The sequence below is a fragment of the Acetobacter senegalensis genome, from assembly GCF_001499615.1.
Classification (GTDB): Bacteria; Pseudomonadota; Alphaproteobacteria; order Acetobacterales; family Acetobacteraceae; genus Acetobacter; species Acetobacter senegalensis.
In genome coordinates this window covers 1,203,991-1,261,661 of record NZ_LN606600.1, presented here as the reverse complement: position 1 = coordinate 1,261,661, position 57,671 = coordinate 1,203,991, and the positions used below count along the sequence as shown (strand labels likewise).

The 57,671-nt window shown below is 52.0% G+C and carries 50 protein-coding genes, 1 tRNA gene and 3 pseudogenes (2 of these 54 only partly in view); 33 read left to right on the top strand and 21 right to left on the bottom strand.

The genetic code is table 11. The annotated features are described in order from the left end of the window. The 11 genes from ASN_RS05605 to ASN_RS20500 all read left to right on the top strand — a co-directional run. Positions 1-633: the 3' portion of an extracellular solute-binding protein gene (locus tag ASN_RS05605; protein WP_058987467.1), read on the top strand. The gene continues 396 nt to the left of window position 1, outside the view; 633 of the gene's 1,029 nt are visible here — the last part of the coding sequence; its start codon lies beyond the left edge, outside the window; the stop codon is at positions 631-633. Between the two features lie 32 nt (positions 634-665). Beyond that, positions 666-1,721 carry an ABC transporter ATP-binding protein gene (locus ASN_RS05600; protein ID WP_058987466.1) on the top strand — a complete coding sequence of 352 codons (1,056 nt, stop codon included), beginning with the start codon at positions 666-668 and terminating at the stop codon, positions 1,719-1,721. After that, positions 1,718-2,554: an ABC transporter permease gene (locus ASN_RS05595; RefSeq protein ID WP_058987465.1), complete on the top strand. Its 837-nt coding sequence runs from the start codon at positions 1,718-1,720 to the stop codon at positions 2,552-2,554. Before ASN_RS05600 ends, ASN_RS05595 begins: the two co-directional genes overlap by 4 nt. Continuing rightward, the gene (locus ASN_RS05590; protein ID WP_099048289.1) at positions 2,551-3,345 is read left to right on the top strand and encodes an ABC transporter permease; all 795 of its coding nucleotides are present in this window, start codon (positions 2,551-2,553) and stop codon (positions 3,343-3,345) included. Before ASN_RS05595 ends, ASN_RS05590 begins: the two co-directional genes overlap by 4 nt. Before the next feature lie 327 nt (positions 3,346-3,672). Next, positions 3,673-4,503, top strand: coding sequence for a TauD/TfdA dioxygenase family protein (locus ASN_RS05585; RefSeq protein WP_058987463.1), 831 nt, complete (start codon positions 3,673-3,675; stop codon positions 4,501-4,503). A 67-nt stretch (positions 4,504-4,570) separates the two neighbouring features. Further along, positions 4,571-7,018: a TonB-dependent receptor gene (locus ASN_RS05580; RefSeq protein ID WP_058987462.1), complete on the top strand. Its 2,448-nt coding sequence runs from the start codon at positions 4,571-4,573 to the stop codon at positions 7,016-7,018. Positions 7,019-7,021: 3 nt separating this feature from the next. Continuing rightward, a complete protein-coding gene (locus tag ASN_RS05575; RefSeq protein WP_058987461.1) occupies positions 7,022-7,966 on the top strand; it encodes an isopenicillin N synthase family dioxygenase in 945 nt (314 codons plus the stop codon). Positions 7,967-8,010: 44 nt separating this feature from the next. Beyond that, entirely contained in the window at positions 8,011-8,754 is a 744-nt protein-coding gene (locus ASN_RS05570) for a class II aldolase/adducin family protein (RefSeq protein WP_058987460.1), read from the top strand. A gap of 77 nt (positions 8,755-8,831) precedes the next feature. Then, positions 8,832-9,944, top strand: coding sequence for a carbohydrate kinase (locus ASN_RS05565; protein WP_058987459.1), 1,113 nt, complete (start codon positions 8,832-8,834; stop codon positions 9,942-9,944). Between the two features lie 223 nt (positions 9,945-10,167). After that, entirely contained in the window at positions 10,168-10,314 is a 147-nt protein-coding gene (locus ASN_RS19550) for a hypothetical protein (RefSeq protein ID WP_157765118.1), read from the top strand. Between the two features lie 88 nt (positions 10,315-10,402). Next, on the top strand, positions 10,403-10,687 hold the full coding sequence (locus tag ASN_RS20500) for a transposase (protein ID WP_167541271.1): 285 nt from the start codon (positions 10,403-10,405) through the stop codon (positions 10,685-10,687). Here ASN_RS20500 and ASN_RS20615 read toward each other — a convergent pair. Then, a pseudogene (locus ASN_RS20615) lies at positions 10,634-10,852 on the bottom strand (IS110 family transposase); the annotation flags it as partial. The gene ASN_RS20500 and the pseudogene ASN_RS20615 overlap by 54 nt on opposite strands. A 76-nt stretch (positions 10,853-10,928) precedes the next feature. After that, positions 10,929-11,357, bottom strand: a pseudogene (locus ASN_RS05555) (IS481 family transposase); the annotation flags it as partial. A 72-nt stretch (positions 11,358-11,429) separates the two neighbouring features. Between ASN_RS05555 and ASN_RS19880 the strand changes: the two are divergent. Next, complete coding sequence (locus ASN_RS19880) at positions 11,430-11,747, top strand: hypothetical protein (RefSeq protein WP_167541297.1); 318 nt, start codon at positions 11,430-11,432, stop codon at positions 11,745-11,747. Between the two features lie 595 nt (positions 11,748-12,342). Here the strand turns inward: ASN_RS19880 and ASN_RS05545 are convergent. The 3 genes from ASN_RS05545 to ASN_RS05535 all read right to left on the bottom strand — a co-directional run bounded on the left by ASN_RS05545 (position 12,343) and on the right by ASN_RS05535 (position 17,555). Continuing rightward, positions 12,343-13,452 carry an S-(hydroxymethyl)glutathione dehydrogenase/class III alcohol dehydrogenase gene (locus ASN_RS05545; RefSeq protein WP_058987455.1) on the bottom strand — a complete coding sequence of 370 codons (1,110 nt, stop codon included), beginning with the start codon at positions 13,450-13,452 and terminating at the stop codon, positions 12,343-12,345. Positions 13,453-13,753: 301 nt separating this feature from the next. Further along, positions 13,754-16,141: a beta-glucosidase family protein gene (locus ASN_RS05540; RefSeq protein ID WP_058987454.1), complete on the bottom strand. Its 2,388-nt coding sequence runs from the start codon at positions 16,139-16,141 to the stop codon at positions 13,754-13,756. A 76-nt stretch (positions 16,142-16,217) separates the two neighbouring features. Next, positions 16,218-17,555 carry an MFS transporter gene (locus ASN_RS05535; RefSeq protein ID WP_058987453.1) on the bottom strand — a complete coding sequence of 446 codons (1,338 nt, stop codon included), beginning with the start codon at positions 17,553-17,555 and terminating at the stop codon, positions 16,218-16,220. Between the two features lie 527 nt (positions 17,556-18,082). Here ASN_RS05535 and ASN_RS05525 point away from each other — a divergent pair. The 7 genes from ASN_RS05525 to ASN_RS05495 all read left to right on the top strand — a co-directional run bounded on the left by ASN_RS05525 (position 18,083) and on the right by ASN_RS05495 (position 26,530). Then, positions 18,083-20,548: a TonB-dependent receptor gene (locus tag ASN_RS05525; RefSeq protein WP_231948399.1), complete on the top strand. Its 2,466-nt coding sequence runs from the start codon at positions 18,083-18,085 to the stop codon at positions 20,546-20,548. A gap of 67 nt (positions 20,549-20,615) precedes the next feature. Beyond that, complete coding sequence (locus ASN_RS05520; RefSeq protein ID WP_058987450.1) at positions 20,616-21,044, top strand: RidA family protein; 429 nt, start codon at positions 20,616-20,618, stop codon at positions 21,042-21,044. Positions 21,045-21,081: 37 nt separating this feature from the next. Beyond that, positions 21,082-22,233: an acetylornithine deacetylase gene (gene argE / locus ASN_RS05515; protein WP_058987449.1), complete on the top strand. Its 1,152-nt coding sequence runs from the start codon at positions 21,082-21,084 to the stop codon at positions 22,231-22,233. Positions 22,234-22,413: 180 nt separating this feature from the next. After that, positions 22,414-23,661, top strand: a complete 1,248-nt coding sequence (locus tag ASN_RS05510) for a flavin-containing monooxygenase (RefSeq protein WP_058987448.1) — start codon at positions 22,414-22,416, stop codon at positions 23,659-23,661. A 77-nt stretch (positions 23,662-23,738) separates the two neighbouring features. Beyond that, entirely contained in the window at positions 23,739-24,410 is a 672-nt protein-coding gene (locus tag ASN_RS05505; protein ID WP_058987447.1) for a DUF1028 domain-containing protein, read from the top strand. 69 nt (positions 24,411-24,479) lie between these two features. After that, positions 24,480-25,415 (top strand): LysR family transcriptional regulator, encoded by a 936-nt coding sequence (locus ASN_RS05500; protein ID WP_058987446.1) that lies wholly within the window; start codon positions 24,480-24,482, stop codon positions 25,413-25,415. A gap of 65 nt (positions 25,416-25,480) precedes the next feature. Continuing rightward, positions 25,481-26,530 carry a nucleoside hydrolase gene (locus tag ASN_RS05495; RefSeq protein ID WP_197603337.1) on the top strand — a complete coding sequence of 350 codons (1,050 nt, stop codon included), beginning with the start codon at positions 25,481-25,483 and terminating at the stop codon, positions 26,528-26,530. A gap of 55 nt (positions 26,531-26,585) precedes the next feature. On the opposite strand, the gene ASN_RS05490 is transcribed toward ASN_RS05495, so the two are convergent. Together ASN_RS05490 and ASN_RS05485 are read right to left on the bottom strand one after the other, a co-directional pair. Continuing rightward, positions 26,586-27,983 carry a purine-cytosine permease family protein gene (locus ASN_RS05490; protein WP_058987445.1) on the bottom strand — a complete coding sequence of 466 codons (1,398 nt, stop codon included), beginning with the start codon at positions 27,981-27,983 and terminating at the stop codon, positions 26,586-26,588. 83 nt (positions 27,984-28,066) lie between these two features. Further along, positions 28,067-28,996, bottom strand: coding sequence for a LysR family transcriptional regulator (locus tag ASN_RS05485; RefSeq protein ID WP_058987444.1), 930 nt, complete (start codon positions 28,994-28,996; stop codon positions 28,067-28,069). A 92-nt stretch (positions 28,997-29,088) separates the two neighbouring features. Here ASN_RS05485 and ASN_RS05480 point away from each other — a divergent pair, with 92 nt between their 5' ends. After that, complete coding sequence (locus tag ASN_RS05480) at positions 29,089-29,949, top strand: phytanoyl-CoA dioxygenase family protein (protein ID WP_058987443.1); 861 nt, start codon at positions 29,089-29,091, stop codon at positions 29,947-29,949. On the opposite strand, the pseudogene ASN_RS20145 reads toward ASN_RS05480, so the two are convergent. From ASN_RS20145 to ASN_RS05465, 4 genes and pseudogenes are all read right to left on the bottom strand, one after another. Continuing rightward, positions 29,921-30,217 (bottom strand): annotated as a pseudogene (locus tag ASN_RS20145) (hypothetical protein); the annotation flags it as partial. The gene ASN_RS05480 and the pseudogene ASN_RS20145 overlap by 29 nt on opposite strands. Before the next feature lie 332 nt (positions 30,218-30,549). Beyond that, complete coding sequence (locus ASN_RS05475) at positions 30,550-31,629, bottom strand: IS5 family transposase (protein WP_058987442.1); 1,080 nt, start codon at positions 31,627-31,629, stop codon at positions 30,550-30,552. Beyond that, on the bottom strand, positions 31,607-32,131 hold the full coding sequence (locus ASN_RS05470; protein ID WP_231948392.1) for a transposase: 525 nt from the start codon (positions 32,129-32,131) through the stop codon (positions 31,607-31,609). The genes ASN_RS05475 and ASN_RS05470 overlap by 23 nt, the downstream gene beginning before the upstream one ends. Before the next feature lie 91 nt (positions 32,132-32,222). Then, positions 32,223-33,023: an IclR family transcriptional regulator domain-containing protein gene (locus tag ASN_RS05465; RefSeq protein WP_058987441.1), complete on the bottom strand. Its 801-nt coding sequence runs from the start codon at positions 33,021-33,023 to the stop codon at positions 32,223-32,225. A gap of 153 nt (positions 33,024-33,176) precedes the next feature. On the opposite strand from ASN_RS05465, the gene ASN_RS05460 reads away from it, so the two are divergent. From ASN_RS05460 to ASN_RS05425, 8 genes are all read left to right on the top strand, one after another. Continuing rightward, entirely contained in the window at positions 33,177-34,085 is a 909-nt protein-coding gene (locus ASN_RS05460) for a LysR family transcriptional regulator (RefSeq protein ID WP_058987440.1), read from the top strand. Between the two features lie 162 nt (positions 34,086-34,247). Continuing rightward, positions 34,248-36,623 carry a TonB-dependent receptor gene (locus tag ASN_RS05455; RefSeq protein ID WP_231948391.1) on the top strand — a complete coding sequence of 792 codons (2,376 nt, stop codon included), beginning with the start codon at positions 34,248-34,250 and terminating at the stop codon, positions 36,621-36,623. Between the two features lie 132 nt (positions 36,624-36,755). After that, positions 36,756-37,394, top strand: a complete 639-nt coding sequence (locus ASN_RS05450) for a cysteine hydrolase family protein (protein ID WP_058989144.1) — start codon at positions 36,756-36,758, stop codon at positions 37,392-37,394. Between the two features lie 54 nt (positions 37,395-37,448). Next, a complete protein-coding gene (locus tag ASN_RS05445; RefSeq protein ID WP_167541296.1) occupies positions 37,449-39,044 on the top strand; it encodes a carboxylesterase/lipase family protein in 1,596 nt (531 codons plus the stop codon). 12 nt (positions 39,045-39,056) lie between these two features. Beyond that, positions 39,057-40,328, top strand: a complete 1,272-nt coding sequence (locus ASN_RS05440) for a lipase family protein (RefSeq protein WP_058987438.1) — start codon at positions 39,057-39,059, stop codon at positions 40,326-40,328. Between the two features lie 41 nt (positions 40,329-40,369). Beyond that, positions 40,370-41,650, top strand: coding sequence for an MFS transporter (locus ASN_RS05435; RefSeq protein ID WP_058987437.1), 1,281 nt, complete (start codon positions 40,370-40,372; stop codon positions 41,648-41,650). Positions 41,651-41,762: 112 nt separating this feature from the next. After that, complete coding sequence (locus tag ASN_RS05430) at positions 41,763-42,398, top strand: cysteine hydrolase family protein (protein WP_058987436.1); 636 nt, start codon at positions 41,763-41,765, stop codon at positions 42,396-42,398. A 116-nt stretch (positions 42,399-42,514) separates the two neighbouring features. After that, entirely contained in the window at positions 42,515-43,810 is a 1,296-nt protein-coding gene (locus tag ASN_RS05425) for an MATE family efflux transporter (protein WP_157765117.1), read from the top strand. 53 nt (positions 43,811-43,863) lie between these two features. On the opposite strand, the gene ASN_RS18570 is transcribed toward ASN_RS05425, so the two are convergent. The 3 genes from ASN_RS18570 to ASN_RS05395 form a co-directional block, all read right to left on the bottom strand. Beyond that, positions 43,864-44,618 (bottom strand): IS5 family transposase gene (locus tag ASN_RS18570; protein WP_099048287.1). Its coding sequence is split into 2 segments (ribosomal slippage): positions 43,864-44,288 and positions 44,288-44,618, totalling 756 coding nucleotides; the frame shifts between segments, so codons are not numbered across the junction. A gap of 115 nt (positions 44,619-44,733) precedes the next feature. Continuing rightward, positions 44,734-45,485, bottom strand: a protein-coding gene (locus ASN_RS18565; protein ID WP_099048355.1) for an IS5 family transposase whose coding sequence is annotated in 2 segments (ribosomal slippage) — positions 44,734-45,155 and positions 45,155-45,485 — 753 coding nt in all. Because the reading frame shifts where the segments join, the coding sequence is not laid out codon by codon here. Positions 45,486-45,883: 398 nt separating this feature from the next. Continuing rightward, positions 45,884-45,959, bottom strand: a tRNA-Glu gene (locus ASN_RS05395). A 236-nt stretch (positions 45,960-46,195) separates the two neighbouring features. Between ASN_RS05395 and ASN_RS05390 the strand changes: the two genes are divergently transcribed. From ASN_RS05390 to ASN_RS05380, 3 genes are all read left to right on the top strand, one after another. After that, on the top strand, positions 46,196-48,538 hold the full coding sequence (locus tag ASN_RS05390) for a TonB-dependent receptor (RefSeq protein ID WP_058987430.1): 2,343 nt from the start codon (positions 46,196-46,198) through the stop codon (positions 48,536-48,538). A gap of 318 nt (positions 48,539-48,856) precedes the next feature. After that, a complete protein-coding gene (locus ASN_RS05385; protein ID WP_081473611.1) occupies positions 48,857-49,321 on the top strand; it encodes a helix-turn-helix domain-containing protein in 465 nt (154 codons plus the stop codon). Positions 49,322-49,546: 225 nt separating this feature from the next. Next, positions 49,547-50,140 (top strand): YceI family protein, encoded by a 594-nt coding sequence (locus ASN_RS05380; protein WP_006559514.1) that lies wholly within the window; start codon positions 49,547-49,549, stop codon positions 50,138-50,140. Between the two features lie 41 nt (positions 50,141-50,181). On the opposite strand, the gene ASN_RS05375 is transcribed toward ASN_RS05380, so the two are convergent. Together ASN_RS05375 and alkB are read right to left on the bottom strand one after the other, a co-directional pair. Continuing rightward, a complete protein-coding gene (locus tag ASN_RS05375; protein WP_058987429.1) occupies positions 50,182-51,357 on the bottom strand; it encodes a serine hydrolase domain-containing protein in 1,176 nt (391 codons plus the stop codon). A gap of 86 nt (positions 51,358-51,443) precedes the next feature. After that, a complete protein-coding gene (gene alkB / locus ASN_RS05370; protein ID WP_058987428.1) occupies positions 51,444-52,124 on the bottom strand; it encodes a DNA oxidative demethylase AlkB in 681 nt (226 codons plus the stop codon). A 168-nt stretch (positions 52,125-52,292) separates the two neighbouring features. Between alkB and ASN_RS05365 the strand changes: the two genes are divergently transcribed. Then, positions 52,293-52,694, top strand: a complete 402-nt coding sequence (locus tag ASN_RS05365) for a hypothetical protein (RefSeq protein ID WP_058987427.1) — start codon at positions 52,293-52,295, stop codon at positions 52,692-52,694. A 427-nt stretch (positions 52,695-53,121) separates the two neighbouring features. On the opposite strand, the gene ASN_RS05360 is transcribed toward ASN_RS05365, so the two are convergent. The 5 genes from ASN_RS05360 to ASN_RS05340 form a co-directional block, all read right to left on the bottom strand. Next, entirely contained in the window at positions 53,122-54,612 is a 1,491-nt protein-coding gene (locus ASN_RS05360) for a sodium:solute symporter family protein (RefSeq protein ID WP_058987426.1), read from the bottom strand. Next, positions 54,609-54,788 carry a DUF3311 domain-containing protein gene (locus tag ASN_RS05355; protein ID WP_006559508.1) on the bottom strand — a complete coding sequence of 60 codons (180 nt, stop codon included), beginning with the start codon at positions 54,786-54,788 and terminating at the stop codon, positions 54,609-54,611. Before ASN_RS05355 ends, ASN_RS05360 begins: the two co-directional genes overlap by 4 nt. 180 nt (positions 54,789-54,968) lie before the next feature. Next, positions 54,969-55,436, bottom strand: coding sequence for a hypothetical protein (locus ASN_RS05350; RefSeq protein ID WP_035380187.1), 468 nt, complete (start codon positions 55,434-55,436; stop codon positions 54,969-54,971). A 68-nt stretch (positions 55,437-55,504) separates the two neighbouring features. After that, entirely contained in the window at positions 55,505-56,683 is a 1,179-nt protein-coding gene (locus ASN_RS05345; protein WP_407922301.1) for an anhydro-N-acetylmuramic acid kinase, read from the bottom strand. Further along, positions 56,680-57,021, bottom strand: a complete 342-nt coding sequence (locus ASN_RS05340; protein WP_231948388.1) for a DUF6476 family protein — start codon at positions 57,019-57,021, stop codon at positions 56,680-56,682. The genes ASN_RS05345 and ASN_RS05340 overlap by 4 nt, the downstream gene beginning before the upstream one ends. A 114-nt stretch (positions 57,022-57,135) precedes the next feature. Here ASN_RS05340 and ASN_RS05335 point away from each other — a divergent pair, with 114 nt between their 5' ends. Beyond that, positions 57,136-57,671, top strand: partial view of a DNA-3-methyladenine glycosylase I gene (locus ASN_RS05335; protein ID WP_330937320.1) — the 5' portion only. Its footprint extends 187 nt past the window's final position; the window shows 536 of its 723 coding nt (coding positions 1-536); its start codon is at positions 57,136-57,138; the stop codon falls past the right edge of the window.

Genomic DNA, 57,671 nt, shown 5'->3' with positions numbered 1-57,671 from the left:
TCCCCGATCGGGATAGGGTATCGTACGGATCTGGTGAAGACCCCTCCTTCTTGCTGGCGCGATCTGTGGACTAATCCGGAGTTCAGGGGGCGCATCGGCCTTTATAACGTTCAAAACAGTGTCGGAAAGGCGTTTGTGTGTCTTGCCGGGCGTCTTTTTGGCAAGGGTCCGGAGGATATGGACGGGGCATTCAGCGCACTGGTCCGTCTTGGTCCGGTTCTACAGACCGATTTTAACATGTCTACGATGATGGGCACCGGCGAGATCGTCGTTGCGCCTTTCGATTTTGGTGAAATTGCACGCCTGCGGAGGCAGGGTCTTCCGGTCGACTGCGTGATGCCGCAGGAAGGGATGCTGATGTGGGATCAGACTTTCACGATCTGCGCACAGGCTCGCTCCAGAACGCTGGCCTACCGCTATCTGGATTTTATCTTTGAACCGGAAATTCAGCTGATGCTGGCGGAGACCTTCTTTGTGTCACCAGTCAGCCGCGCCGTGAAAATTCCGCCTTCTCTGGCGAAGGATGTGCCCGTAACCGGAGACCACATGGCCAGCATCATCTCAACCGATTGGCACTGGGCGAATGAAAATGCCGCGACACTTGATGCACGCTGGTCACATGTTTTTGGCTGACAGGCATCCCCTGCTCTGGGAAAGAGGATTGTATGACAGTTGTTACTCTTGATGGTCTTTCCCGCAATTTTGGCACCGCTATTGCACTGGACTCGGTGTCTCTGACGGTTGAGCATGCTTCATTCGTTTCTCTGCTCGGGCCGTCCGGTTGCGGAAAATCCACGACACTTCGCCTGATTGCGGGATTTGACCGCTGTGACAGCGGGCGTATTCTTTTCGATGGTGAAGATGTTGCCGGGCTTCCGCCGGAACGACGCGACATCGGTATGGTTTTTCAGTCCTATGCGCTGTTTCCCCATATGACGGTGGCGCAAAATGTGGCTTTTGGCCTCGAAATGCGCCGGATTTCAAAGAATGATATCCGGACCAGAGTTGCACGGGCTCTTGATCTCGTACGCCTTGACGGGCGGGCCGATCGTTTTCCGAAACAGCTCAGTGGGGGGCAGCAGCAGCGTGTGGCGCTGGCCCGGGCTCTTGTGATCGAACCCCGCATTCTATTGCTTGATGAGCCACTGGCAAATCTCGATTCGACGCTCCGATCTGAAATGTGTTTTTTTATTCGTGAACTCCAGCAGCGTGTTGGCATCACCACTCTTTTCGTCACGCATGACCAGAGCGAGGCGATGGCGATTTCAGATCAGATTGTCGTCATGTCGGAAGGGCGTGTCGTGCAGATGGCTCCGCCTCTCACACTGTATGAGCAGCCCGTGACCGCCGATATTGCCCGTTTTATCGGGCGGGCCAATCTGCTGAAAGCTGATCCGGCGGCTGGCGGATTTGCTCAGCCCTGCCTTGGCACGATGAAAGTGCATCCTGATGCGCGGTCTGTGTCAGGACCCTTCATCGGGATGCTTAGGCCTGAACAGATCAGCCTTCTGCCCCCCGGAACGGAGGATACAATACCGGCCCAGATCACGTTCCGGCAGTATGGCGGTCATCTGACGGAGTATCGCGCCTGCGTTCCCGATGGCACAGAGGTGGACATTCAGCTTTCTGGCCCACCGGCTTTCGGGCTGGGCGATATGGCCGGACTTGCACTGCGGGACGGATGGCTATGGCCCGTGGAGCCGGGCAAGGCGCCCCTATGAAACGCTCTCTGCTGCTCCTGCCAGCCGGTCTGGTTCTCACGATTTTTCTGGTTGTTCCCTATCTGGACATAGGGTTTATCAGCCTGCATCCTTCCAGCGCCACGGCTCCGTACGCTCCGGGATTTACATTGAGAAACTATCGGGATGTTCTGACAAATGATTATCTGCTTCACCAGATCGCAGTGACATTATGGATAGGCTTTTGCACGACGTCAGCAACGCTTCCCCTCGGATATATCGTTGCCTGGTCTCTGACGCATGCTAGCGGGCGAGCCAGAGCGATTCAGCAGGCGATGGTGATTTCTCCTCTTCTTGTCGGGATTGTTGTCCGGTCTTACGGATGGACAATCCTGCTTGGTAATAACGGGGTTCTCAATCGCGCGACGCGTTCTCTGGGACTGACAAAGTCCGTGATTCCGCTGATGTATAATGAATTCGGGATCATTGTTGCGTTGACCCATATTTTTCTTCCTTTCATGATCATTCCGATTGCCGATACGCTAAGAACGGCCGATCCGGCTCTGGTTCTGGCCGCCAGAAGTCTCGGAGCATCCAGGGTAAGCGTGTTCCGGCGTGTCATACTACCGCTCAGCGGACCGGGAGTTCAGTCAGGCTGCATTCTTGTTTTCATTTTATCTGTCAGCTCTTACGTGACACCGATGCTTATTGGCGGGATGCGCGTAAAGACTCTGCCGATGACGGTGGTCAATACATTGCTGGACGCCTTCCTCTGGCCGGCCGGAGCGGCGCAGGCTTTAATTCTGAGTGCGTGCGCGATCGCCATTCTGGTCATTTTTCTGAAGCTCTGGCCCATGAAATGGAATCGTCTATGAGTGGAAAATGGGTGATCACCGTGCTGGCGTGGCTGATTTACGGCTTTCTGCTCGCACCGACCCTGGTGGTTGTTATCGCATCCTTCAATGCAGGGGCATTTCTGACATTTCCACCACAGGGCCTGTCATTTCGTTGGTATAATACGTTTTTTCACAATAGGGTTTTTCTGGATGCGATAGAGACGTCGCTCTACGTGGCTTTGATCGCGACTGGGGTATCAGGTATTATTTCGACAATGGCGGCGCTTTATGCGGCCAGAAGCACGCCTTCTGTGTCCGGAGCGGTACGGCTGGCATTGACACTGCCTCTCATTCTGCCGGAAGTTCTGTCTGCGATAGGACTGCTGTTCTTTTTCTATGCAACAGGGCTGGGCGTAAGGTACTCCATCGCACTGGTCTTCGGACATGTGCTTATCACGCTTCCCTTTATCTACATTAATGTATCAAACGCGCTACGTGGATTCGACTGGTCATGGGAAATGGCTGCTCGCAGTCTGGGCGCATCTCCGGTCAGGGCCTTCAGAAGAGTGACCTTTCCACTGATCCTTCCCGGGATCATGAACGGATGTCTGTTTGCTTTCATTGCATCATTCGATTCGTTCTCGACATCATTTCTCCTGAAAGACATCGGGACGGCGACATTGCCCATCCAGCTTTTTGATTATCTGCGTCTGAATTTCACACCGGAAGCCGCAGCCGTTTCTACAGTAACCGTAGCAGTAACGACTTTTCTTGTTTTCGTTATGGAGAAATTCATTCTTCCGACCAGTCTTGACGAAAAAGAGAAATAGCCAGCTTTCGCTGAAGGCACGACAGACTTCGCTTTTGTTTTATTGCGGATCTGATCGCGAATCGTGGAGTTTCATCCTAATTTCATACCATGTATCCCGTTACATAAACGCAATGACATGCAGATTTTTTTAAATTATAACCATATCCAGATTTCATGAATCCTGATTCTGATCGTCAATTTAACAATAACTCTTTAATATAAAATGATATTCCTACAGATATCGACCACGAAGAGGTATCTCAACAAAGGATTAGAAACAAAATATCCGTTGAACGACTCGGGATTTATATATTACGATCCGTCATCGGTTTCAGGAAACAAATCCATGAAAATTCGTTCTACCTCTGATGAGTTTGGAATTTTTATCGAGGATCTCGACCTCCGGACGATTCCTGATACGGATTTCCCCGCCCTCCGTTCTGCGATAATACAGTCGGGTGTGGGGGTCATTCGCGATCAACTGCTCACACCGGCGGATCTGGTGTCCTTCGCGGAAAGGTTCGGGAAAGTCGAATATGGCGTTCGGGGAGAGTTCCAGCATCCGGACAATCCGGATGTTTACGTGATTTCTAATATCGTTGAAGATGGGAAACCTCTTGGCAATCCCAATGATGGGTTTGCCTGGCATACAGACCTGAGTTTTCTTGAGCATCCGACGGCGTTTACGTTTCTCTATGCGGTAGAAACGCCAACCAGTGGTGGTAACACCGAGTTCGCCAGCGCAGCTCTGGCCTATGACCGCCTGCCGGCGGCACGGAAACCTGAACTTGATGGCATGCTGGTCTGCCACAGCTACAAAAGGCTGCATACGACAAGAAAGAATGCGCGCGCTCTGACTGAGGAAGAGCTGCGCCGCATGCCTGATGTCATTCATCCGATGGTTCGCACGCATCCTGATACGGGACGCAGGGCTCTGTATCTCGGTCCAAACACGTCTGTTCCGATCGGAATGACGGATGAGGCGGGACTTGCGCTGATGGATGAGCTGATGGAATTCACCGTCGATCCCGCATACCGCTATGTGCATGTGTGGAAACCGGGGGATCTGGTGGTGTGGGACAACCGAACAATGGTCCATCGCGCCACGGAATATGACAAAATCAACGAGCGACGACTGATGCACAGAACGACTGTGAAAGGTGAACGTCCTGTCTGAATGAGCGGGGGAGGCACGGGCTGCTTTTACTCATATTGTTACGGTAAAGAAACGAAAGAGAGGCAAAGTGAAAACGCAAAATTATGCTGCTGTTCTTGTAGCCTCCACGGTTCTGATAACACCCGCCTGTGGTCGTACCGTGCATCATGGACTTCATTCCGCTGGCGGGCATGCCGAGAAGCTGGGACTTCCCCCCTCCCCTTCCACATCTGCCACCCCACCGGCGGGCAAGGCTTTCGTTCCGGCGCCCGTACGCGCCACGCCTCAGCCACATGCGACACAGGAGGATGTGGTTGTGCATGCCTTTGTTCTGCCGAACGGTGTAACCCGCACGGCTGCGGGTGGCGGACTTATGGTGAATGACTCGTCCCCTAGGGCGCGGCAGTTCGTGACACAGGACTATATTGCCAAACAGCCTGCGACAGCCAATCCAGAACAGCTTTTACAGATGCAGCCGGGCGCGAATGTGACAATGGGTGATCCGTTCGGATTTTCCGTTGGGCGTATGACTGTCCGCGGTCTTGATATTGGCGAGATCGGCTGGCTACTGGATGGGATGCCATTCAACAACGGCGCGGTGTATCCCAACGAGATCGTGGACAGCGCCAACCTGACCTCCATTGCTCTGACGCCGGGCTCGGTCGATTTTGATATTCCGACATTCGGTGCAGCGGGTGGCGTGGTGGATATGGTATTCCGCGACCCGTCCCACAAGGCGGGCGGCTTTGTAAACATTGGTTATGGTTCCTACAAATATAACAATCAGTTTCTGCGCCTTGAATCCGGGGATATAGGCAATACCGGTCTCCGCGGATTTTTCTCATTCTCGCATTCCCATTCCGACGTCTGGCACGGTCCGGGTTTCAACGACCGTCATCATATTGATTTTAAGCTTGTAAAAGACTGGGAGAATGGCAGCAAATCCGCCTTCTCTGTGGCGTGGAATCATCAGACTTTCATGCTGGATCGCTGGCCGACGCTTGGGCAGTGGCAGCAATACGGGACCAAATGGACCTATGACGCGCGATTTACTCCGGGCACCACCACATACTGGGGTGTGCATCAGAGTATGTTCGATAACGTTGCTGTGAGTGCACCGCAGCATATAAAACTCAGTCATCGTCTTGAACTTGTGGCAACACCTTATTTCTTTCATGGAGGAGGAGCATCGCCGGGAGCGGCTCTTCTTAACGGCTCGAATCTATATTCGGGAAACCAGCAGGTCACGAACGTCACCCTGCCGCTTGGCAACGGTACAGGTACATCTTCGCAAAATACCGTCATGTATACGCCAAATGTGTATGATCAGTATCGTACCGGCGCCAATCTATCGCTCAATTATACTCTTGGAGCGCATAAGCTGACGCTGGGTTACTGGTACGAGTATAATAATGCCTCGACTATCGGGCATGTAGGCTATATTAGTCAGAGCGGAATGCCGGCGAACACATGGGCGTCCAGCGGACTGCTCCGCCTGAACAATGGCCCATTGTATCAGTCTTCGAACACGCTGACCCTTGGACAGGTGAACGGACTGTATGTCGGAGACCGCGCCAGCTTCCTGAATGACAAGCTGCAGATCGAAGGCGGTTTCAAGGAAGTCATGTATACGATGCGTGGCTACAACCAAATGCCTGGCGCGGTCTATAACCGGAATGTCCATTATGCCATTCCTCTACCGACACTGGCGATGCGCTATAATTTCAATAAGGAACACCAGCTTTACGTCAATGTCGGGACCAATTTTCTGACCCCAAGTTCATCGCAGTTGTTCGATGTCTACAGCATGACAACAGGAAAGAAGGTGCAGCAGGGCGATACACTGCTGAAGCCTGAATATTCCATTGTCGAGGAACTTGGCTATCGCTACCAGGGGCCTTTGCTGAACGCCTCTCTGACTCTGTTCAATTATAATTTCACCAACAGGCAGGTCAGCACGACAATTGTTCAGAACGGGGCGCAGGTCTCCCAGTATATCAATGCAGGCGGACAGACGACACGCGGTCTTGATGCCCAAATTGGCTTTCGTCCGTGGCATCATCTTCGTCCATATGTATCGGCCGAGTATCTTCATGCTACCACGGACAATGACATGGTGACGTCAAGCGGCGATCTGCTGCCGACAGCAGGCAAGACGGCTGTCCGATCTCCGCATGTCATGGTCAATGCCGCACTTGATTATGACGACGGTCATTTCTTCGGCAACATCAGCATGCATTATGTGTCGTCGCAGTATTCGACATTCATGGCCGACCAGAAAATGCCGGGATACGTGACATCTAACATGACTCTTGGCTATCGTTTTTCTTCGATCGGCCCTGCAAAGTCTCCAACGATCCAGCTCAATTTGGTGAATCTGGCAAACAACCATTATCTCGGCGGGGTTTATTCCGTGCAGAACAATGCTCGTGCAACAACAGGCGTTCGCGGGACAGCTATCGCCGCGTCCGGTCAGCCAACCTACCTTGCAGGAGCGGGTTTTGCCGCGATCGCAAGCTGGTCAACCGGTTTCTGACCGATGACCGCGGTAGAGAGTATTCCTGTCATAGACATCGCGTCCTGGATCTCCGGAGATACGGGGGCGGAGCGTGCGATTGCGGACCGCGTTGATGCAGCCTGCAGGGAAATCGGATTCTTTCTTGTAACGGGTCATAGTGTTTCCGAAGGGATTCAACGGACTCTCTATGACGAGGCAAGGCGGTTTTTCGATCTGCCGGACTCCGTGAAATCTCTTGCCCACGATGCGGGTGACGAGATGGGTGGACTGGTTTTTCTTCCGCTAGAGAGAGAGGCTCTAGCTGGAACGCAGGGTGTCATTGGACCGGGAGATTATAAGGAAAGTCTGAATTACGGCGCTGGTCTTCCAGGAGGACGCTGGCCTGCGGGCAGTGCGGCGCTGAGGGAGGCTTTCATTACATATTTCGCTGCGATGGAGACGCTCAGCAAAACCATGCGGGAGATCTTCTGTCTGGCGATCGGTTTGCCTCGTGACTGTTTCGAAGAGGATTTTGCGGGTCATCTCTCTGCTCTGCGGGTCATCAACTATCCCGAGCAGCCTCAGCCTCTGGCGGAGGGGCAGGTACGGGCTGGGGCACATACGGATTATGGTTTCCTCACCATCCTGCGTTCTGAGGACACGCCGGGCGGCCTTCAGGTTCAGGGGCGCGGTGGCGCTTGGATCGACGCACCAGCTGTTGAAGGGGCGTTCATCATCAATATAGGGGATGCTTTCATGCGCTGGACCAACGGTGTGTGGCGTTCCACGCCGCATCGCGTGGTGAACCCGCCAGCAAAAGCAGGGCGTGGTTCGCGGCGTCAGTCCATTCCCTTTTTTCTCAATCCGCGTGCGGATACGGTGATCAACTGCCTTGAGCCGTTTCTTGGCGAAGGAGGAGAGGCGCTTTGCCCGCCGATCACGTATGCCGATTACATTGCGCTCAAGACCCGGCAGGCAAACGGCTGACTGGGGGCAGGTTCCCCGCCCCGGCTATACAACAGGAGCGTTTCATGACCAGCACCCTCCAAAGCGGCGACGAAAAGAAAGTGCGCGAGGAACTGGCGGCAATTTACAGGCTGCTGGCTCATTTCCGGCTGACCGATCTGATTTATACGCATGTGAGCGCACGCATTCCAGGCAGGCCGGGGCGTTTCCTGATCAATCGCTATGGCGCGTTGTTTCACGAAATTTGTGTCTCCGATCTGGTGGAAGTGGATGAGACAGGTCATGCGGTTGATAGTGACGCGCTGGTCAATCCGGCCGGCTTCAACATTCACTCCGCGATTCATGCCGCACGACCGGAGGTGCGTTTCGTTATCCATACGCATAGCCGTGATGGCGCAGCGGTGTCATGTCAGAAACAGGGGTTGCTGCCGCTAAGCCAGCAAGCTCTGATGTTCTACGACCGCATTGGCTATCATGGTTATGAGGGGTTTGCCCTGACATTGCCGGAGCGCGCGCGGCTGATTGCGGATATCGGCCAGAACAAGGGGCTCGTCCTGCGCAATCATGGTCTTCTGGTCGTGGGGCGGACTGCGGCCGAGGCCTTCAACCGGATATATACGCTGGAGCGGGCATGCCAGATCCAGATCGCGGCTCAGTCAGGTGGCGCGGAGCTGCTCTATCCAGAAAAAGAGATTATGGAACTGACCGGAAACATTTCCAACCCAGAGGAGCCGGCGGACTGGGAGGAACTTGCATGGAACTCTGCATTGCGGCTGATTGAGAACGACATGCCTGATTATCGCCAGTGAAGAGTAAAGACGGCTGAAAAGCGGTCTTGTGTTACACAATACGATGATTCAGGATCGTTCGTAATCAGAGGAATACGATGACATCGGACAAGGTATTAAACGATCAGGAAAAACTGATTCTCGATTGCATCGAGCGTAACCCGTTTATTTCACAGCAGGATCTGGCGGAACATTGTGGTCTGGCGCGCCCCACCGTGGCGACCTACATCGCGCAGCTAACCCGCAAGGGATTCCTGCTCGGCAGGGCGTATGTTCTTGCCAGATCGGAGCGAATCGTGTGCATCGGCGGAGCCGCGATCGACCGGAAATACAGGCTTGCCGGCCCCATGATCGGCGGCACGTCCAATCCAGCTTCGGGAAGTTCGACATTTGGCGGCGTGGCCAGGAACGTCTCCGAAAATCTCGCCCGGCTCGGGACGAACACCAATCTGGTTTCGGTTGTGGGGGATGATGAGGACGGTCAGATGTTGGTCGAATATCTCCGCAACGCGGGGGTGGATGTTTCCGGGGTACAGACCCAGCATGGCGCCGCGACAGCGGAATATGTGGCCGTGCTGCAGGAGGACAATGATCTGGCCGTTGGCATCGTCAATGCTGAGATCTTCGAAACTGTCAGTGTGGACACACTCAGGGCATGCTGGCCGACCATTGTCTCCGCGAACTGGGTTTTCGCCGACTGCAATCTTCCCACGGAGGTTCTCGCTTGGCTAAGCGGGCAGCGGGCGGACAACCGTTTCCGTCTGGCGATAGGAACGGTTTCCGCGCATAAGGCGCAGAAACTTCGCGGTCTTCTGGATGGGATAGATCTGCTGTTCACCACCGACAGAGACGCCGCTGTGCTGAAGTCAGAGCTGAAGCTGGTGTCACGGGGGAACAGAAAACGGGGACGTGATCAGGAACCGGATGAGCGTAATTCGCGCGCTGTGGTGTGTTTCCATGGTCCCGGATCACTGACAGTCACGACATCTGAGAGCACGCACCGGCTGGCGGTTCCGGTTGGAGTGGTCGCGGATGTCACGGGAGCGGCTGACGCGTTGGTGGCCGGGACACTGTCTTCCCTGCTATTGGGAGACAGTCTTACGGAGGCCTGTCGTTTTGGGATAGGGATGGCGGCTTTGACGGCGACAACGCACAGTAACGTGCATCCTCTTCTGACGCGCAGCTATGTTGAAGACCTCATGCCGCACTGAATTCAGGATGCGGTTCACCGATTATTTTTATGGCGTTTCGAGTGTCGGAAATCTGGCGATCTCCATTGCATCATGACCACCAGTGCACATGTCCTACTGAAAGACCTGTTTTGTGGCTGGTGTGTGGGCCGGTAGCCTGTACCGGCTTTTAACCTTGCACCAAGGGCGTTCCGCGCCTCCGTGAAGCAGGATTTCCGATATAAAAAGCTGAAAGACCCGCAATGTGACACGTCTTGTGATCAAATCCGGCGGCGGCGCCATGCTCCGCGTGTGGATCGACGCCTTTGGTCGACTGATGCTGGAGCTGGACGTTATTGGCTGGAAAGAAGCCTGTCAGGCTCCCGAAACGGTGGACTTCGTTCTGGTCTAGAGCGCGCTGCGAATAGCTTGAATCATATGATTCCCAAAGGGCGTATGATGTGCTTCAGGATGAAGACTGGTGAAGGAGGGCAGCCTTCATGCCGAAAGCCTACTCGCAGGGTTTACGAGACCGTGTAATTGATGCGGTGGAGAAAGACGGCATGAGTTGCCGGGCAGCGGCGCGGCGCTTCGGCGTGAGTGATGCTTCAGCGATCAAATCGGTGCAGCGCGCAAGACGCGTCAGGGATCGGTGCTGCGCCGGCACGGGCGGGCATCGTCCCTCGAAAACCAGACCTGAACGGGTCTGGCTGCTGGCCATCATTGATGCCGAGCCTGACATCATGACCAACCCTGCTGATCACCCGTGCCCAGTAATGAGCTGACCCGCAGGCTTCCAGAACAACTTCAAATGGGCCAAGTTTTGCAAAAAATGCTGAAACTTTACTGCGACCAAGCTTGCATTTGAAAACGCTCTTTCCATTCGCATCAGTTCCATGAGCCTGAAAAACAGATTTGGCAATATCAAGGCCAACATGCTTAGCTTTCATCCGGGCGGTCTCCTTCTGATGGTCAGTGAACCTCCATCATGGCACATTGATGCCGCAGCGAGGTTGTTCACCCCATCTGGACTTCAGCAATATCGATATGGAAAAAACCAATCGGATAGCGCTTGAAGTGCTGCCGTTTCGGCTTGTCCCCTTCGACATCAGGCAGGCGTGAAATCCCGTGACGCTGAAGACAGCGATGCAGTGCTGAGCGTGTCAGATACGGGATGGTGGCCTGCAATGCATAAAGGCAATCGTCCAGCGGCAGTAAAGTATGCCGCCGGAAAGCCACGACCATCGCTTCGTCCGTCTCGGACAGAACTGTTGAACGCGGCTCTTTGGGACCGGCCTTCTGATCCTCGACAGTCTGACGCTTTCGCCATTTCGCCACCGTTTTTGGATTGATCCCTAACTCCTCGCTCAACGCCGAGAGCGAAGCCTGCGATCGCTGTATTGCCGCTCGCACCGCGTGCGTGGTCGTGGCGCTGCCATGACGTATCTGTCCCATAATGCGTCCTTCCACTCGCGTGAAAATACCACACCATCAAACCACGGGACTAAACACCTAGGATACTCCCTCATGACGGCTGACTATCGCTTCGACCCTCTTCAGTTTCCGATGCCCGCCGGGACAGGTCTTTTCCCGCGCCGGGATATAGATCTCTATGCTGAGCTTTCATCCCGTGTTGGCGTCGGTGTCCATGGGTTTATATTGGTAGATCTTGGGCGGAAGGCCTGGAATCTGCGCAAAAAAACTGGCAATCAGGGGAGGGCACATGGGCGGCCTTTCGTGAGGCTGTGCACCAGTGCTATCCGCATCTACCAGTGGAAAAAAAGCTTGAGCAGGACGGTCATGAGTTTGACTCGCTTTACGAACTGGCAGTGTACCGACGTCTGAAGCCCATGCTGGCATCGACACTAAAGCTGGACGTTCATCCACCTCTGCGAGGATGTGCCTTTCAGGAAGAGGCTTTTGCCGATTTCAAGGTGAGTTCGGCTCAGACTGGCAAAAGCTGCTGTATCGAAGTGGTTAGTCTGTTTGACCGGACGTTTATAGCATATTCTTCAGCGCAGAAGGAGTGAAAGGACGAGACCTTGCGACGACTGCATTGCTACCCAGCCAATCACCGCCCTATCCTCGTTTTTGTGATCCCGAACAGGTCTCGGCGGCTCTCAGACAGGCCTAGTTTCAGTCAAGGAGGACGGACTGCGGGTTGCAGTCTGAATGCCTCTGGCAGACTGCAAGATTGTATTTTAGGGGAGAAGTAACACAAAGTGTCAGAAAGGAAAACAATGGCTCTGTTTAGATGGAGGCAGCCTATTGAGGCTACCTCCATCAAGAGTTGTTGGGCTATTTCGTGAGGAAGAGCATTAAAACTATAGGAGACTGAAAATCGAACTTGCAAGCTTGCAAAATCGTTAACCGGTTGGATCGAAGGAGTAAAGAGGGAAATTGTAACTAATCTTTTTCGAAAAACTATCACATATCACACTCAGTAGTGAATGACTGAGCGGATCGATTTACCTTCATGCATGAGGGTAAAAGCTGCATTGATGTCTTTAAGCGGCATCGTATGGGTTACAAAAGGTGCTAGCTGAATGTCACCGCGCATTGCGTCTTCGACCATTCCAGGTAACTGTGTTCGCCCCTTTACGCCGCCAAATGCCGTGCCTCGCCATGATCGACCGGTGACAAGTTGAAACGGGCGGGTAGAAATTTCCTTTCCAGCTCCCGCAACTCCAATAACAATTGACTGCCCCCAACCGCGATGAGCAGCTTCCAGCGCGGCACGCATGACAGAAACATTGCCGATGCATTCAAACGTATGGTCAATGCCCCAACCAGTTAATTCAACCAGTACTTGCTGGATAGGTTGCTCGTAATCTTTTGGGTTAAGAAAATCAGTTGCTCCAAAGGCTTCTGCCAGTTCGAACTTTTCCGGGTTAGTGTCGATCGCAAAGATGCGCCCTGCCTTTGCCTGTCTTGCTCCCTGTATGACGGCGAGCCCAATTCCCCCAAGCCCAAAGACTGCAACCGTATCGCCAGATTGTACTTTAGCCGTGTTATGTACCGCGCCGATACCGGTTGTCACACCACATCCCAGCAGACAAACATGTTCAGGATTAGAGGCCGGATTAATCTTGGCAAGGGAAACTTCAGCCACAACCGTGTATTCACTAAAGGTAGAGCAACCCATGTAATGATAAATGGGTTGTCCATTGTAAGAAAAACGCGATGTGCCGTCGGGCATGACACCTTTGCCCTGCGTTGTGCGAACAGAAATACAAAGATTGGTCTTTCCGGATTTACAGAACAGGCACTCGCCACATTCTGCCGTGTAAAGGGGAATAACGTGATCACCTGGCACCACGCTTGTCACACCTTCCCCCACTTCTACAACAATCCCAGCTCCTTCGTGTCCAAGCACTGCTGGAAAAAGTCCTTCCGGATCATCGCCAGACAGAGTGAAGGCATCCGTGTGGCACACTCCAGTGTGGGTAATTCGGACCAGCACTTCACCTGAGCGGGGCGGAGCAACGTCAATTTCAACAATTTCAAGAGGTTTACCGGCCTCAAAAGCAACAGCAGCACGCGACTTCATAATATTTCCCCGGTATCTTGCAGTTCGGAATAGTCAATATACTATTTAAAGAAAGTAAGATTGAATGAGACGACGTCCTTAGTGGACCAGACTATAGTGCCCCTGCCGACAGCGCATTCAACGAATTCGTTGCCCAGAGGCTCAGCGCAAGATTGGTCATCAACTTTTAGTCTCACTTCCTATCACCACAACATGTCATATTGTTGAATCGCAATCAGTAGCATTAAAGAAACCCTCCATATATCAAATAGAAAACGTAACTGGTCGATAATTCTTCTTAAAGCTGAACAGAAGAATGTTTTTAAGAATATGCCTTTTTTTCAACTTCGTTCATCTCAGCATTAATCTGATCAACCAGTTCCTGACGAGTGTCAGATGGAATATCTATTTGTAATCTGCGTTCCAGTGTCGCAAAAATACCGATGAATGAGTTGCGGCCATGCTCAAGAATCTGCAGACATGCCTCTTTATCAACGTTTAATTGCTCCATCATGTAACGAGACAAGATTTTCACGGCAACTGGATTTTCGAAAACAAAAACAGGCTGCAAATCAAAAGTCATTTTTCGAGCATAATTGACACCAGGTATGCATTTTAGGCGTTGGCTTAGCCGGATGTCTCTGGAAGAGGCGCCCACATCAACCCACAAAGTCCCATTATCCAGAAGCCATTTCTGTCTTTCCGTATCGTAAACCTCAAAATCACGACTCTCCAAAGTAATGGTTACGCGTTTTGTTTCTCCCGGTTTGAGAGAGATTTTGCAAAATCCGCGCAAATCACGCTTACACCGTTTCAGGCGGCACTTTTCCCCACGAAGATAAACCTGAGCAATTTCTTTTCCTTCATAGAGGCCCGTATTTGTAATGTTAAAGCTGATATCCAGACCCTGAAGTGGAAGAATTTCGTTTTTGCTTAGGATCAAATCACTATATTCAAAAGTTGTGTAACTTAGCCCAAATCCAAAGGGAAAAAGGGGTTGGCTATCTCGTGCATCAAAATACCTGTAGCCCACAAAACACCCTTCACTGTAATAGTGTCGTCCGTTTTCGCCTGGATAAGACAAGTAACCAGGGATGTCTTCCTTCTTCACAGGAAAGGTGGTCGTCAGCTTTCCTGATGGTACGGTTTTGCCAAAAAGGATGTTTGCAACCGCACGCCCCATGCCCTGACCACTGAAAAAAGTGTCCAGCACGGCGTCAACATGTTCCACCCAGGGCATAGCAACAGCATCGGGGTTCGAAAGAATGACTATGAGTTTGTAAGGACGTTCAGCCTGCCCAAGCGTGGTAATCAGATCATCGTATCCGGGAGCCAGATTCAGATCGCTCCTGTCAGAACCTTCGCCATCGTAACCGACAGGCGGGGCTGCGAATAAGATAACAATATCAGCATCCAGACAGGCAGTAAGCGCCTCAGATTTAAGCTGCACGCATGCTTTGGGTTCAGGCGCTGTACCGAGCAACCAGACTACCTGTGTCTCCGAAGAGCAGTAGGAGCTGATTTCATCGAACGGAATGTCAACCTGTGTCGGCGTAGTCGTTGCGCAACCTGACCCCTGAATAACGGGCTCAAGAGCTTCCTTCCCAAGGATAACAACTTTTCTCAGTCTTTCAGCAGAAAGAGGGAGGCATTTATTGTCGTTTTTCAGCAACACGATGGACTCTTCGGCGAATTTCCGACTGAGTACATGATGTTGTTGCTCTGTGTATTGAACATTATTCATTTTAGAGGCATGGCAGCGAAGGACAAGGCGTATGACATTTGCACACGCTGTATCCAGAGCACTCAGATTAACGCGACCATCCGCCAGATCGCGTTTGAGATCTGCTTTACGAATAGGGCTTTCAGGCATATCCAGATCGTTACCAGCTAGAATGGATGCCCCCCGGTCCTTAATACCATGCCAGTCCGCAATAACCGTGCCCGAATAGCCCCAGTCATTGCGCAGGACACCATTGATTAAGTGTGCGCTTTGGGCCGTTTGCTCCCCGTTTACTCGGTTATAGGACGTCATAACCGACCACGGGTTCGATTTGGCGATAGCTCTTTCAAAGGCGAGAAGGTAAATCTCCCGTAATGCTCGTTCTTCTACGATGGAATCCATGGTCGTACGTTCAACCTCTGAATCATTGCAGACAAAATGTTTCAGAGACGTGCCAACACCGTATTTTTGTATACCATTGATCACAGCTGCTGCCAGATCGGCAGAAAGAACAGGGTCTTCAGAGTAATATTCATAGGCACGACCCGCAAGCGGTGTTCTTCTTATGTTAATGCCAGGCCCTAGTAGAAGATGTACTCCTAGGTTTCTACACTCCTTTCCTAAGGCTTCCCCTAACTGGGTCGCCAAATCGGTATCCCACGAACATGCCAGGCTTGACCCATTGGGGAAACAAGTTGCCGGTTTCATTTGGCCCCATGCTGTTTGAACATCATCAGCTTTTCTGTTGACCACGCCCAGAAACGAATCAAGATTTTCGCCGCCACGCTCGTTTTTATCAATTTGCTTAACCGAATATCGTACACCATAAGTACCATCGGTCATGGTGATACTCGGCAGGCCCAGCCGCTCTATGGGCCTGGTTTTCCACATATTGAAGCCGCCAATCATATCGATTTTTTCGTCTATCGTCATTTGGCTGACTAATGAGTCAACGTCGTAAGAAGAAGGCATGGCGCTTGTGTTCATGATGATCCTAAGTATCTGAGAAGGAAAACGAGAGGATATGTGAACGCTATCCTCATTTATAAGCCCTGATGTCAGACTAGCCTGCTGCGCTCTTTATCCTCGGTCCGTCATCTGTAGAGCTGTACAGGAGAAATAAAATAAATTGTATAGCGACACACGTCAGAGGAAGCCAAACAAAGCCCGCCAAAACCCACAATGCGATGTCTCCCGTAGGGGATGACTGGTTTGCATCATAATGTCCAAAAGAAAGAAATAGAGAAAGAATAAATCCAGTTATTCCCCCAGCAATTTTTGTCACAAGAGTATTTAAGGCGTAAGATATACCAGCCAGATCGACATGATCGTCTGCATGACTGTAGTCAACTGCTTTTGCAAGCAAGACATAATATAATGGTGACAAAACTCCTTGAGCAAAGGTCAAAACAATAAGAGAACCAGCAAATTCTACTAAAGAGGATTTCGAAAGAAAAATTAGAATATAGGCAATACCCTGCAGGACAGAGAGCGCAAGGCCAGTTCTGAAAAAGCCAAGTCGTTCAGTAAAAAATGGGCACAACATTGCACCTAAAAGTCCTGACAAGACACCAATTGTCAATGTCAGACTTGCGACAGATTCTGACCTTCCAAGATTGCATTTTGCATAATAGAAGATGAAACCGGAAAATGCTGACAGACAAATAAATTGAACAAAAACCAATGCATTACATAAATGCCAACTTCTGTTTTTTATTAGAGATTTCAGAATGTAACGAAAAGAATAAGTTGCAGCCTGCGGTGGAAAGCGCACAATACAGGTTTTAACAACAACAAACCACAGAATACTACCTGCACAGCACAACAGAAAAACAAAAGCCACAAATCCGAATTGCCGCTGTGATAACGTCCCCTCTCCACCAAGCCATTCGACGGCTGGTATGGTGAGGAAAGCGACGCAAAATTTACCGACCTGACAGCCGATCATCCTGAAGGAATTTAAGTCGATTCTTCCTTTACTGGTTTGTGAAATCATGGTGGCCATAGCCCCATATGGTGTATTGATACAAGAATATACGGCACCAAAAAGAATATATGTGGCGCCTGCCCAGATAACTTTTCCATTTCCAGGAAGCGGAAGGGGAAGAAAACAAAGGAATCCTGCTACTCCAAACGGTATGGACAGGTAAGTCAGAAGACGGGGTACAATAAGCCCGCCCTTTCTATCCATAAAAATTCCGATCAGTGGGTCACAAAGTGCATCAAAAACGCGGGCAATGAGCAATATCCAAGCAACAGAAGCAACGGGAAGTCGATAAATATCCGTATAATAATACATCAGATATGTGGACGTCAGCCCCCATAAAAGGTTAGATGAAAGATCACCACACCCATAAGCAATTTTTTCTTTTATAGAAAGGTCATTATCAGAAGTTTTCATGAGAGATCTGTCATGGTTGCGGCCTGACAACTGTTAGGCAGAATTGCTGATGGGGATGAACGGGATAGGTCAGACATTACGGTTTTCGTATAGGTATTAATGGAAAAATAGCGGACATATATCTTTCTGAATACACTTTTTCATAGTTATATATTATAATAATATTTTCGTTTCATCTGTTAAATAGATGGGATATTTTTCTGTTCGTCTGTGCATGTGCAACGCATCCCGTAACGATTAACATCCTCTGTCCATCCTATAATGGAATCGACACGAAAAAAACTAATATCTAAAAATGAAAAACAAAATTAATACCTCAGGAACGCCTATACTTAATTTCTGCTCGGTCATCGGAATATCCGAACTGGAGTATCAAAAGAAAATCATTGCGAGAAAGATACAACATGACCTGTTATTGAGCGCATACGGTTACTCCAGTGAGGCAGCGTATCTCCCTAATCTCGGGAAGCAATGACAGGGTGCTGGTTTTGAATACATGTGCCGACGAGATTATCGGGAAGCAGAGCTTGATCGGATTATCTACTCACTTATCAAGGATGGAGATCTTTGGAATGGCATACCGGAACGCTGGATTCCTGTCGGCAGTTCTCTCAACAACCTTACTTTCTGGCGGAGGAGGCGCTCTGTACGCAGCAGATAAACCAGAACCCCTCTATGCGCTTAAAAGCAACCACCAGCATGCACCGGTCGCCAAAAAGCAGTCTACACAGGTGGGTGGCAGAATTGCCGGTCGTAGCAAAAACCGCAAGGTAGCCGTTGTCAATAATTCATCGGAAGACCTGCATGTTAGCGGTAAGCGTCGTGTCGTTGGTGTGCAGGACGTTGTCTCCTCCGCTGAGATTCATCGTGCAGTTCCGGGTACCAACCCACTTAAGGCGCTGTCCCAACATCCCGGTGTCATGTTCCAGAGTTCTGACCCTCAGGGCTTGGGGCAATGGACGAGCATGCTTTATATGCACGGCTTTCAGCAAGACCAAATTGGTATGACCGTTGAAGGTATTCCTATTGGTGACCAGGAGTTCCACTCGTTCAATGGTTTGAACTCAGCTCAGGCCATCACCAGCGAAAACCTTGAGCGCATGGATGTCTCACTCGGGGCAGGGGCAGAGTCCATCGCGGCCACCAATAACCTAGGTGGCTCCCTTCAGTTTATTGGCAGCGATCCAGGACATGTACGTAAAGCGACCATCGGTCAGACCTTCGGCAGCAATAGTCTATTTCATACCTATGTCCGTGGAGACAGCGGGGATCTGACCAAAAGAGGCGACAGATTCTATGTCTCCTACATGCGTAACGATACCAAAAGGTGGAAAGGCGGCGGTCACCAATTCATGCAGCAGGTTAACTTCAAACTTGTTGACCCCATTGGTGAACACAGCAGTCTGTCTACCTTCTTTAACTATAGTGATTTTGAATATATCGACTATCAGGATATGTCTTTCGACAGCTTGAAAAATGGCGGTTACTACCTTGATAATTTCATTGGTACTCCAAATGGGTATCAGAAAGCCTATCAGGCTGCTTTGGGCATTTTCCCGTCATCTTACAGTAACATCGTCGATAAAACCGATGCCTCCTACTACGCGGCATCTACGACATCACGTAACTATATTGGAGGTACTACATACGACTTCGAATTGGCAGACCGTCTGCACTGGAAGGGCACCGTTTACGGGCATGGCCAGTATGGACGTGGTAGCTATACAAGTCCATACAGTACCTCTCCCAATGGGGCGCCGCTGGCAGAGCAGATCACGGTTACGCAACAAAAGCGTTTCGGATTTACATCTTCTCTGAATTATACCGTTGCCAAAAATGACATCAGTGCCGGCGTTTGGTATGAGAACTTCAGTGTCAACGTTGATAGAAATGCCTATGAAGAACCCCTGCTCGGCCAGGGAAAACCCGTCAATCCGGTCGGATCTCTGCCCAGTCCTTATGCAACCTTCTGGGGTATGCAGTTCAACTCAAATAGCTTTACCGCCTACCTTCAAGACACTTACCATCCTCTAAAGAACGTTTCTCTGCATGTTGGTTTTAAATCCATCCTGCAAACAGTGCGGGCTGGCCAAACAGCCAATATGGTCTCTTATACTGGCACAGACTCTTTGGCCGTCGGCAGCGTTACTTCCTCCAGGCCGTTTTTACCGCATATCAGTGGCGACTGGCGTTTTCTCCGCGATCATGAGCTCTATTTCGATATTGCGGAAAATATGAAAACTCTTCCAATGGCAGCCTACAAACAGGGAGCATCCCCTTTCGCTCTTACGGGCGAACAGTACGAGAAAATAAAAAATACTATTAAGCCAGAAACAAATTGGACGTATTCCGTTGGTTATCGTTACAATAGCCCATGGGTCAGCGGTACGGTATTTGCTTATCGTTCAGACTTCTCGAATCGGTTGCAGCAGATTACGGCGGGCACCATCGTCAATCCGGTTAGCAGTGTTGCAAACGTGGGCAGTATCGCAATGAATGGAGTTGACGCCGGATTGGTTGTGCGCCCCCTCAAAGGACTGAGTATCAGCAGCAACGTCAGCTACAATCATGCCACCTATGGTAGCAATATTTCTGAAAATGGGGTCACATACCATATAAAAGGCCAACAGATCGTCAACTATCCTCGTTTTATGTACAAGGCGAATGTTGTCTATACGATAGGAGATTTTACCACACATTTTGATGCCACCTATATGGGAAAGCGGAACTACAGTTATACCGGTGACCTTAAAGTGCCCTCATATTGGGTCGAAAACGCGGGTGTGCGCTGGATGATGGGTAAAACCATCAGGAAGCTGACCCATAGCAGCCTGCCAGAAGACCTGTCGATCGACTTCAATGTCTATAACCTGGCAAATCAGAAATATATTTCTGTCAGTGGCGAAAATGGAAACGCTATGTATGGTGACTATCAGTCGTTCTTTGTGGGGGCCCCACGTCAATATTTCGGCTCTATCCGGATGTCATTCTGATAGCAGCGCAGCGGGAAAGCCCGTTCTTTTATATCAATACAAGGCACTCTCTTTTCGGAGCTGTAAAATGTCAGAAATTTCTTCGGATGTTACGCATAAACGTATTCGTCCCTTCAATACTAAGGTTACTTATCCAGAGCAAAACTTGGACAATGATTTATGTCAGGCCGTGGTTGCCGGGAAGACTATTTATCTGCGTGGACAGGTGCCCCAGGATCTGGATACGCGGGAAAATGTCGGCGTTGGAGATCCCGTGAAGCAGACTCAGAAGGTCGCTGAAAATATTCTCTTGCTCCTTAAGGAATGCGGGGCAGAGGCACGCCATATTTGCAAAGTGACCGTTTATCTAACGGATATACGCTATAGGGAGTCAGTATACCGAACGCTTGGGCAATATTTGAAAGGCGTTTTTCCGGTGTTCACGGGCCTTGTGGTTGTAGCGCTCGCTCGGCCGGAATGGCTCGTGGAAGTTGATGTTATCGCCGAACTGGACTGATACCAAACAGTGTTTTTAACGACCGGTGGCGGTTTTAATGAATAATACGGTTGATACACTGGCGCAGCTTGTTGCGTTTCCAAGTGTTTGTGGCACACCCAATAGTGCAATTATCGATTGGCTTGAAGCTCGTCTTTCGCTTTTGGGAGCATACATACTGCGTGTACCAGGAGAGGAGCTCGAACGGTACAATCTATTTGCCCGCATTGGGCCAGATGTAGCGGGTGGTATTGTTCTTTCTGCGCATGCAGATGTTGTGCCAACTGAAGGGCAAAGCTGGAGTTCTGATCCATTTACGTTAACTGAGCGAGACGGAAGGCTTTACGGACGCGGCAGCAGTGATATGAAAGGTTTTCTGGCCTGCATGGTTACTGCCGCTGCTAAAGCAACGATCTCTCCTTTGAAACGACCTCTTTATCTCGCCATTTCGTACGATGAGGAACTGGGTTGCCTTGGTGTACGATTTCTGTTGCGAAAGCTGCAGGAGACCGGGCTTGCAGCGTCAGGTTGTATTATTGGCGAACCCACACAAATGCAGGTTGCTGTTGCGCATAAAGGGAAAGTGGCATTGCGTATTAAGTGCCGCGGTAAGTCGGCGCATTCGGCTAATCCGCTCAAAGGAATAAACGCAATTGCTCTTGCTGCCAGCATGGTGTCAGAACTTCAGACTCTTCAGAAGTATATCGAAGACACAGAGGAACATGACAAGCGTTTTGAAGTGCCTTTTTCAACGGTTCAGGTGGGTTTGATCGAAGGAGGGGTGGCTTTGAACATCGTTCCGGAACATTGCAACCTAATGGTTGAAATCCGTGTTCTGCCCCACCTTTTGCCAGATGTTTATATTGCATGGTTGCGGGCCGCCGCACAACGTGTTGTGACACAGAATGAGCAGGGGGCCGTCATTGAGGTCGAGGTAATCAATAGCTATCCTGGTCTCAGTTATGATCAAAATGGATCTGGCATTTTATCTCTTGGTTTGCGAAGTATCTCTCAGAATACAACAACGGTAATTGACTTTGGCACAGAAGCGGGACTTTTTGCGCGAGAGCTAAATTTGCCATGCATTGTGTGTGGTCCGGGGTCCATTGCGCGTGCGCACAAGGCTGATGAGTACATCACCAGACAAGAGCTTGAGGATTCAGATTTGTTTTTATCTCGAATAATACAAGATCTTTGCAATAGATGTTAGTAAATGCGCCAGTCTAACCGGTAATAAACGCCTGTATTTTTTCTATGAGAAATGAGAGCGGATTAGGAAAAACCTAAGACTATCAAAGAAAAACAGTTATTTATGTACCAGTTTCACTGCGTAATAAAATAGCAGAAGTATCTTGGCTGTATTGAGCCAGAAAATAAAAAGGTGGCGGTAATGTCAGTGGAGAAAGTTGAAACGCTCGTTATTGGTGGAGGCCAAGCTGGCGTAGCTATGAGCGAACATCTAGGCAAGAGTGGATTGTCGCACCTAGTTGTCGAGCGTAATAGAATTGCAGAACGCTGGCGTTCTGAACGATGGGACTCATTGGTGGCTAACGGACCGGCATGGCATGATAGATTTCCCAATCTTACATTCGAGGGTGTTGACCCGGACGGCTTTGCATCTAAACAAAAAATAGTCGAATATTTTGAAGCTTATGCAATAAAAAACAACTCGCCCATTCGATGCGGGGTTAACGTTGAGAAATTGACCAAGAATACAGATGGTTCGGCTTTTTTGGCCGAAACATCCTCTGGCACTATCGAGGCCAAAAATGTCGTTGTTGCAACGGGCCCCTTCCAGAAACCAATTATTCCTTCCCTTGTTCCCCCATCAACCGGAATAGAGCAAATTCATTCCAGTGCCTATCGTAACCCGGATCAGCTAAAACAAGGGGCAGTGCTAGTTATCGGCGCGGGCTCTTCTGGCGCGCAGATAGCTGAAGAACTCATGAATGCAGGGCGCAAGGTCTATCTTGCCGTTGGTCCGCACGACCGTCCGCCACGAAAATACCGTGGGCGAGACTTTGTGTGGTGGCTCGGCGCACTGGGTATGTGGGATATGCGAACATGCAGTCCATCCATGGAGCATGTTACCATTTCTGTCAGTGGGGCCAACGGCGGCCATACGATCGATTTTAGGCGTCTGGCAAGTCAAGGTATGACACTGGTTGGTCGTGCCGAGGGGTGGGAAAACGGCCGTATACGTTTTGCTCCAGATCTCGCAAAAAATATTGCGGGTGGAGATGCTAACTATATTGCAATGCTTGATGCTGCTGATGCATATATCGAACAAGAAAAGCTTGATTTACCGGAAGAGCCAGAGGCTCGTAACATCGGGCCAGATCCTGATTGTGTGACCAACCCCATCCTAGAACTCGATCTAAAGGAAGTTGGCATAACATCCATTGTATGGGCAACAGGTTACGCTCTGGACTTTGATTGGCTTGAGGTTGATGTCTTTAATGAAGCAGGCGAACCTGTTCATGACTGCGGTGTTTCTGAAGTGCCGGGCCTCTATTTTCTTGGACTTGCTTGGCTGTCTCGAAGGGCGTCTCCGTTTATCTGGGGAGTCTGGCACGACGCAAAGCACTTGGCCCAGCATATCGCCACGCAGCGGACCAGCGTAAGTCAACCAGACTGATAGTACTTGCACTCTGCTCCGTAGCAGGGTGCAAAGCCACTCGGTTTGTTCGTTTTTGTGTTGTATGGAGGTTGGTTGTGACATTTTCGATCGCCGCCCGTTGTCCCACTACTGGCTGTTTTGGCCTTGCTATTTCCTCTTCTTCTCCTGCCGTCGCTGCGCGGTGCGCGTATGTTCGTTCAGGCGTGGGAGCGGTAGCCACGCAAAATTCAACTGACCCCCGACTTGGCCCTGCCGTACTCGGCCTGATGGCAGAAGGGCTTTCTGCTTCGGCAGCGATTGAGGCCATTACGGCATCTGCTGAGCATATTCAGTACCGTCAACTTACTGCGGTTGATGCGCTGGGTAATACGTCTGTTTTTTCTGGCATCCACGCACTTGGTACCAGTAGTTGGTTTAAAACTGACAATTGTGTTGCGGCGGGCAATCTATTAGCCAGCGTCGATGTCCCAGCTAGAATGGTCGAAGCGTTTGAAACCGCCAAGGGAGCCCTAGGTGACAGGCTTATTGCCGCCATGCAAGGCGGAATGGTCGCTGGTGGCGAGGCGGGCCCTGTCTTTTCTGCCGGCCTGCTTCTTATAGGGGCACAGAACTGGCCGATGGCGGATCTTCGTATAGACTGGGACGTCGAGCCAATCAGCCGCTTGGCAACACTCTGGACAGTCTGGAAGCCTCAAATGGGCGCATACATTCAACGCGCGTTGGACCCCACAGAGGCCCCTAAATTTGGAGTGCCAGGAGACGAATAAGCCGTATTTTCTCAGCCCCACTGCAATTAACGCCGTAGCAATAATGGTTCGATAGTGTAACATGGAAAAATGCGCTACACTTTAAGACAGCTAGAATATTTTATTGCGGCAGGCGAATGTGGTTCCATAACGGTGGCTTCCGAGCGCATTGCTATATCGCAGCCTTCCATCTCCACGGCTATTAGCCATTTGGAGAAAGAGCTTGGTGTACAACTTTTTGTTCGCCAGCATGCCCATGGTTTATCGCTGACTCCTGCCGGTCGGAAGCTCGTTGTGGCCGCAAAGCGGGTCATAAAGGAAGCCGAAAATCTTTATGACGCAGCATCTGAGGCAACAGACCAAGTGCGTGGGCAACTATGCGTAGGCTCCATGGTGACCTTGGCGCCAATGATCATGCCGGAACTGGCACACAACTTTATGTCCATCTATCCGATGGTACAAATACGGCAGTTTGAAGCCAACCAGGAATGGCTTCTTGATAGTCTACGGCGTGTCGAGATTGATATTGCCATAGCCTATGATCTTCAAATACCCGAAGGTATCGAGTTTTCGCCTCTCGCGAGCTTGCCTCCCTATGTTCTTGTTAGTGCCAACCATCCATTTGCACAGGAAACTGAGGTCAGTCTGCAGGACCTTGTTGATGAACCTATGGTTCTACTGGACCTGCCTTTTAGCCGGGAGTATTTTTTTTCGCTCTTCTTTAAAGAAGCCCTGCAACCCAAGATCTATTCTAGCTCAGCTCATTTAGAAGTCGTTCGGACAATGGTTGCAAACGGGTACGGTTATACTCTTGCCAATGTACGCCCGCGCTCGGACATGGCGCTGGATGGACGGAAGTTGGTACATATTCCCCTCGCCGGTAGCCACAGGCCTATGATTGTGGGAACCGCAACATTGGCAAACCTGAACAAGTCACGTCTGCTTCAGGCCTTTGAGCAACATTGCAAGACTTCCATTTCCGACTCTCATATTCCCGGCATGCTGGCTTCCATTTTAGGACATTGATAGCAACATTTCTCCGTATACCGCGAAGGGGCGCAAAACTCCCAAGCTTTGAAAGTTACCAGCTCATGAAATATTCCAGAATTGGCCGCCGTGGGTTCATGCACGTTGTGGGGGCCGCTAGCTTTGTGTCGCCAGCTAAGGCTATGTCGCGATCTAATTCAAAACAAAAAATTATTTTTGATACTGATCCCGGCATTGATGATGCGATGGCGCTTTTATTTATACAAAAAAGCCCTGTTCTAGAGCTGGTTGGTATAACAACTGTTGCTGGCAATGGGTTAATTGATACAGTGACAAGAAACACACTTTACTTAAAGGATCGTTTCGGCATAAAGGCCCCCATCGCCAAGGGCGCTGGACCTGCGTTAGACGGCTCTGTTTCTCCTGCATCAACACGCGTACACGGCGAGAACGGCTTAGGAGATATTTTGATTCCCCCTATGTCAGAAAACACGCTGGATCCCCGCCCCGGCTGGAAATTCATTTCTGATATTGTAAGGCAGTATCCAGGGGAAGTTACATTGGTGGCCGTTGGCCATTTTACAAACCTGGCCCAAGCTCTACGGTATGATCCCGATGTCGTAAAGTTTGTAAAAGATGTGGTTGTTATGGGAGGAGCATTTGGGTTTGATGGCTATCTTGGCAACAGAACGCCATGTGCGGAATCAAACATTTATGGTGATCCAATAGCGGCAGATGAAGTTTTTTCGGCTCAATGGAAAGTGACCATTGTGGGATTGGACGTAACAATGAAGCTTCCGGTTAAATTCAATGAAATAGACCAGCTAAAACAAAGTAACGACCCAGCGTGCCAGTTGTTATGGGCTATCTCGAGAAAATACGTTAATTATTATCGGCAAGAAGGTCTCGATCATATCTACATTCATGATGCCGCAGCCGTTGCGGCAGCCATTAATCCAGCGCTTTTCACGAGAAGATCAGGAGCTGTGCGCGTTGTTACCGAAGGGTTTGCTCGTGGAGAAACAATCCAGAAGCCTGATGACAGGCATTACCTTATCAGCAACTGGGATAATAGACCCTCGCAATCTGTCTGCATAGACGTCGATTCATCCAAGCTAAAAAACCTTTTCTTTGAAACAATTTTAAAAAAGTGATTTATGGTTGGTATACCTGAAAATTAGGTATACCAATATTCTGATATCATATTATCTAATTTTTTTTTGATACTATATAGTATAGAGTGGATGTAGTTCCTAAGCCAATTAGCCAAGAAATATCAACACTATGCAAGTGGTAGGCTATTGGACCAACATAAGCTGGTGTAACAAGAAAAGGGAATTGCAATATCAGAGAAAGGAAAAAACACAGAAATGCTGTTTTATTAATACGACCATAAATCCCACCATCTTTTTTGAAAAATGCATTTACATCATACTTTGCATGATGAATCAGATAATAATCCACCAGATTGATGGCAGTCCAAGGGATCATAATCATCATGAGAATATCAAGGAAATCGATGTAGCGGTGTAAAAAGTCATTTGTCATGAAGAAAACACACCAACACGCCAGAATAAACAAGGCTAGTGTTGTTAAAAGCCGCGAACGTCTACCAAAGTTGTAAGATGAAAAGAAGGTTTGAAAAATTGAAAGTGCTGCGAGCGCTCCACAATAAATATTCATGGCGGTCGGACCAGCCATCCCTAGAATAAGTGAGCAGAGTACAAGAGTTGCAGCCAGTGTACTGCTAGAGGAAAGATGGGCGTATAATGAACCGACGAGGGCTCCTGCAGAATTAGCCTCAAACCCTAATAACATACCAATTGTCATAGGAAAGAACGCTCCAAGGCATGACCCTCCATAAGTCGCCCAAAAGGCATTTTTAACACCCTGTTTTGTGGCAGGCAGATAACGTGAGTAGTCCGAAACATAGGGAGCAAATGCAATTTGCCAGAGTGCAATGATGGAGAAGGCTCCCACCACATTTGACAGGCTGTTGGTTGAATGAGGCGATCCGTTTACGATTATTTTATAAATCTCTGGGTCTTTTACTAAAAGGATTATACAGGTCGTAAGAGCTGTAATACCCAGAAAAGTGCTAAGTTTTCCTGCTAGATGCAGGCAATAGTAACCTCCCAGAGCCGGGAGAAGACAAAAAAAGGCTACGATAAGAAGAGAGGTAGACCGGGTTAAAGTCGGCACAATAAAATTGAAAGTTTCTCCTCCTAGTATAATATTTGAAGCAGTAAAGCCAACATACATAAAAATCAATAAAAGGGTAATAATTGCTGCACCCACTGTACCAAACTGGCCGCGGGCCTGTACCATTTGCGGGACACCCAAAATAGGACCCTGTGCTGCATGAAGGGCCATAAACAGACCTCCGATCAAGTTCCCTAATACAAGTGTCAGCAATGCCACAGGCAGACTTAAATGAAAGACACCTGTTGTCAGTGCGCCTGTAGAAATGGTAAGGATCATCAAATTCCCACCAAACCAGATAGTGAACAAGTCTCGCGATGTACCAAACCGAGCTGTTGCTGGAATGGGATAAATGCTGCCTTTTTCCACGAAATTTTTTGCAGGGGGTTCTTGGGGTGTCGGCATCAAGGTAGCTCCGTTTATATCTGAAAATATTACGACGCCACAATAAAATAGAAAAGCTGTATTATCTTTTTGTTATTTATTTTTTATTGAGGTTTGACATAGCCAAAATTCTTAGATTTTTCACGTATAAATGATGAGATACTTCTAAAAATATAATCAGGCGGTACGGATCCTCTTGTTTGTTTTCTTGCAATAATAATGTTCAGCGGATTTGTGGGCTCACTTATGGGAATTTCAACTACTTCATTACAAAAACTATCATTATTCTTTCTTCGTAATGCCACAATCGCTATACCCATGCCAGCAGCGACTGCGCAATAAAGAGATTCCATGGTGTGTGCTCGAAAATTAATAGATGGATTTTTCTTTATTTTATAAAATAAATTTTCAAAATATTCATCTGATCCAGGTAAGTTGAAGAGAGCTAGTGGTTCCTTACTAATAGCTTCCAGGGTAAGGTTTTTACACTTTGCCAATGGGTGATCTTCTCGCATGATAACATAAGGTTGTAGACTGAACAGGGTCTCGGTCTGTATTTTTTCACCAATACGACCCATGTCATAAGCAATCAGTAAATCAAGATCGTTATTTGCAAGGGATTTCATAAGATTTTTATGATTGTTTTCATGAAAATCGAGCTTTATTTCAGGAAATCTGTTCCTAAGATATTTTTGAAGGTCATATAATATATAAGGCGTAAGATTTATAAAACAGCCTATTCGCAATATTGTCTGAGTATTGCATGCTATCTTGGTGGCTATTTCTTCGGTTTTCTGTGCGGTAACCAGTAACTGTCTTATCGAAGATTCTAGCGCAAGTCCTGCTTGGGTCAGGCGTGCACCCCGGGCCGGGAGTCTTTCAAGTAGAACAAGGTTTGTAATTTGTTCAAGTTTTCGTAGTCCGTCAGCTAGCGCAGGTTCCGAAATATTCAGTTTTAAAGCCGCGCCGGACATTGTTCCATGGTCAGCTACGGCAACAAAATACATTGCCTGTCGGAGTGTAATTCGAACCATGAAAAAATCTTTCCTTTTCCACGAAAAAAACAGTTTTCTCTTTTTGGTTGAATTCGTCAAATTGTAAGGACTGTCATAGTGGAGATAAAGTAATGCTTAAAGCGGAGCAGGTATCGTTCTTCAATGAGAATGGTTTTTTGGTTGCTGAAAATTTAATTTCTCGTGAGTTGGTATCTGAGCTAAGGGCTGACTTTGCAACGTGGGTTAATGAGAGCAAATTACACGAGCAGTCTTACGGCACAACATTGGACGGACGTCCCCGTTTTGACCTTGAGCCTGGGCATTCAGCTGCAACACCAGCTTTACGGCGCGTGGCATCACCTGGTGAAATATCTGAAGTATATAAACATGTTATGCTAAATGGGGCTGTGCCTACAGCAGTTGCCCAACTAATCGGTCCCAATGTTAAGTTACATCATGCAAAAATCAATTCGAAGCTTCCTGGTACGCCTACAAAAGTGAAATGGCATCAGGACTTTCCTTTTACACCTCACACTAATGATGACCTCATTACGGCTCTTGTTATGTTAGATGATCTCACAGAACAAAATGGTCCGCTTGAAGTTGTTCCCGGGACACATAAAGATCCAATTTGCTCTCTTTGGCATAATGGAATTTTTACTGGCTCAGTAACGGGTGTAGTAGAAGAAGAGTGTCATCGCACAGCCGTGCGTTGCCACGGCACTGCTGGGAGCGTTTGTTTCATGCATACTAGGCTTTTACATGGTTCAGCTCCCAATTTAAGCAACGATCCTCGTACTTTGTTTATTGTTGTCTATGCGGCTGAAGACGCAATTCCCCTCGCGGAGAATCCTTTACCAAGCATATTTGATGGTCAGCTTGTTTACGGTGTAGAAACAGGCAAAGTGCGTTGTATTCCCTTTGAGATTGAACTTCCCGAAAAACCTAAAGGTGCTTCGTTTTTTACACAGCAAGTTCAGCACAGAGACTAGCACTACTTTGGCTGATTGCTGCGAGGGTTGCTGTGGAAGGTTTCCACAGTGCGAGCATTGCCCGGTAGGTGGTCGGTAGCTTTTTCCGCCCGACCGTCGTGAGGCGCTTGGGCTGGAGAAAGGCGTAGGCCTGTCGATGATCGCCCTTTAAAGTGATAGAAGCTCAGCTCTCCTTGAGTTGCTGATGCGCCTGTTTGCAGACCCATCGGGCCTTGATTGCAGTTGCCAGTAGCCTGAGGGCTGTGTCGGCAGGCAGCAGTTTCCAGTATTTTATGGGGAGGGATAGATGGCTGATCCGGTACCGGATGCATTCGGGATGGCCCGCGTTTCCTAGCCGAAAACACGTGTTCACATCAGCGTGGATACCGCTGTATTCGCACTCTTCCCGAACATAGAGAGAAACATCACAGGCTAGATACAAGTATAAGATTCATGCGCCAAATGACGAAATACCCTGACAGAGTAGATGGAGGGATTGAAGAACCGTTGATTGGCGCGCGTGGTTCCTGATTTCAGGCTTTTGTCGTGCTGATTGACGGTTCCTGGGGTGACTTTTGATCTGCGTCTTGAGCAGATCGGACGCTGTCGCCAATGGGATAGCTACGCGGCCGCGTTCAACCTCTCGAGGAAGAGGAAGCGGCGCATGTTGTAGACGATATTGGCCAAGCCAATCCTCATGGTCGCCCGGGTAATGCCCACGGTCCGGACGAACAGTCCCGTCTGCGATTTCTGATCGGCAAAGACATGCTCGACGCGGGATCGGATGACGGACTTCCCTGCGTTGGAGCGCTGGATATGGCGGGGCATGGGCTTGAGATGCGGCTTTTTCCTGTGAACCTTCGAGACGAAACCCTCTTTGTCCATGAAGTCCTCATTGGCTTGCGAGCGGTAGGCGGTGTCGGCCCAGACGCTTGAGGCCGTATTGGTTTTATCGAGCAAGCCCTCGCGCAGTCTGGCACCATCACTGGCGGCGGCATCCGTCGCTTTCCATTTCCGGATCAGTCGAAACTTTCGATCGATGGAAACATGCGATTTGTAGCCAAAGAACGGGATGGCGAGGTCCGTGGACGGGAGCGTCCCGTCCTCCTGCCGCTTTGCCTTCGTGAACTTCAGCGTCCAGCGGGCGTGCCTGTCCTTGTGGAACAGCTTTGCCGACTTGTCTTCCCAGCCTTCGGGGATCCGGCCTTCCCGAAGATCGGCTTTCTCCCCGTTGGTATTGCGCTGCTTTGGCGCCGCCACCAGCGTGGCATCCAGGATCTGGCCTGACATCGGCAGATACCCGGCGTTTCGCAGGATGGCGTCAAAGCGCTCGAACAGCTTCTGGATGGCGCCAGCCTGGGTCAGACGCTCACGAAACAGCCAGACCGTTTTGGCATCGGGCACCCGGTCCGATAACGCCAGGCCGAGGAAGCGCATGAAGGACAGCCGGTCGTTGATCAGATACTCCGTTCGCTCGTCGGAGAGATTGTTCAGCGTCTGGATCACCAGGATCTTGAACATCAGCACCGGATCAAACGGGGGACGGCCACCTTTGCTCCCGTCCGCATAGGCCAGAGCCCTGTCCAGATCAGGACGGAACGCCTCAAAATCCACAGTCCGAGAAAACGCTTCGAGCTGATCGCCAAGGCCACTCAAACGGGCTAGTCGCTCGTCCACATCAAAGAAGCCCGGCTGCTTCATGAGCCATTCCCTCAATCATCACAGAAGAGATGGAATCACACACAGAGGACCAGAACCAGGGGTTTTTCGAACCCTCCATCTGCCCGGACATTGGAATGTAGCCCTTCTTCTGGAGTTGCCAGTCAAAAGCCTTCATCACCCGCCTGAGCGTTCCCGTCTCGGTCAGGCGATTGCGAAAATGCCGGATCGTGTTCTCGTCCGGCGTTCGATCCCCGAGCGACAGCCCCAGAAATCGCAGCCAACTCAGACGATCGCGGATCATGAACTCCATCCGGGCGTCTGACAGATTATGCTGCGTCTGCAGGATCAGGGCCTTGAACATCATCACAGGATCGAATGGTGGCCGGCCGCCTTTACTACCGTCGCCATAGCCAAGCCCTTCGACCAGCCACGCCCGGAAATACTCGAAATCCACCGTCTCCTGCAAAACCTCGAGCGGATCGCCCTCTTTGCTCAATGCATCAAGGTGATCCCTCAAACTGAACAGGGACTTGGGATCCATAGCAGGCCTCCGTGATCGCGTAACTTCAATGAATCACTATAGCCGTCCAAACGCTACCGGTTTTTGCGGGTCTCCAGCTCGGCAGGCTGGATCAGATAAGCTGGCGGTTCAGCCTTTCTGCTTCTTCCATCAGCATCGGCATGAAATGCGAGAGCATTTCTTCGCGTGTCACCTTTTCGATGCGTGTGCCGATATGTAGGGCGGCCACCATGGATCCATTGAATTTGCGAAGCGGGACGGCGACGGAATGATAACCGTATTCGGCTTCCTGACAGGCATAGGCAAACCCGTTTTTGCGTGCTGCCAGCACTTCGTCTTTAATGACTTCTGGATCCGTTATGGTAAACGGCGTCGATTTCTTCAGTGGGGTAGCCGCAAAATAGGCGGCAAGTTTGTCATCGGTTTTGTCGGATAACAGAATACGTCCCAGAGCACTGTTATAGGCGGAGATACGAAAGCCGATACCCACATCGAGCAGCGCCGCCTGAGCAGGAACCGAACGGGCGATCATGACTACCTCATCGTTATGTATGACAGCGGCGGCTGTGCCTTCATCCGTGGTTTTGGTCAGGCGTTCGCAGGCGGGCTGGATGATATCCGAAATGGCGTTACAGGTCAGGTAGGCACGGGCAATTCTGAGGATATCGGGCGTGAGGGTGAACAGGCGTCCTTCGCTACGCATGTAACTGAGTTGTTCCAAAGTGATCTGCGTGCGCCGCACCGTTGCTGTGGGCAGGTCAACCTCGCGGGCGATTTCACTGAGGGTCATGCGGCGCTTTTCCGCCGAAAAAATGCAGATAATCGCCAGTCCTCGAGCAAGGGCTTCCGAGTAATCCCGCCCTACGCCTTTTTCTTCCCGTCGGGCGACATCCTTTGAACGTAATTTTGTCATTGACCTTTTTCGTTACAGTTTGGGTTTGTTTTTTTGCGCTTGCATATCGGCGTATTCTACACGCAGTTATGGTTTCATGGGAATATCCGTGGAGTTTGTTTGTGTGGAATGGAGGCTTTATGCGTCTGTTGCTGCGAGAAAAGGTAAATTGATATGAGTGTACCGAAAAAATTCCGCGGAAAAATTACCGGCAGTGATGTGCGTTTGGTAAAAGTTTTCTGTACTATCGTGGAATGCGGGGGCTTTGCAGCCGCCGAGCCTGTGCTGCAAATCGGTCTTCCCGCGATTAGCCGCTGCGTTTCCGATCTGGAAGTCAGAACCGGGGTTACGGTCTGTAGGCGTGGCAAAGCGGGCTTTGCCCTGACGGAGCAGGGGCTGCGGCTGTATGACTACGGCAAAAAGCTTTTGCTCGATATAGAACGATTCGAACAGGAGATTTCCAGCCTGAACGCCGAGGTCAGTGGAACCCTGCGTCTGGCGGTTGTGGATGCGCTGATAACGGACAAGAGTTTCCGGCTGACAGAGGTGATCAATAACTTCTGTACACTTTATCCCGATGTGATTCTTAACCTTAGTTCAAAAACGACAGAGGAGGTGGAGGCCGGTATTATTAACGACGAATTTGACGTTGGCATTATCTTCAAACGAAGAACCATTGATAAAATCGAATATAAATTTCTCCATGGTGAGGTAAATCATTTATATTGTGCGCTTGGGCATGAGCTTTTTGACAAGCCCCCGGCCAGTACTGGTGATTTACAGCCGCAAAAGTATAATTTTTGTGGATATGATCTAAAAAGAGCCACGCGCCTGCCCGAAATCGTAAAGTCTTTCAAGCAAAAGGCAATCGTTGAGAATATGGAGCTGGCGGCAACCCTTATAGGGAGCGGTTGTTATTTAGGTTTTCTGCCAACCCACTATGTTGAATCTTTATGGAGAAAGAATGATTATAAAAAAATTCTTCCTTCTGAAATTCAGTTCGTTAATTCCATAGAAATGATTACCCTCAGAGGTCAGACTTCGCAGCTTGTACAAAGATTCCTGCTGTGTATGCAGGAGTAGACGCGGTCTGTTCCGAGAGTGTCTGAGGCACGCCACTTTACCAAATGCAAAACCAAATTTTCCTCAGAGGTTATTTTTAACCCGGAACAAATCCCTCATGCTGTAAGCAGATAGTGAGGGAGGACGATGGTGAGGGGTGTATTCGCGGAAAAACAGAATCCTATGCTCCAGGTAAAATTGAGAATTTTACTACTGTCTTCCATAGCCGCGCTCTATGTTTCCGGGGTGGCCCTAGCGGAAGATGCGAAACCGGTGGGAAAGGTGGCGGTCCGGGGCAAGGTTGCGGTGTCTGGCGCGCATAACGTCAAAAAATCGAATAAGGCAGCGGTGTCGCGCCATAGCGAGGAAGTCGAGGTCGCGGGCTCACAGCGTTACATGCAGACTGGCAGCAGTATGAAAGTTGACAGCCGGATACTGCAAAGTGAAGTGCCAGGGCAGAATATTCTGAAATCCCTTGGTCAACTTCCGGGAACAAGTTACAGCTCTTCAGATCCGTTGGGTATTGATGGTTGGTCATCCAGCATTCACGTTCGTGGCTTCAGTCAGAATCAGCTGGGTGTGACGCTGGATGGTATTCCGCTGAATGACCAAACTTATGCCAACCTGAATGGTCTGAATATCAATAACGCTGCGATTTCTGATGATATTGGTCGGGCATCTATGTCCGTAGGCGCTGGCGGACTTGCCGTGCCGTCAAACAGTAACCTTGGCGGCTCCATGGAAATGAGCATAAAAGACCCGTCAGACAAAATGGGGGCTAAGGTTTCTCAAGGTTTTGGTAGCTACGGTATGAAGCGAACCTATGTTCGCCTAGATAGTGGCAAGCTGAATCATTCAGGTACAAAGTTTTTTGTTTCTTACGCTCGGGCGTATGAGAAAAAGTATAACAGCTCTAGCCCTGATTTCATGCAGAATGTTGATGCCAAAATTATGCAACCTCTGGGTGAGCGGGTTAGGGCAGCATTGTTTTTCAACTGGTCTAATGCTGAAGTCTGGAACTATTCAGATAACTCTCTGGAAATGCTTGATAAACTTGGCTGGCGGACGGCCAACTTCTATCCGAACTATGCTGGAGCGTATGCGGCTGGTCTGTGGGGAATGACTGACGGTGCTCAAGGCTCTCTGCCTGCGGGGTGGCAGAATGTTTCCACCACCTATGGTACGGCATTCTATGATGCAGGCCAGGCAACGGTTGACTATCTGACTGGTCTGCATCTGGATGCTGATATTACGGATCGCCTGAAATGGCATGGTCTTCTGTATGGCCACAAAGATGATACACATACGGTAGTAGGTGACCCATACGATTATTCTACCACCGGTGCGCCTTTGGCCGAAGATGTCTGGCATCTTCAGCAACAGCGTGGCGGTTTTACAACCAGCTTTACGTATGACTACAAAAAGCATCATTTTGAAACCGGGGCCTGGTTCGAAAACAACAGACAGGAAACGTCGTTCAATATCTATAATCAACCACTTCTTGGTCAAGGCACACCAGTGTCTGTTACGGGGCCGTATGATAGGTACGGTCTGCTCTATTCAGCTTATCATTACAAATGGAATACGAATACCTTCCAGTACCACCTGATGGATACGTATACACCATTTGATAATTTGCGTCTGACATATGGTTTCAAGTCCATGCTGCAGACAACTTCGGGTGGTGCGCAGGCTGGGTTCTCTAACCTTGCGCATGGCAGCATGACATCGTCAGCTGCTTTCCTGCCCAATGTCAATCTTGTCTGGCGTTTTCTACCACATCATGAGCTGTACTTTGATGTGGCAGAAACCATGCGACCCTACAGTGTTGCCGCAAAAGGTAGCTATACATCACCATGGGGTGTATCGACCCAGGCTCTGTTCAATGAGAACCGTTCAAAACTTAAACCTGAAAAAGACTGGGTTTATGTCGTAGGGTATCGTTATACAAGCAGGAAGATAGTGGCATCCATTGCTGGTTATCATGCTGATATTTCGCATCGTCTTATGTCTGCGTCTGTTGGAAGTATCAACAACCCTGTTTCTACAGTCATAGATACGCGTAAGGCTTCCATGTATGGGGTGGATGCATCCATTAACTACTATCCTTTCAAGTGGTTGGGAATTTTCAATTCCATCAGCTACAACCACATGACATATGGCGCGCATGTCAATGCGTGTCCGCTTACAGGAAACTGTGACATGTATGGCAAGAAAATGGTTGCGTATCCTTCCTTTATTTACAAGACTGGCATCGATTTTCATTATCACGGGTTTAATGCGAACTTCTATGCCAACTATTTTTCAAAGAGATACTACTCTCTTATGAATGATACGTCGGTCAGACCATACTGGTTTACCAGTGCGGGCGCATCTTATGATTTTGGGAGGATTTCTGTTCTTAAGAATGTAAAAGTGAATTTCACAGTTTATAATCTTCTGAACCAGAAATATATTTCTATGATGGGCGAGAATGGCTTCCCTGTATCGGGTGACTACCAGTCGCTCCAGCGTGGTGCGGTGCGTGAGTTCTTCGGAACTGTCAGTGCCTCGTTCTGATGTATGTAAGCAGTTGCTCATAACACGTCGTAACTGACGGTGGCCTGTTTCCTTCATGTGTTGGAAACAGGCCGACATTCATGACCACCATGGTTCATGGATGCGCGTGGTCTTGTTTGGAAGATAAGTTTTGTGACAAACGTAAAAAAGAAAAACCCTTTTATTGTCGGTAACCCTGTCGTGCTGGCCATTGATATTCAACAAGGGTCGTTTGTACCGCCGCCTCCGAATTTTCATCTGCCGCTGATGCCCGACACCATCGAGCGGATGAGCCGCACACGTAGCGTGATTGACGCGGCGCGTGCGGCGGATATTCCCGTTATTTTCTTTCAGGAAATACACCGGGCATCGCTGATTGATTTTGGTCGGGAACTGGATGGCAGTGAGGGGCTGCATTGTGTCGAGGGCCGGCCGGGCACCCCGATCGCCCGCGATGTAGTGGGGCTGAGAGAGGATGATTATGTCATCCAGAAGCGTCGGTATTCATGCTTTTTCGGCACGGAGCTTGAAATTCTTCTCAAGGCACTCAAAGCCAAGACGCTTATCCTGATCGGTGGTTTTACGGATGTGTGTGTCCACTACACATTTGTCGATGGCCATCAGCATGACTATCATTGCCGCGTTGTGCATGACTGTGTCGCGGGCTCCAGCATCAAGGCGCATACGGCTTCGCTTGAAGCCATGGAGTATCTCCAGCATGGTGCCAATGTCGATTGCGCCTATGCAGTAGATGCGTTTGCCCAACACGCGAGCAAGGGGACGGACGCCTAAAGCTATAGGGGGAGTGTGATCATGATGCACCGGAGCGGGCAAAAAAGGCGGCGCGTGAGACATCACCTTTGTGTTGTTGCCTTCATGGCCTTTGTTGTTACGGGGGGCGTGGCCGGTGCGGCATCCGAGGCACCCATGGTGCAGACCCCTTACGGTCTAGTGTTGGGGCGTAGTGCCGCGGGCGTGGACAGTTTTAAGGGCATACCCTACGCCGTCCCGCCGAGCGGGGCGCTGCGGTGGCGTCCGCCCCAGCCTTTGCCAGAAACAAGTGAGTCCACGCGGATTGATGCCGGGGCTTTTGGGCCAGCCTGCCCGCAGATCGCGCGTATGGGCGCGCGCAATATCCCCACAAGCGAGAACTGCCTCTCGCTCAATATCTGGCGGCCATCAGAGCGGCGGGGCGGACCTTTGCCTGTCATGGTCTGGGTTCATGGCGGGGCCTTTATTGGTGGGTCGTCGGCGGAACCGCTTTATGATGGAACCCGACTGGCGCAAAAAGGTGTTATAGTCGTCAGTTTCAATTATCGCCTTGGGCGTCTTGGTTTTTTTGCCCATCCCGCTCTTGCGGCGGTGCGCCCAAAGGGCGAAGCACAGGCCAATTACGGCTTTATGGACCAGATCGCGGCACTAGGCTGGGTGCGGGATAATATCGGGCGGTTTGGCGGCGATCCGGCGCAGGTCACGCTTTTCGGGCAGAGTGCCGGGGGGGCATCGGTCAATTTCCTGACGATCATGCCGTCTGCGCGCGGCTTGTTCGCGCGCGCCATTTCCCAGTCGGGTTTTCCACGCTGGGCCGGGCGAGAGCTGACCCAAGGGACGGCCTCGGCTGAGGCCATTGGGGTGGAATACGCCCACCGACATGGTATCGATGGCGTATCTGCCATGCAAGCCGATGCACTTCGGGCCTTGCCCGTTTCGGCACTGACAGAGGATGACCCGCCGGAGGACATAGATCGTAGCACTCCCATGCCCATTGTCGATGGTCAGTTGCTTGCGGCCCCTTTGCCGACGCTATTGGCGCAGGGCAAAATGCTGCCGGTGCCGCTGATACTGGGCGGGACTAGTTGTGATGCCAGCGTTTATGGGCCTGATGCCCTGGCTTTGTTTACATTTGCCTCTCCGGCGGACCCGACCTTCAAGCGGTTGTATCCGGGGCCTTTGCAGGCGGCTGTGCGTGCGGCGCAGACAGACCGGATCGAAACTGAACCAGTGCGCTTTCAGGCACAGGCGTGGGCGGCGGCGGGTCTGCCTGTCTGGGTTTATGATTTTGATCATGGCGGGGCGGGAAAGGGCTGGCAGTCTGATGGATGCCGTGGGGCGGCTCATGCATCCGAGTTACCCTATGTCTTTGGCAATTTGCGCACCCGCTACACGAGCCAGAGCGATGACGGCGGCCAAGGTATCACGCCTGTGGCGGCCGCGGTGCGGCAGGATCGCAGGCTTTCCGAGCAGATGATGGCGTACTGGGTCAGTTTCGCGCAAAAAGGCGTGCCGGATGCTGCGGGCATTGCCCCGGTTTGGCCCCTCTATGTGCCGCTTAGCGGGCCAGTTCTGGAGTTCGGCCCCCACGATCTTTCGGTCATGACATATTTCCGGGAAGCCCAGCTTGACTGGATTGCGAGCAAGCTTTCAGGCTTGGCGGTTTGGTGAGGAATGGCGACTATGCGCGCATATATCAAGAAAGCACTCGTGCTTGGGGCCTGCTGTATGGGATGTGGAACTGCTATGTCAGGCATGGCGGCGGATGCGCTGCCTTCCGGCGATGGCGGAGTTTCGGCTTTCTACCAGTGGGCTGCCCCTCTGCCGCAAGCTTACGGCACCGTATTGCGGCAGGAGGCCTATGAGGCAACCGGTCTGGGGTATCATGGCTATCGTGTGTTGTACACGGCGCGTGACGGTGTAAGAGAGGGCCAGATAGCCCCTGTTTCCGGGGTGTTGTACCTGCCGGAAGGCAAGCCACCCGCAGGTGGGTGGCCAATCGTGGCTTGGGCTCATGGTACAACGGGGGTGGCGGATGTCTGCGCGCCGTCATGGCGTGGCTCGTCGCCGCGGGATCTGGCGTATTTCAAACAATGGCTCAGCCATGGATATGCCGTGTTCGGCACGGATTATCAGGGGCTGGGTACGCAAGGTGTGCACCCATATCTGCTATTCAAACCCGAAGGATACAGTATTCTCGATGGCGTTCACGCCGTTTTAAAAGCACATCCGCATCTTCTGGCGAACGATATTGTGGTGGCGGGGCAGTCTCAGGGGTCAGGGGCTGCGCTGGGGGCAGGCTATCTGGCACCGCAGGTGGCACCAGATCTGCATATTCTGGCGGTTATTGCCAGTGGTCTTGTGCTTGATATTCGGGACCGTCACCAGGCCCCCTTTATTACCGAAGGCGCCTATCAGGGCGGGGATGATGTGGATGCCGCCTATTCGACCCTGTATTTTCTGGGCAGCCTACAGGCATTGGGCTATCCGGGGCTTTCCGACCTGATCAGGGATAAGGGGCGGGCAATCATTGATCTGGCATCTCATGCCTGCCTGCATGATCTGATGGATTACGCCAAGGCCCGGCATATGAAGGCGGATGATATCTACACTCCCGGTGTGGAGCATTATGAGCAGATGGCCCAGCAGGCCAGAATGTTGCCCGATGCTTACCAGAAAGCACCGGTTTTTACCGCGACCGGCCTTGCGGATTCAGAGGCGGGTCTCATACCCCAATATAATGCGATTGCTGCATTATGCGCGGCAGACGATCATGTGGAGTGGCACTACTATCCGGGCCTGACACACAGTGGCACGGTGAATGTCGCCTTTGCGGATGAACTACATTTTATCACCGCCTTGCGCGCGGGGAGCCGCCCGGTTTCGAACTGCCAGGCGCTTCATGCGCCTGGCCCCTTGCAGGCACCGGATCAGCATGTGCCGTTCAATTACTGAGTGATACGGGTATTTCAAAAAAGAGAGCGGGGCACCTGAAGATGGAAAAAATCGATAAGGGCAGGGTTATTATCTACCTTACGATCATGCTGTGCATTTTCAGTTTTGAATGGGTCGATAGATTCAGCATTTCAATCCTTATTGACCCGATAGAAAAAAATCTCGGGATTGCGGATCGTCATGTTGGTCTGATCAATGGCGCGTTGTTCGCTCTTGTGTATTCGCTTTCGGGTTTCCTGTTTTCCTATCTGGTCAACCGGGCGGGATCAGGGCGGCTGCTTGCAGTGGCCTCGTTGGGGTCGGGGCTGTTCACCATTTTGGGCGGTTGGGCCTGCGGGCTCTGGAGCTTTGCCTTTACAAGACTGGCTGTCGCTTTTTTTGAAGGGGGGTGCAGCCCTGTCTGTTACTATATCATCTCTCGTCATTTTCCCGATCAGTATCGCGCGCGCGCAATCTCTGTGTACAATAGCGGCATTTCTCTGGGTATATGGATCGGCCTGAGCGTGGGGGGCATGTTGGTGCCATGGCTTGGCTGGCGTTACACCCTGTTCGCTCTGGGTGTGCCGGGGGTGGTGCTGGCTGTCGGGGCGTGGTGCATGGTCCGCGAAGGTGCCGTGGGAGCGCAGGATAGCCATGCAGCGGGCGCGTCCTTCTTTTCCGATCTGCGGTTTTTGCTTGTGCGTAAAAGTTATTGGCTGACCTGTATGGCCTATACACTGCTTGTCATGGCTAGTGCGGGTTTTGAGAGCTGGTGCCCGGCCTATCTCATTCGCAGCCGGGGGCTGACGGTAGAGCAGGCAGGCAATATCAGTGGTCTGGTGGAAGGGATTGGCGGTATTGCCGGCACGATTGCCGCCGGCGTGCTGTGCGATTACCTCGTAAAAAGAAACAAGCGTGCCTATGCGTTGATACCCCTTGTGGCCTGCGTTCTGGTTAATCTGTCGATGGTAGCTTTTTTTGAAACCACGGGATCGCTCTCTTATTTTTTCTATGCGTGTATCATTTTCGGCATCGGGGCCTATCTCTCGCCGGTGCTGTCTTTGTCGCAGGAAGTGCTGCCGCCCGCGCAAAAGGCGCTGGGGGCGACCGTCATGCTGGTTAGTATGAGCGTGATAGGGGTAGGAGGGGGCAATTACCTTGTCGGGATCCTGAGCGATAACTACAAGGCGGCAGGTGCTGCCGACCCCTTGCAGTCGGCCTTTTTGTCCATGCTGATCACGGTTCTGCCAGCGGGCGTCTGCCTGCTTCTGGCGTGCCGGTATATCGTGAGTGACATTGATGATGCTCGCCAGATGGAGAGCTTGCATCTCCTCCCGGTTTGATCGGGGCGAGGGTGTTATCCATGTCTCGGTCATGCAAGTTTGTTTGTGTAATTTGATATTGAACCACAAGGCGTGCTGCGTATCCTTGTCTGCATTATAGAGGAGTATGCGTATGAGCGGAGCAAAGCAGATTGTCGCGAAGCCGATGATTGTTGGTCAGCCTGCCCTGATTGTGGTTGATATTCAAAAAGGCAGTTTTGCGCCACGTCCACCCAGCTCCCGCCTTGAATTCATGCCTGACGCAGTTGAGCGCTACACCCGTGCCAGAACTGTTGTCGATGCCGCGCGTGAGGCCGGTATTCCGATCATTTTTGTGCAGGAAGCTCACCGCCGTACGATGGTTGACTTCGGACGTGAGCTTGATGGTTCCGAAAGTGTGCATTGTCTGGAAGGGCAGTCTGGCACGGATTTCGCGGTCGAAGAACTGGGTATGCTGGAGGATGACTACCGGATCACCAAGCGGCGCTATTCCGTGTTTTTCGGTACAGATATGGAAATTCTCCTCAAAGGCCTTGGCGTGCAAACTGTTATCATGGTCGGCGGTTTTACCGACGTGTGCGTACATTACAGTTTTGTCGATGGCCACCAGATGGATTATTACTGCCGCGTGGTAGAAGACTGTGTTTCCGGCTCTAGTTACCGGGCGCATGATGCAGCTCTTGAGGCTATGGAATATCTGCAGGCCGGTGCACGGCGCAGCGCGCAGGACATGGTGGATGCTTTTGCCGCGATCAGGCAGCAGGCATAAAATAAACGCGAATCCAGAGTGTGTCTGTGGTCAGTCTATTCGGAAAGAAAAATATTTTTTTTGAAGAAATTCGTGAAATTTCAAAAATATTTTTCCCACTTTCTCTCGCACAAGTCATGCAGGTCAGTATTACGCTATGCGCCAACCTAGCACTGGGTGGCATAGGGGTTGAAGCACTCGCGTCTGGTGGCATCTGCAATATGCTGATCCAGACCGGTGTTGTCATTGTTCAGTCAACCATTTCCTCATTTCAGTCTCTTTTGGGCCAGGCTCGTGGCCGGGGGGGAGCGGAGGGCGAGGCAGCTGCGGAGCGTTTCGTGGCGTGTGCGTGTGCTATTGCGCTGGGCCTGTCGGGTTTTCTTGTCGCTTTGCTGGTTTTGATCGTTCTGGTCTGCCAGGCCATTGTTTTCGAGACTTCAATGGGGCAAGACGCGCTTTTGTATATGAGCAGTGCCGTTTTTGGTGCGCCGGGCATGGTCTTTTTTTCGGTTATGCGTTCCTATGGCTCGGCAACAGGGCGTTCGGCTTCCATTCTCAAGGCGGCAGGGTGCGGCACGCTGGCTTATGGGGGCGGAGCTTTCGTGGTTCTACTGTTCTGCCGTGGCATGGGGCAGAGTATTCTGGTCATGATGGGGGTGGTGTTTTCCATTGCTTGGTCTATCGCGGCTACTATGTCGTTTCTGACACTGGATATTTTTTCTGTTCTTAAAAGAAGCTTCGTCCAGCATGAGTGGCCTGCCATAAAGAACAGTTGTGCCACTATTCTCCATGCTGGCTGGCCTGTCGGCCTTGGCGTGGCCTCTGAAATGAGTGCTAATACCTTGTTGGCCATGTTTGTCGGGGCTTCGGGCGTTGCGCAGATGAGCGTGCATCAGCTCTGTCAGTCCATAGAATTACTGACTTTTATGCCTTCTTTGGCTATGAATCAGACAGTTTCAGTCAGAGTTTCCTATTTTCATGGAAAAGGGGAGCATGACCGCAGCAGAATCGTGCATCATGTTGCTATGGTTTTCATTTTTCTGGTGGCTTTGGCTGAAGTCGCCACGATTTTGTTGTTTCATAACCCCATCTACCGAGCCAGCATAAGCGATACGGGCGTGGTATCCGCACGTTTTGGTGGTGGTCTGTATGATATGTTTCTCGTTGTGTGCGCGGTTGTAGTGTTCGATGCGCTTCAGGCTGCCTCATCCGGTGCGTTGAGGGGTAAGCTGGATATGAAAATTCCTATGCTTATGGCCGTCACCAGTTACTGGATCGTGGGGTTCCTGTTCGCCATGGTGCTGGCGCAGTTGACACCGCAACCCGTTTTGGGAGTATGGATTGGGATCTGTGCTGGTGTTTTTTGCTCGGCTTGCCTGCAAACGGTGCGGTTTATTCGTATCAATAGCGTAGGCCGTGCAGAGATGACATAAGCACGGTCCTGCGGTAGTGATGCACGCGGGGAAGTGTATTCTACGGCGTGTCGTCAGTTAAGCAGGATGATGATTGAGGCGAACTGCACGGCTGCGAGGAAGGTCGATTTCAGTTTATCGTAGCGGGTTGCGATAGCGCGAAACTGCTTGAGTTTATTGAAGAACCTCTCAACAAGGTTCCGTTCGCGGTAGAGAGAAAAATCGGTTTTCCGTCGTGTCGTTCTGTTGCGTTTTGGCGGGATGACCGGGGTAATCCCGCGCTGTATCAGCCGATCGATCAACCTGTCCGCGTCATACGCCTTGTCAGCAAGGAAAGCATCCGGGTCGATGTTTTCCAGAAGTGGTTCTGCCTGGGTGATATCGGCATCCTGTCCCGGTGTGATGCCGAGTTCCACTGGATTGCCCAGAGCGTCGCAGATGGCATGGATCTTTGTAGTTAGCCCGCCTCGTGATCGTCCGATGGCCTGATCCGTACCCCTTTTTTGAGAGCTCCGGCACTATGCTGATGCGCTCGGACAATTGTGCTGTCGATCATCATGTATTCGTTGTCGTAATCAGCGGCCAGATAACGAAATATCCGTTCGATGACGCCGCTTTCACACCAGCGGCGCAGACGCCGGTGCACGTTTTTCCAGTCACCGAAACGGGCAGGAAGGTCGCGCCATGGAATACCCGCGCGATAGCGATACAGCACCGCCTCCACGAACAGACGGTTGTTCACCGCAGTGCCGCCGACATAGCCTTCTCGACCAGGAAGAAGATCCTTTATCCGCTCCCACTGGTCATCGCGTAAACTATAGCGCCGCATCTGTCTGTCTCCCCAAAAAAACGGGAAAACAGTCAGCACACGCAGACACAAAGTACAACCCTCACGTGCCACTCTCAGGGCTTAACTGACGACACGCCGTAGGGCTAATCGACATTCAAGCGCTCCAGATCATGACTGCTGCGAGATAGATGAAGCCGGTGAAATGGATGGTTCTGCGATCGTAGCGCGTTGCGAAACGACGAAAATGTTTGAGGCGATTGAAGCATCGCTCGATACGGTTTCGGTCTTTATAAAGAGCCTGGTCGTGCGGGATGAACACCTTGCGGTTCCGTTTTGACGGAATGACAGCCTCTGCGTTCATGACAGCAATCTGTTCGCGGAACCCATTGCTGTCATAAGCCTTATCGGCGATGACCGCGCTCGCAGCCTGGCCTTCGAGCAATGCAGATGTCTGGGTGGCGTCATGAACCTGACCGCCGGTGATAATGAACCGTAACGGTCGACCCAGGGCGTCGGCCAGCATGTGGATCTTGGTGGTCAATCCACCTCGGGAACGCCCCAGCGCCTGATTTTGCGCCCCCCTTTTCCGGTCGCCGCGTGCTGGTGGGCACGGACAATGGTGCTATCGATCATCAGGTACGCGTTGTCACGATCGGCGGTCAGCGCGGTGAATACTCGCTCCCACACGCCCGCATGGCACCAACGACTGAAGCGCCGGTGGACCGTCTTCCAGTTTCCATAGCGTTCAGGCAGGTCGCACCAGTGGGCGCCGGATCGCAATACCCATAAACATCCGTTTACGAACAGACGGTTATCCGATCCAGTCCGCCCAGGATCACTCGCTTTCCCAGGCAACAGAACCCTGATCTGCTCCCACTGCGCTGTGCTCAATTCGTATCGCTTGATCTCCATCGCTCGCTCCCCCCATAAACACGGAGACCTATGAAGCAGCGATTATCCTATTGGGGAATCTTGAATGTCGATTGGCCCTAATTCGCTAACGGTCTGGCGTTCAAGCCGGCGGGTATCCTGAAACTGGCCGAGTTCAAGTTTGGCGGATGTTGCATAAAGCCATCATCTGACCAGTTTACAGAGGCAAAAGTCTGATGGATGCGTTCGCCGCCAGCGATACGCTTGCGGGCGGGGTACTGCGCCTTACCACGATACTCGACATCTGCTGGCAGCGAACGCCCTGTTGCTGGGTCGATTTTACGAGATGTGATTTGGTCTTTCAGGATGAGCCCCTCTTGGGCACCAAAGCAGTCAATCATTCCGCGACCAAAACTCTAAGTCATTGGAAAGATTGGCGTCCCGTACGGGATTCGAACCCGTGTTGCCGCCGTGAAAGGGCGGTGTCCTAGGCCTCTAGACGAACGGGACTGGAGGCGTGGGGTCGATCTACGGGAATTTCAGATTTTGCACAAGAGAGAATTTGAATCGTTTTGAACGGAATATCTTCAGGCTGGAGCAGAAAGGGCCAAAACCGGTAAAGTGCGGCAGAAAAGAAACACTTATCGGGTAAGTCGCATCGTTTTCCGGAATAATGTTGAAACGTTATATCATAACAAATATGAAGCGGGGAACAGTTTCGATTCTGATGGTAAAGGTGTTCTTGAATGCGGGTGTCTCGTTTTTCTTTTGTACTGGCGAGTTCGGCCTTATGTGCAACAACCGGGTTTCTGGCTTCCGTTGAACACGCTCGCGCTCAGACGGTCAAAACGGATCAGGCGGAGGCGCAGCAGCGGCCAGAATCTTCGGTAACCGCGTCTTCTGGCAAGGCGTTGGTCAAGGGGGGTGCGCAGGTTTCTTCAGCCGGATCGAAAACGGCTTCACCTGCCGGGCGTGAAACAGTGACGATAGAACCGGGGCTGGCCAATCATCCGGAAAAGGTGACGGTAACGGCGCATCTGGATCAGGCACGTTCCAATCTGCAGCCTGATACTGGCGCAACAGTTTACAAGTTCAGTCGCAAAACTCTGGAAACAATTCCAGGTGGGGATAATGCGCCGCTGAACCAGGTGCTGTTGCAGGCACCGGGTGTTGCACAGGATAGCTACGGGCAGATTCACGTTCGTGGGGATCATAACGAGGTGCAGTTCCGGCTGGATGGTGTGCAGTTGCCTGAAGGCTTAAGCGTGTTCGGTCAGGCGCTCATGACACGTTTTGCCGATAGCATGTCTTTGACAACAGGCGCGCTGCCGAGCGAGTTTGGTTTTCTTCAGGCCGCTGTTGTTGATATTACCACCAAGAATGGCACCACCAATGCAGGCGGAAACGCATCCATTTACGGTGGTGCGCGGGATTATTTTTTCCCGTCCCTGCAATATGGCGGCCACCATGGAAAATGGGACTATTTTGCTACGGCGGATTTCGTGCATGATCGTGTGGGGATTGAAAACACCACTGGATCGTTCAATGCTCTTCATGATCTGACCAATCAGTACCATTTTCTTGGGCATCTGCGTTATACAGCTGATGAAAATACGCGTATCAGCTTTATTGCCGGGGTTTCCAACGCGGAATATCAGTTACCTAACAATCCCGGTCAGCAAACACAGTTTTCAGAGCCATCCTATGCTGGCAGTGAATTGGCGCATCATCTGAACGGAAGCGTTGACAGCAGCAGCCTTGATGAACACCAGAAGCAGATTACAGATTTTGCCATTCTGGCGTTGCAGAAAGAAATCGGTAAATTCAGCCTGCAAAGTTCGGTTTTCTCACGTTACAGCAGCCTGCGTTATTCGCCTGATCCGTTGGGGGATCTGGTGTATAATGGGATTTCGCAGCGGGCGGCGCGTTCGGTGTTCTCAATGGGAACACAGCATGACGTGACATGGCGCGCAGCGCGTGACCATACCGTGCGCTTTGGTTTTCAGGTTTTTGTTGAACGCACTGTGTCAAAAACAGATTCCCGCGTGTTTGCCCAGACGGGTGAGGATGAAGCGGGAGACGCCGTTTTCAGTGATACCCCGATTGCCGTGTATGACGGCAGCGGAAAAACAGGAACGGTTTATGGGCTATACGCGCAGGATGAATGGAAGCCGCTGAAGAACCTGACAATCAATTACGGGCTGCGGTTTGACGGCGTGAGTGAATATACCAGCGAAAAGCAGGTCAGCCCCCGTTTGAATATTGTGTGGACGCCGTGGCACGGAGGCACGCTTCACGCCGGATATTCACGTTACTTTACGCCGCCGCCGTTTGAGGTGGTCAGCAGTTCATCCCTGTATAAATTTGCCAACACCAGTGCAGCGGCGGCAAATTATCAGAACAGTGCTGTGCGTGCGGAGCGGGATCATTATTTTGACGCAGGGTTCCAGCAGCAGATTCTGCCGGGATGGCGTGTCTCCTTTGATGCCTATTACAAGCTGGCACATAATCTGATTGATGAAGGTCAGTTTGGCGCCCCGATCATTCTGAGTGGCTTTAACTACCGCCGGGGGCAGGTGAACGGGTATGAGGTCAACACCTCGTACGACAAGGGACCTCTTTCTCTCTATGGGAATTTTTCGTGGTCCCGTGCCATCGGCAAGGATATTACCAGCGCCCAGTTCAATTTTGATGACGATGATCTGGCTTATATCAAGCATCGCTGGGTTCATCTGGATCATGACCAGCGTTGGACGGCCTCTGCGGGTGCGGCTTACACCTTCTTCCACAGAGGATGGCATCCGTTGCGTGTGTCCGCCACCATGGTTTACGGCAGCGGTCTGCGGGCGGATGGAGAGGTGCCGAATGGGGTCTCCTTGCCGCAATACGCAACCTTCAACTTCTCGGCTGTTCAGAGCTTCAAAAACCTGTTTGGCCATTCCTTTCTGGGCAACACACAGATCCGGCTGGACGTGATGAACCTGTTTGATCGCACCTATATGCTGCGTGACGGCAGCGGGATTGGTGTGGGCGCACCCCAATATGGGCTGCGCAGAACAATTCTTACGGGTATTTCACAGAGTTTCTGAAGAAAAATGTAAAATAAAACCTCACAAATAGGAAATACGCCTACACGGATTTTTGCATGAACGAGGTCGCTTTTATTTGTTGCGAACCTCTTTTCATTTGGCTCCGCACATATCATATGTGTGGAGCCGTTTGCATTTGGTGCAACGGCAAGGGAACATACGCCTTGCGAAGCAGATTTCACGCTCCAAAACCGTATGATGGGGTGTGTGTTTGCGTTTTCTGTTCTGTTCTTTCTTGTGGAAAGCGGACGCATGGCGGTAAAAGCCGCGGTTTGAGACGTGCGGTCTGTGTCCGATGTTTTCTTTTGGAGAAGCGGAATGGTGCAATCTAGACGGACTATTAATGAGCGGGGGCCCGCTCACCATGTGACGTCTCCTTCCGGAAAAGAAGGGCATGAGGTTGAGGCGGAAAAAGAGGAAATGATCTCTCCCGGTTCAGACCTTGGGCAAAGAATGAAAATTCTGCGCAAGGCGTCAGGCATGACCCAGCAACAGGTTGCAGATGCGCTTGGTGTGTCCCGTCCTGCCATTGCATTCTGGGAAACAGGACGGGAAGGAAGTGCGCGCAAGCATATTCCCAATCTGGCGCGTCTGTTTGGGGTGGACCCCGAGATTTTTCTGACCGGTTATGTTCAGGCCGATATTGCCCTTACAGTCTCGCCTGATGAGCATGATATTATTAAATTATACCGCATGCTTGATCCTTCGCGTAAGGTCTCTGCCCAGAAGTGGATCGAGAGACAGGTGAGGATGCTGCAAAAAAGCGGCGGTGGTGCGGAGTAGATAAAGGCCGCTGGCTGGGTCCTTCACGCATAAGGCGGGTATCATCGTGCTGACTGCCTTCTGATAGGTAGCCAGCAGGCACCCGCTAATACAGGACCGATTTGGTCTTCAAAAAAGCGAGTGCATGGAACCACCTGATCGCTGAACTGTCATATCTCCACGGATGGCACATATTGGGAGCAAGCAGGGGTCACGATGTGGAAGGGACACTACGCGTTATTGGTTATGATGGGTGTGTCTGTGGGTGAGCGGCCGATCCAGGCGGCGAGCCTTCTGCCGGTTGTGGCGCGGGCCCAGCAGGTGGAGGAAGGGCCTTACCATGTTGATGGAGAGCGGACCCAGATTGTCTTTTCCGTGTCCTGCCTTGGCATGAGCTGGTATCGAGGTTTTTTGTCCGGGGTTTCTGGCGAGTTGTGGCTTGATCCTGCGCATCCTGAAAAATCTCACGTCAGCCTGAAGGCACCGGTTTCCTCCATCAAGACGACCACAAGCGAGGTCTCCAGCATGCTGATGGAGAAAAGCTGGTTTGCGGCCGAGACTTATCCTGTAGCCGAATTTGTCTCTACGCAGGTTTCATCAAGCGGGCCATCACTGGCGACCATTTCCGGCAATCTGACCATGCATGGCGTGACGCATCCGGTTACCTTGCATGCGCATTTTGTGGGGGCCGGAGAAAACCCGATTGATCATTCGTATGATGTTGGGTTTGAGGCGCAGGGCACCATACAGCGGAGCGCTTTTGGCATGACGAGTGCCCTGCCTGCCGTGGGTGATGACGTTATTCTGACTGTTAGCGGCGTGTTTGAAAAGGAACGCTGAGGGAGGCGTTGGCGTGGCCCCCCTGTCAGCTTATGCCTGTATCAGGTGCGTTGCAGTGCCAGCGCCGCTGCCGTCGCCACGTCCCGCCTGAGTGCGATGATATTGCCTTTGCCGTCCGGGTGAACCCGATTGGTCAGGATCAGGACAAAGCTTTCCGTTTCAGGAACCAGCCACAGGGATGTACCGGTAAAGCCGGTATGACCAAAGGAGGTTGGCGGAAAAACCGTGCCGCGCGGGGTGGAATAGTGGGTGGCGATATCCCACCCAAGCCCGCGCAGATCCTGCTTGCCCTTGGGTTGCTGCGGGGTGGACATCAGAACCAGTGTTTCTGTCCGCAACGGAAAGGGAGAGGGCTTTCCTGCCCGTTTGGCCAGCAGTGCTTGCGTGTAGGTTATCATGTCATCCGCACAGGAGAACAGCCCGGCATGGCCCGCCACGCCCCCCATGCGCCGGGTGGTAGGATCATGCACTACGCCGCGTAACATGGTGTGTGTTTCATCAAACTGGGTGGGGGCAATGGCGCTGCCCAGAACGGGATCAGGCCGAAAGAAAGTCCGTTTCAGCCCCAGGGGAGAGAGGATGGCGCGCGTGGCATACTCATCCAGCGGCAGGCCGGAGAGCTTTTCCACAATCAGCCCCAGCGTGATGAAATTGATATCGCTATAAACAAACTGCTCGCCGGGGGGATGCTGCAAGGGTGCGTTCAGCGCCAGAGACACCGCGGTTTCTTTTCCGCTCCAGGGGGTGGAAAGATCCACGTCTGGCGGCAGGCCGGAATAATGGGTCAGTAACTGGCGGATGGTAACAGCCTGTTTTCCGTTGGCGGCAAACGCGGGCAGATAGCGGCAGACCGGGTCATCCAGTTTCAGTTGCCCCTGTTCATAAAGCTGCATAATGGCAGGGGCGGTAATCAGCACTTTAGTCAGGGAGGCCATGTCAAACAGGGTCTGCCATGTCATGGGCTCAGGGTGGGGGACCAGGGCCCGGTTACCAAACACGCCTTTCCATACGGTTTGCCCTTCGGTGCCCACGGCCGCTACTGCGCCGGGTGTCTGGCCTTTGGCAATGGCGGTGCGGAACAGATCTTCCACCGGCAGGAAGCGTGAGGGCGTTGTCTCTGCCCGTGCGGAGGGAAGATGCCGCAACATTAGGCCGCCTGTGGCAAGAGCAGCGGTTTTCAGGGCCTTGCGGCGGGAACAGGCGGAGGAGAAAGGCATGGCACACGCATATCCGGCTACAGGCGTGCCCAAGCGGCACGAAAGAAAGGACTGTAAGCGGTTTTTATCCATGCGTGGAGAGGGTATCAGTCCGTTGGTGCAACAAACCGGAAGGTCAGGTTGAACCGCACCTGTCCTGTTACGGGGTGGAGACCATCGGCCAGTGGTTTCACGCCATGATAATGCAGGCGCGCCTTACCGCCCCATACCAGAACATCACCATGTTCAAGCAGGATGGCATGAGGCGATGTGGACCGTTTCAGGCCACCCCATAGAAAGGAAATGGGCAGACCAAGCGAGACAGAGACAATAGGCTGACTGAAATCTCCTTCATCCTTGTCCTGATGCAGCGCCATGCGGGTGCCGGGTTCGTAGCGGTTGATCAGGCAGGCATTGGGGTGAAAGCCCTTAAAGCCTGCCGCCTCTGCACTGCGGGTCGCCAGTTTCTGCCATGCCGGAGGGAGCGGGGGCCAGGCCTGATTGTTCAGTGGGTCCGTGGGGGTGTAACGGTAACCGCGACGGTCTGTGACCCACCCCAGTGCGCCGCAATTTGTCATGCCAACAGACATTTTGCCGCCGCCTGGCGTCATCATGGTGCGGAAAGGCGCGTTTTTGGCGATGTCGTGAAGTGCGCTGATCAGTTCTGAAGCCTCAGGCAGGGCAAAGCCGCGCAAGAGCATCGCGCCCGGACTGAGGGTGACCCGCTTGGGCCGTGTGTCCGCCAGCGCAAGATCCATTTGTGCAAGAGGCAACGGTGAATGGGGCATGGGCACCTTCCTGACACATCGTTCTGTTAAGAGGTGTGCCTGTGTGACAGGAGGCACAACGGTCCTGCGAAAAATATTTACGTCTTCCTGCGTGTCTGGCAGAGAAATTGTGACTTTGGCAGAGGGAGAATCCCTGCGTGTTTCCTTATGTGATTGGGGTGGAAAACCATGCGTGACATTCTGATCGTGGGCGGTTTACCCGCTGTTGTGACCCTTGATCCTGCAACATTTGTCTTCCGGGGCGTGTTTGTGGGGCTGGATGGAGAAGTGGATTTTTACGCCACCCGTGCATCGGAACTGCCACGGAAAGGGGCGGAGGCTCTTAAGGTCTTCCTTGCCGCCTGTCAGGCTCACAACAGGCATCCGTTGCAACGCCGTAAGGGGGTGCCCCCCGGCTATGTGCTGGAAGATATTTATGCCGAGTTTGAAGCCGTAGCAACGCAGCGGGGCCAGTCTCTGGAAAGCTTTGTGCAGGAGCAGCGCCAGCCGTTTGTGCCCAAACGGGAACCTTCCGACTTTGAAAAACTGATGGCGCGTCAGGAAGAAATGGATCGCCAGTATTTCTGCTGAAAACCGTACCTGCCGCCTATAGAGCGCGCTGCGAAGAGCTTGAATCGTGGGATTCCGAAAGGGCGTCTGATGTGATTCAAGATGAAGACTGGCAAGGAGGCCAGTCTTCATGCCGAAAGCCTATTCACAGAATGCTCTAGCCGGAAGCGGACTTACTGTAGCGTAGGCCTGACGAGGCAAGGTGGCCGCGTGCGGGAAGAATGCGCCGTTAGGCTCCAGCATAGAAAAAAGCGGTTGGAGTGGGCGGTTGATGTTATCAAACTGTGTCTGAAATGTCGGACGAAACCTGAAACTCTATCTTGTAGCGCTCGGTCTCGGCATTGCGCTGAATTGCCGGAGGGGGCGGTGTAGGTTCCTGCCTGTTTACCGGAACGAATAAAGGCGGCTTGCGCCGCCTTTATCAACTTTTCCGCCGTGTCTGGATCGGTCAGTGCAATGTGGGCGGGTTGCTTGGTGCGTAGGGTCTGCCTTCCGGCTTGGCGTAATCAGCAGACGCCGCCGGTTTGACCAACGTGATCAGCCCGACCACCACAATATTGACCACCAGAGACATCAGGCCGGTTGAAACATTGCCGGAGAACGGGCCCATATACAGGAAGTGGATGGGTTTCAGGCTGTCCATCAAGCACAGGCCCACCCCGAATACCGTGCCCACAACCCAGCCTGCCAGCATGGCGGCGGCAGAGAAGCGGATGCGCATCAACCCCAGAATAAGGGCCGGGAAGGTCTGTAGAATAATTACGCCGCCCAGAAGCTGGAAATCAATGGCGAACTGAGCGTTCAGGAACATGACGCACAGCAGTGCCCCAACCTTGACGGCAAAGGCGGTCAGCCGGCTGTTGCGCACACTTTTATGCCGGGCTGGTAGCAGGTTGTGCGTGACCAGATTGGCGGCCCCAATGGCCATGACGGCGGCTGGCACAAGGGCACCCACGGCAATGGCGGCAAAACAGAAACCGCTGAACCATGCGGGAAAGATGGTCTGGAACAGAAGGGGCACCACCAGCGAGTTGTTGGTGGTGGTCACGCCCGCCACATGCGCCATCAGCCCCAGCATGGCGATAAGCCCGAGGACAATGGTGTAGATGGGCAGGAACACCGCATTCTGCCGGATGGTGTCAGCAGACCGTGCGGCCAGAATGCCGGTGAGCGTATGCGGATACAGGAACGCGGCCAACGCGGAGGAAAGCGCCAGCGTGGCATAGGGCATGCCCATGCCGGATTTGAGGATCGGCTGGCTGTGATCTGCTGCCGTGAACAGCGCGGCATAGCCACCCATATGCAGCGGGATGACCGTAACCGCCACCAGCACCGCAATATAGATCATGATGTCTTTGATGAAGGCCGTCAGCGCAGGTGCATGCAGGCCGCCAAGCCACGTGTATGCAGCCAGCGAGAGAAAGGCGATCACCAAGGGAATATCACCCGGCAGACCCAGCGCCTGCACAACCGTGCGGATGCCGATCAACTGCAGGGCAATGTAGGGCATAACCGCCACCAGCCCGGTGAGTGCGACCACAATTTCAAGGGCACGGCTGTTGAAGCGTGCGCGCACAATATCGGCTGCCGTGGCATAGCCCCCTTCCTGCGCGATTTTCCACAACCGTGGCATCACCAGAAAAATGAACGGATACACAATAATGGTGTAGGGCAGGGCGAAGAACCCATAGCCCCCGGCCGCGTAAACAAGGGCAGGCACGGCAATGACGGTATAGGCCGTATAGAAATCGCCCCCCACCAGAAACCATGTAACCCATGGCCCGAACTGCCGCCCACCGAGGGACCAGTCTTCACTGGAATGCGCGCTTTTGCCGCGGCTAAGCGTTTTGCGGATCCACTGGATGGAGCTGCCGATCACAATGGTGGCGGCAAAAAAGAAAACAAAGACGCCCAGCGCCCATGGGTTCACGCCGTTCATGCGTCATGCCCCTTTTTCCAGACAATCCAGATGATAACGGACGTTACCGGCACCCAGGCGAACTGGTACCAGTAGAAGAACGGAAACCCGAGCAGAACCGGATCATACCGGTCATAGAGCGGTGTCCACAGCAGTCCCAGAAAGGGCAGTAGGAGCAGCAGATTCAGTTTTTTCATGATAAGCGGCGGCCAGATGTTATTGTTTTTTGTTGGACCACTTTAGTCATGCAGAGCGGGTGTGATGGTGTCAATCACCATTTGTCCAACCGCTCCGTGCATGACCCGGTTGTGTTGTTTTGAACGCAGCCGTTACAACACGATTGGCAGGATAAGGGGGCTTTTCCTGCCTGTGCAGCCTCAGGAAGAGGTCTTGCGGTTTTGCAGCACGGCGTTCAGGCGATCGCTGTATTTGCGGTAACTGCCTTCGGGCACGCACCCCATTTCTTCCAGATCTTCCAGATCCGCCCCATGGTTGATCCAGCTATTGACCTCTCTGAAATCCAGCGCGGCGGGAATGGCGTGGGGTTCAAAAACAACCGCGCGGTCTTCTCCCTCTGTTGCGCCAAATGGCATGAAGGACTCTGCAGCAGGGGTTTTGGTGTCCTGAAGGCTGACTTCCCCGCAGACAATCTGCTTTTCGCCCGTTTTGTGGGTTGCCAGGTTGCGAAAATGTGGGTGGGCATCCGGAAACTGGGTGGCAACGCTTTTGAGCGTGTTTTTGACAAACGGGCTTGCCGCTTTGTCACTGCCGTCAATGACCGTTTGTGCACAGGCCGGGACGGCAGGCGCCAGCAGGCTGAGGCAGAGCAGTAAAGCGTGCTTCATGGTGGGGTCCTTCTCACTTGTAAGGGGTATGGTGGGGTCTGGGGCGGTAGAGATCAACCACCCACCCCTCAGGTTCTGTGTGCCATCAGTCTGGCACAGGCTTCAAAACGGGATGGGGCAAGGCTGCCACAGGTAAGCCCTCCGCCCGTCAGGGGGCGCGGCACGCCCGTAGTGGTGGGCAGGGAGAGGGGAAGCCCCAACAGGCTACGCGCGGCCAGAAAGCCAAAACATTCGGCTTCCAGCGCATCTCCATCCCACCCCAACGCTTCAACCGGCTGTACGGTGCCTGCCACCCTTTGGCGCAAGGCGGCCATCAGTGCCGGGTTGTGCCGCCCTCCGCCACAGACAAACCACGCTTGGGGAGCTGCGGGTAACGGCATGCGGGCCACAGTCTCGGCGGTGAATGCCACTAATGTTGCGGCACCATCCTCAGCGCTAAGGCCCGCCAGATAGTCCAGCCCTTTATGGAAGGAGAGTCTGTCCAGAGATTTGGGCGCAGGACGGCTGAAAAATGGATGGTCCAGTAACCGTTCCAGTACTGCGGGATTGACCGTACCACGCAGCGAGAGGGTGCCGTCTTGATCGTATCGCTGACCCGTGTGCTGGAAGGTCCAGTCATCCAGCAGGGCATTGCCGGGGCCTGTATCACAGGCCAGCACGTCTCCGCTTTGGGTCAGGAGTGTCATGTTGGCGACGCCGCCAATATTCAGCACAGCTACGGGCGCGGGCTGCCCGTGTAGCAGGGCGGCGTGATAGAGGGGGGCGAGAGGTGCGCCTTCTCCACCCGCCAGCACGTCCGCGCTGCGGAAATCATGAATGACAGGCGTGTTTGTGGCAGCTGAAAGCTGGGCGGCATCTCCAATCTGCCACGTGCGGCCCGGCTCATGCAGAATGGTCTGTCCGTGGAAGCCGATCAGGTCAGGCGTTATGCCGCCAGCCTTGTCACACAGGGTAAGAACAGCCTGAACATGCACGTCTGTCAAAGCCTGTTCGGCAGCCAGCACCTGCGCATCCTGCGCGTTGCAATGCGTCGCCTCATCCAGCAGGGCCCGCAACCGGGTGCGGAGGGCAGGCGAATAAGGGAGAGTGAGGGCTGGACCGTGGCTGAAAATCTGCGTGCCGTCTGTGGTCAGTATGGCGGCATCCACACCATCCAAGGATGTTCCGCTCATCAGCCCCACAGTTATCAGCCGGGGAGCTGACGCGTCTGGCGTGGTGGGGGTGGCCGGAGCGCTGGCGTCTGTCATGGGACGGAGGGAGTGGGGAGGATCAGGCCGGACCGCAGGCGGTGCGTGCTTACCTGCCACAGCAACACCTTATCCTGTCCGTTTTCCGACACATGCAGGGCCAGAAGATCATCCTGCACACGGGTCATGCTCAACAGCCGTGTGCCGGGCGGCAGCGTGACTGGCCCTTGCGCGTCCTCCTGCAAGGGAACGCTGGCTGGCAGGGAAGGGTGCGTGGGGCCGGCATTCATACGGTGGAGAATGACCCATACAAGGGTAATGGTACCAGCAATAATCAGAATACCCATGCCGATAACTGCAGCCAGCAGAGCCTTGGGCGTGCCCGGTGTTTCTTCCACAATCTCTCCTGTCTTTTCTCTTTTCTGCCACCCCGTCATGCCAGAATCAGGGTGTGGCAGGGGATTATGAGTGCCTTTTCCGTAATCCGGGTGCAAGGGGGAGGCGGGACTTGTATGCTTTTCCGCAGCCTCCAGCTTGGCGACAGATGTCAGGCGTGCAGGAAGCGGCTCCTGCCGCTGATTATGGTGGGGGAGGCAGAATGGTTTGGCGGGGGCGTAATGTCTGATCTGATGGCGGGCAAAATGAGATGTGATGACGGCTATAGCCGGTGCCTGTGGGCGTGTTCAGATCCGCTATTGCAACAGTATCATGATACGGAATGGGGCGTGCCCGAACGCAATAGCCGCGCCTTGTGGGAAAAACTGATGCTGGACGGGTTTCAGGCCGGTCTGTCATGGCGGCTTATTCTTGCCCGGCGGGATGCATTTCGGGCTGCTTTTTCCGGCTTTGTACCGGAACGTGTGGCCGCCTATACCCAGCAGGATGTGGAACGGCTGGTGACAGATGCGCGGATTATCCGCTCCCGCGCCAAGATTGAAGCCGTGATAGGGAATGCCCGCGCCTATCTGGCCATGCAGGATAAAGGGGAAGAGTTTTCAGATTTTGTCTGGGGTCTGGCGGGAGGGCGGAGTGTAGCGGGGGATGGCAG

What these genes read in the sequence shown, in the direction of transcription:
- ASN_RS05355 (WP_006559508.1), bottom strand. Translation starts at nt 54,788, where the DNA reads ATGAAAAAACTGAATCTGCTGCTCCTACTGCCCTTTCTGGGACTGCTG.
- ASN_RS05465 (WP_058987441.1), bottom strand. Translation starts at nt 33,023, where the DNA reads ATGACAAAATTACGTTCAAAGGATGTCGCCCGACGGGAAGAAAAAGGC.
- ASN_RS05470 (WP_231948392.1), bottom strand. Translation starts at nt 32,131, where the DNA reads ATGGATCCCAAGTCCCTGTTCAGTTTGAGGGATCACCTTGATGCATTG.
- ASN_RS05570 (WP_058987460.1), top strand. Translation starts at nt 8,011, where the DNA reads ATGACCAGCACCCTCCAAAGCGGCGACGAAAAGAAAGTGCGCGAGGAA.
- ASN_RS05540 (WP_058987454.1), bottom strand. Translation starts at nt 16,141, where the DNA reads ATGAACACAAGCGCCATGCCTTCTTCTTACGACGTTGACTCATTAGTC.
- ASN_RS05485 (WP_058987444.1), bottom strand. Translation starts at nt 28,996, where the DNA reads ATGGTTCGAATTACACTCCGACAGGCAATGTATTTTGTTGCCGTAGCT.
- ASN_RS05565 (WP_058987459.1), top strand. Translation starts at nt 8,832, where the DNA reads ATGACATCGGACAAGGTATTAAACGATCAGGAAAAACTGATTCTCGAT.
- ASN_RS20500 (WP_167541271.1), top strand. Translation starts at nt 10,403, where the DNA reads ATGCCGAAAGCCTACTCGCAGGGTTTACGAGACCGTGTAATTGATGCG.
- ASN_RS05360 (WP_058987426.1), bottom strand. Translation starts at nt 54,612, where the DNA reads ATGAACGGCGTGAACCCATGGGCGCTGGGCGTCTTTGTTTTCTTTTTT.
- ASN_RS05585 (WP_058987463.1), top strand. Translation starts at nt 3,673, where the DNA reads ATGAAAATTCGTTCTACCTCTGATGAGTTTGGAATTTTTATCGAGGAT.
- ASN_RS05575 (WP_058987461.1), top strand. Translation starts at nt 7,022, where the DNA reads ATGACCGCGGTAGAGAGTATTCCTGTCATAGACATCGCGTCCTGGATC.
- alkB (WP_058987428.1), bottom strand. Translation starts at nt 52,124, where the DNA reads ATGCCCCATTCACCGTTGCCTCTTGCACAAATGGATCTTGCGCTGGCG.
- ASN_RS05425 (WP_157765117.1), top strand. Translation starts at nt 42,515, where the DNA reads ATGCAGGTCAGTATTACGCTATGCGCCAACCTAGCACTGGGTGGCATA.
- ASN_RS05600 (WP_058987466.1), top strand. Translation starts at nt 666, where the DNA reads ATGACAGTTGTTACTCTTGATGGTCTTTCCCGCAATTTTGGCACCGCT.
- ASN_RS05490 (WP_058987445.1), bottom strand. Translation starts at nt 27,983, where the DNA reads ATGCCGACACCCCAAGAACCCCCTGCAAAAAATTTCGTGGAAAAAGGC.
- ASN_RS05430 (WP_058987436.1), top strand. Translation starts at nt 41,763, where the DNA reads ATGAGCGGAGCAAAGCAGATTGTCGCGAAGCCGATGATTGTTGGTCAG.
- ASN_RS05500 (WP_058987446.1), top strand. Translation starts at nt 24,480, where the DNA reads ATGCGCTACACTTTAAGACAGCTAGAATATTTTATTGCGGCAGGCGAA.
- ASN_RS05390 (WP_058987430.1), top strand. Translation starts at nt 46,196, where the DNA reads ATGCGGGTGTCTCGTTTTTCTTTTGTACTGGCGAGTTCGGCCTTATGT.
- ASN_RS05375 (WP_058987429.1), bottom strand. Translation starts at nt 51,357, where the DNA reads ATGCCTTTCTCCTCCGCCTGTTCCCGCCGCAAGGCCCTGAAAACCGCT.
- ASN_RS05350 (WP_035380187.1), bottom strand. Translation starts at nt 55,436, where the DNA reads ATGAAGCACGCTTTACTGCTCTGCCTCAGCCTGCTGGCGCCTGCCGTC.
- ASN_RS05545 (WP_058987455.1), bottom strand. Translation starts at nt 13,452, where the DNA reads ATGAAGTCGCGTGCTGCTGTTGCTTTTGAGGCCGGTAAACCTCTTGAA.
- ASN_RS05345 (WP_407922301.1), bottom strand. Translation starts at nt 56,683, where the DNA reads ATGACAGACGCCAGCGCTCCGGCCACCCCCACCACGCCAGACGCGTCA.
- ASN_RS05455 (WP_231948391.1), top strand. Translation starts at nt 34,248, where the DNA reads ATGCTCCAGGTAAAATTGAGAATTTTACTACTGTCTTCCATAGCCGCG.
- argE (WP_058987449.1), top strand. Translation starts at nt 21,082, where the DNA reads ATGAATAATACGGTTGATACACTGGCGCAGCTTGTTGCGTTTCCAAGT.
- ASN_RS05435 (WP_058987437.1), top strand. Translation starts at nt 40,370, where the DNA reads ATGGAAAAAATCGATAAGGGCAGGGTTATTATCTACCTTACGATCATG.
- ASN_RS05365 (WP_058987427.1), top strand. Translation starts at nt 52,293, where the DNA reads ATGCGTGACATTCTGATCGTGGGCGGTTTACCCGCTGTTGTGACCCTT.
- ASN_RS05480 (WP_058987443.1), top strand. Translation starts at nt 29,089, where the DNA reads ATGCTTAAAGCGGAGCAGGTATCGTTCTTCAATGAGAATGGTTTTTTG.
- ASN_RS05440 (WP_058987438.1), top strand. Translation starts at nt 39,057, where the DNA reads ATGCGCGCATATATCAAGAAAGCACTCGTGCTTGGGGCCTGCTGTATG.
- ASN_RS05535 (WP_058987453.1), bottom strand. Translation starts at nt 17,555, where the DNA reads ATGAAAACTTCTGATAATGACCTTTCTATAAAAGAAAAAATTGCTTAT.
- ASN_RS05590 (WP_099048289.1), top strand. Translation starts at nt 2,551, where the DNA reads ATGAGTGGAAAATGGGTGATCACCGTGCTGGCGTGGCTGATTTACGGC.
- ASN_RS19880 (WP_167541297.1), top strand. Translation starts at nt 11,430, where the DNA reads ATGACGGCTGACTATCGCTTCGACCCTCTTCAGTTTCCGATGCCCGCC.
- ASN_RS05495 (WP_197603337.1), top strand. Translation starts at nt 25,481, where the DNA reads ATGAAATATTCCAGAATTGGCCGCCGTGGGTTCATGCACGTTGTGGGG.
- ASN_RS05510 (WP_058987448.1), top strand. Translation starts at nt 22,414, where the DNA reads ATGTCAGTGGAGAAAGTTGAAACGCTCGTTATTGGTGGAGGCCAAGCT.
- ASN_RS05475 (WP_058987442.1), bottom strand. Translation starts at nt 31,629, where the DNA reads ATGAAGCAGCCGGGCTTCTTTGATGTGGACGAGCGACTAGCCCGTTTG.
- ASN_RS05520 (WP_058987450.1), top strand. Translation starts at nt 20,616, where the DNA reads ATGTCAGAAATTTCTTCGGATGTTACGCATAAACGTATTCGTCCCTTC.
- ASN_RS05460 (WP_058987440.1), top strand. Translation starts at nt 33,177, where the DNA reads ATGAGTGTACCGAAAAAATTCCGCGGAAAAATTACCGGCAGTGATGTG.
- ASN_RS05595 (WP_058987465.1), top strand. Translation starts at nt 1,718, where the DNA reads ATGAAACGCTCTCTGCTGCTCCTGCCAGCCGGTCTGGTTCTCACGATT.
- ASN_RS05380 (WP_006559514.1), top strand. Translation starts at nt 49,547, where the DNA reads ATGATGGGTGTGTCTGTGGGTGAGCGGCCGATCCAGGCGGCGAGCCTT.
- ASN_RS05385 (WP_081473611.1), top strand. Translation starts at nt 48,857, where the DNA reads ATGGTGCAATCTAGACGGACTATTAATGAGCGGGGGCCCGCTCACCAT.